Genomic DNA, 57,671 nt, shown 5'->3' on the forward strand with positions numbered 1-57,671 from the left:
CATCAATGTTGTTTTCATAGAAAATTATTCTGTGAGCCTTGCTGAGCTCATAATCCCTGCAGGTGAAATAAGTGAGCAGATATCCCTGGCAGGCAAGGAAGCAAGCGGAACAGGAAACATGAAGTTCATGATCAACGGTGCTCTTACAATCGGAACATACGACGGTGCCAATGTTGAAATAATTAGTGAAGTTGGAGAGGAAAACTTCTTTCTTTTCGGTCTTCGTGACCACGAGGTGGAAAGCATCTGGAACCATGGCTATTCTTCCATACAGTATTATCAGAAAAACCTGAAGCTTCGAAAAATAATAGATTTTTTAAATAAAGGCATAAACGGAAAATCCTTTGAGTCCATTTCCAAATATCTCTTAGGAGGATCTGCTGTGGGAGATCCATACATGTGTTTTGCTGATTTTGACTCCTACATGGAAATTCACAGGAAAGCATCGCACCTTTACTACAGCGATAAAATGAAATGGAATCAAATGTCCCTAATGAACATTGGATCAGCAGGAATATTTTCCTCAGACAGGACAGTCAGGGAATATACCGAGAAAATATGGGGATTGACTCCTGTTAACAAATAATAAGTAATCTAACAACATTTATAAAGGATAATATATGTTTATATTTGACAGTCAGTCTGAATTTTTCAGATTTCCTCAAGGAGGGATCAAGACAGGTGATGAAATTTCGCTTAAGATTTATGTGAAGCGAAATTTCCCTATGCATCCAGAAGTTCTAATAGAAAAAAGGCTGGATTATGCGGTTGAAACGCACAAAATAATTTCCATGGAATGGGCAGGTGCTAAAAATTGCCATGATTTGTACCGTGCTGTCTTCACTGTGGAAGAGGCAGGAAATTATTATTACTCATTTGTCACGGGGGAAAACAAATCAAATTCTTACCAGCTGCTTGTATATGATGATTTCGCAACTCCTGACTGGATTAAGGGTGGAATAATATATCATATTTTTGTGGATAGGTTTTATAAAGACATGGCCCTCATGAAAAATGATGACATAGACGTAAGAAATGACTGGGGAGGAACTCCCCGGTACTTGCCTGATGAAAAAGGAGAAATAAAAAACAATGACTTTTTCGGCGGAAATCTTGATGGTATAAAGAAAAAACTCCCTTACCTTAAGGACCTTGGTGTGACGGCTATTTATGTTTCTCCTGTCTTTGAAGCCCATTCAAACCACAAGTACGACACAGGAGATTATCTAAACATTGATCCCATGTTTGGAAATGAAGAATCCCTAAAAAAACTTTGCGCAGAAGCTTCCATATTGGGAATTAACGTCATTCTTGACGGGGTATTCAGCCACACAGGCTCAGACAGCATTTACTTCAACAAAATGGGACGTTACAAATTCATTGGTGCATACCAGAGCAAATCATCTCCTTACTACGGCTGGTACATGTTCAACAGCTGGAATGAAGATTACGTGTGCTGGTGGAATATCAAGACGCTTCCTGCAGTAAACAAGGAAAACAACCATTACATTGACTTCATCACAGGAGAAAATGGAGTTTTAAATCACTGGCAAGACTGCGGGATAAAGGGTTGGCGCCTTGACGTGGCAGACGAACTTCCCGACAGTTTTTTAGAAAGTTTAAGAAAATGTGTTAAGGAAAAAGACAAAAATGCCTACATAGTGGGAGAAGTTTGGGAAGATGCATCAGACAAATTTTCCTATGGACATCTGAAGCAGTATTTCCTGGGAAAACAACTTGATTCTGTAACGAACTATCCATTGAGAAATGCCATTATAGACTTCATCCAAACAAAAGATTGCAGTGAAATTTACCAGACAATGAACATAATTATTGAAAAGTATCCTCCTCAGTCTGTACACTGCCTCATGAATATTTTAGGAACACACGACACAGCAAGAATCCTCACGGTCATTGGCAGCAGCTCTGTTCCAGAAAGCAAGACAGAAATGGCAGAAGCTACACTTACAGCCAATGAACTGACAGAGGGAATAAAGCTCCTTAAAATTGCAACACTGCTGCAGATGACACTGCCAGGCATTCCGTGCATTTATTACGGAGACGAAGTAGGAATGCAGGGGTGGACAGATCCCTTCAACAGAAGATGCTATCCCTGGGGGGAAGAAAACAAAGAAATATTAAGTCATTACAAATTCATTGGAAAATTAAGAAAAAGCTCATCTGTTTTTGCTCAGGGAAAGTACAGATGCCTTGTTCATGATAAAGGAATGTATGTATTTGAAAGGTTTAATGATGAAACACGCTTAATAATTGCAATTAATATTTCATCCAACACTGTGACTTTAAATTTAAAAGAAAACATGGAGGAATACGGCACGAAGGAAACAAGGAGCAGTTTTAACATTAAAAGCAATGAATACCTGATTTTAAGAACTATAAATTATTAAACATAAAGTTTCAGCACACCGGCATTTTAATCCTTAAAAAAACTGCCTAAGCAAATTAATTGCTGAGGCAGTTTTTTGTGATTTAATTTATCGGGAGTTTTCGTTAATTTCCGCTTGCAGCGTTTAATCCTGCAATACGTCCGAATGTGAATATATCAGCTATGGCATTTCCTCCAAGTCTGTTTCCTCCATGGATTCCTCCGGTAACTTCTCCGGCTGCCCATAACCCAGGAATAATTTTTCCATCTTTATCTATAACATGAGTTTCTGTATCTATGACAACACCGCCCATTGTGTGATGAAGTGAAGCTTTTCTTGGGCTTATGCAAATTCCCACCTCATCATGAGATTCAATATAATCAAGATCAATTGCTCCAGATAATACTTCTTTGCCAAATTCATCATCTTTTTGAGCTGCTACGTAACTGTTGTATTTTTCAATAGTTTCACGAAGCTGTTCTTCTGTAAATGCAGGTGCTACGCCTGCTGCCGGTGATTTTGTGGCTTCTGCCAATTCGGCAAGATTTTTTCCATACCAAATGTGTCCGCCTTCAACCATGGCTGCAATACGTTCATCATATTCAGTACCCTTTATAAGTTCATTTGGATTTCCAACATTTCCTCTGCCTGCATAAACTATATAGAAAATTTTATCTTTAAGTGCCAATGAAGCTTTTGCAAGAACATCACGCTCTGCATATTCATTTACAAATCTCTTACCATTTCCGTCAATCCAAATCTGTTCTGCTGCATCTGCCCAGATACCGTCAGTCATGGTTCCTTTAACAGGTGATGAAGAAGGCATCATCTGTGCAACTTCCATTCCTGTTAAATCAGCACCGATTGCCTGTGCCATTACTATACCATCGCCTTCATTAGTTCCCAGGTTAGTTGATAAAGTTCTGTCTGAAAGGTCATCACCCCAATATTTGTCATACTGCTTAACCATTGCAGGATTTGCGCAGTATCCACCTGTTGCAAGAACTACACCTTTTGTTGTATTTACTGTAATCTGAGTACCGTCTGCCTGTTCAGCCTTTGCACCGATTACCTTGCCTGATGCATCTGTTAAAAGTTCAGTACCGCTGGTTTCTGTATATATAGCAACACCCTTTTCCTTAGCAACCTTTACAAGCTGTGGAATACGATCAGCTCCAGACATGAAACTGTGTGTTCTAGGCCACATAGCTCCGAGAACAGTTCCAGTACCAGGAGCTTTGCCATATTGAGCTGTCTTGCCATATGAAGAATTAAGACCAACACTTCCCATCCATACAAAAGAATCAAGTGCACTTTCGGCTAATTCTCTTGCAAGATCAACTTTTGGAGCTATCCAATTTCCATCAGATAATTGTCTGAGTCCTCCAGTATAAATATGCCACATATGCAATGCAACAGAGTCAAATCCTGGCATGTCGACTCCTGCTTCTTTACCTGCATTTGCTGCATAAAATGCATTGATATCAGCTTTCAGTTCTGTCAAAACTTCTTTCCACTCAGGATACACATCAAACTTAAGCTTTGAATCAGCAGGATCAAGTTTCAGATAACCATCTAATGTGGCTTTTTGTGCCTTAGACAATATCATTACACTTTGAGCTTCTGTGTCAACAGCATTGTAAGCTGCCCCTGCCATCATTGTATTTCCGCCAAGTACAGAACCTTTTTCAATAAGGATAACTTTGGCTCCTTGTTCTGCGGCGCTTATAGCTGCAGTGAGACCAGCTCCTCCTCCTCCCATTACAAGAACATCAGTATCCCATGTCTGTGGATCTTTTGGTGCTGCTGCAACCTTGTTTGCCTTTAAAGCCTCTACATCAAGTCCTGCTGCTTTTGCTGCATCAGCAACTGCATTTATAATACCAAAACTGGACAAAGTCGCACCTGTTACAGTGTCTACAGACAAGCTTTGATTTTCGATTATCTGTTTCGGTATGCGCTCAAATGCTACTACTGAAACATTTGGAGTTTCCTTGTTTTCTTTAAATTCAATGTCTGTAATTTTACTGTCTTTAACAGTAATGCTTACAGTTATTGGTCCCTGCATACCTCCGGCAGTACCCTCAAAACTGCCATTAATCAGTTCTGCTGGTTTTTCTTCATTAACTGGTGCTTCTGTTTGCTTGGCACAGCCAACAACAGAAACTATCATGCAAATGCATAAAAACATAGAAATAAATTTTTTTGTCTTTCCACTAAAGCCTTTTACTTTCATATATATCTTCCTCCCTTAATTTTGATCTTCAGCAATGCCAAAATCATTTGTGTAAATAATAACATGTTTTTCAATTAAAGGTGGTTAAACAGTTATTAATAATTATTGCTGCATTTAATATATTTTTCACAATCAGGTTCCCTCTGACTATTTTATTTTTATTTTTAATAAAAAAATCACTTGAAACTCGTTAAAAAAGTTTCAAGTGATTAAGAAACGTTAATATTTATAAAAAATAAATTAACAGTGCCTTAATTAGTCTGGCTAAGTTTTATTGGTTTTCCGGATAAATCAAAGTAATATCCTTTGCCCCACTCCATTTTTAAAAACCTCGGGTTTTCGGGATCGTCTTCAATTTTTTCACGAATGTTATGTATATGGACTATTACAGTCCTAGTATCGCCATAACTCTTTTCACCCCAGATTTTAAGATAAATTTCCTTTGGAGTGAAGTATTTGCCCTTATTTTGCATTAAAAAGGAGAGAATTTTGAACTCCGTACCAGACAGCTTTTTTTCGCCTTCCGCCTTTACAACTACATGACGTCTTGCATCCAGAGTAAATCCCTGACATTCCAAAATGTTCTGAGTTGGCTGCATATTCTTGTTGTAACGTCGAAGATTTGCCTGGATTCGGGCTTCCAGCACCTTGTTGTCAAAGGGCTTTACTAAAAAATCATCCCCTCCTTGTTCCAAGGCACGAACAATTGTATCGCTGCTGTCAAGGCATGATATAAATATTATGGGGCAGTCATGCCACTCTCTCAAGCGTGCGCAAAGGTCCACTCCGTCAACATCAGGCAATAGTATATCAAGCAATATGACATCAAAGTTATCTCTTGCATTTGCAAAAGCCTCTCCGCCGGTTTTGGCCCATACAATCTGATATGTTTCTGCTTGTTCCAAATAGTAAAAAATTACCTTTGCTACCAGGGCATCATCCTCAATCAAAAGAACACGTGTCACAAAATTCACCTCTTTGTTTAAATAATTACAAATATGTTGTCTTAAAAATAATATATCTTAAGCAGCTTATAATTGCAACACCTCTTTTAAATATGGCTTGACAGTAATTATGTTAATAGTATAACATTTAATCATAAAGAAGAGGTTAAAATGAAAAGAAACTATATAAAGACTGTTGCTGTATTCCTTTTTATGATTATAATAACATTTTCACTTTGTGTCATAATTAATGACAGTTTTAGCACGCTTAAAAGTGGACAAGTATTTTCACCTGCCAACGAAAATACTATGTATTCATTGTCAGGTTACAGATGGGATTCAATAACAAGAAAATACTATTTTGATATTGTTGTTGAAGATATTAATCAACCATTATCACTGATATACGGGTTTATTCCTGAAGACATATATGCAAACGGAAAAGTCGTAGCACATTCCGCTAATTTTAACTTGTCAAATTTTTCAAGTGTTACAATTGATTCAAGCTTGTACAACAAGGAAACAAACACTTTAAATTTGGAATTTGACAGCAAGGAGAACCCTTACAATCAGTCTGTGTACATCACCACAGCAAATGGTGCTGCCCATGCGCTTTCTACCTACTACATGACATTTGCATTCAATCTTGGAATGACATTTTTAATGTCACTTTATGGATGGTCTCTTTATTTTAATAAACGAACCGAAAAATATTTATTATGGTTCTCCATATATACAGGAGCACTTACTCTATGGAGCCTCGGTTCACTGGCTTTGGGAGCAGGTTGGGATTTTATTAAGCCCTTGGTTTCTCATGCATATGGCTGGTGTGCACTACTTGACATAATCATTAGCTGCAAGATGTTCAATACAAAACTTCCAGGCCACTTTGACCGGTTGTTAAGCCGAAGTGGCGTCATTTTTCTGCTTCTTGCCTGGGCGGTGGTTGAAACATTCTTACCCAAGACATTCAGAGATTATTATTTCCTATTCTTTTTTTCAATTGCAGCACTTATATATGCCTGCGCACAACACCGAAAAGGTGCGTATATGCTTCTTGCGGGGCAAACAATAAGTCTTGGCATGCGGCTTGTGATAACCGTTTCTCCTGTTATGAAGAACCAAATCAGTTATCTCCTAAGAGTTATGAGATATTCGAAGTTGTTTAATCTTCCCTTTGCAGTATGCTGTATGTTGTTGATAAACAGTTTGTTTGCTGAAAAGTTTTCCGAATCTGAAGCACTTGCAGAAAAATTGGAGCAGACAAATCAAGAACTGGAAACAAAGGTACTGGAGCGAACCAGCGCCTTGAAAAATCAGCAGAGACAAAAAAACACATTTATGATGAATGTGTTTCATGATTTGCGAACTCCACTTTTTGTTTTAAGGGGATGTACGGAAAGGATCAAATCATTCCCTCATCAACTTCCTCATGAGCTTCCAGTAATGGAAGAAAGACTTGACTTTACACAACACCTGGTGGATGATTTGTTTTTAATGGCAAAGCTTGAAGACAGACAGGTTATCCTTGAAACAGAGCGTGTTCCATTGGGCAGCTTAGTCTCCAAGGTTACAAAAGCATGTCTTGTTGTGAGTGAAAAAAAAGATGTTGCTCTTAAATATATCATTATTGATGACTGTATAACCTGGGGCGATGAGTTCAGGCTTGAACAGGCATTTCAAAACCTTATTACAAATGCCATATATTATACAAGACCTGGTGGTTCTGTATGTGTTGAACTTAAATCCCTTGACAATATGGCATTCATATCAGTAACTGATACGGGCGTTGGTATTTTACCTGAAGACCTGGATAAAATATTTGACCGTTACTATCGCGTAAGCGGAAAAGATAAACATCAGTCATCAGGACTTGGTTTAGCCATAGCTCAGGAAATCATTCAGCAGCACAATGGTAAAATAGCAGTAAAAAGTAATATTGGAAAAGGAACAGTATTTACATTGCAGCTTCCAGTTATCCCGCAATAACAGCCTGCACCTTATTATGTGATGCAGGCTGTTTCATATCTTACGGTTTTTACAGCTATTGTTTTTATTTTTTCGGCAAGATCATCTGTAAGCAATTCTTTTTTTACTCTCCAAGTCCAGTTGTTTCCCAACGTTGATGGAGTGTTCATCCTTGCTTCTGATCCAAGGCAAAGAAAATCCTGCAGAGGCACAATACAGAGATTTGCCATGCTTTGACTAAGAATATCTATTATTTCATATATAAGCGTATTTGTGTCTGTAAATTCATCTCCATTAATTCCAAGACTCTTTATCACATAATCCTTTGAGCTTTCATCAAGCTTTTCAAACCATCCCTTCAATGTGTCATTGTCGTGGGTGCCTGTATAGGCTACACAATTTTTTTCGTAGTTTTCAGGAAGGTATGGATTCAATGGATTTTTGTCAAAGGCAAACTGGAGAACCTTCATGCCCGGAAATAATGTGTGCTCCTTAAGCTTAATAACACTTTCTGTGATTATTCCAAGGTCCTCGGCAATAATATTTATATTTCCAAACTGTTCAATTAAAACTTTGAACAGCTCTTTTCCATCTGCTTTCATCCATTTTCCGTTTACAGCATCTATAGACCCCCAAGGAACTGCGTAAAATTCATCAAATCCCCTGAAATGGTCAATTCTCACTGCATCATACAGCTTTAAGGAAAACTTTATTCTATCAATCCACCAGCTGTAATTTGTTTTCCTTAAATTTTCCCAGTTGTAGACAGGATTTCCCCAAAGCTGTCCCTTGGCAGAAAAACTGTCTGGAGGAACTCCGGCAGCCAAAATCGGTATGAAATTTTCATCAAGCATGAAATTGTGAGGATTGCACCATACGTCTGCGCTGTCCATTGCTGCGTAAATAGGAATATCACCTATTATGGAAATCCCCTTTTCCGAAGCATATCTTTTCAAAAGAAAATACTGGTCGTAAAAAATAAGCTGAAGGAATATCCAGTATTCAATTTCCTCCCAAAACGCAGTCTTTGCACCTTCAATTTTTTCTATCTTCCGGCCGGCCAAATCCCTGTCCCATTCATACCATGGAAGCTGATTATTTTTGTATTTAAGGAACATAAACAAACCATAGTCTTCTGCCCATTTGTTCTTCCTTTTAAAATTGCGGATTTTATCCCTGTAGGCTGTCTTTGTGTTCTCATATATCATTCTTAATACATCATATCTTTTGTTAAACTGCTTTTCATAGTCTACATGTTCAATGTCTTGAGATGCTAAATCCCTTAAGTCATCTTCCTCAACAAACCCTTCCTTTATGAATACTTCAAGATCTATGAGGCATGGGTTTCCTGCAAAGGATGAAAATGATGAATATGGCGAATCACCATAGGAAACAGGTCCCAGGGGCAGAACCTGCCAGTATTTCTGTCCCGATTTTTCAAGAAAATCAATGAAATTATATGCTTCTCTTCCCAGCGTTCCAATGCCGTATTTTGAAGGCAGACTGCTTATGGGAAGAAGTGTTCCCAAACTTCTTTTAAACATGTTTTTCTCCCTTATGCTTCATACAAGTTCGCATATAAAGTTTCTACAAATGCAATGTTATGCAGGATTTTCTTCTTTTAAACTCTTCCATACGGTTAAAAGCATTGTGCCGAAGCAGGCAAAGCCTCCTACTACCTCAGAAACAGGTTCGGACAAAAATACACCCGATATTCCCAGGTTCCATAATCTCGGAAGTATTATTACCATAGGCAAAACAAGCACAACCTTCCTGAATATTGAAAAGAATATGGCGAATTTTGACTTGCCTAGGGCAACGAACACTGACTGTCCTGCAGACTGAAGGGCCATGGTAAAAAAGCATGCGAAGAACAATCTCAGCATTGGAATTCCTGCGGTTAAAACTTCAGCATCGCTGTTGAATATTTTGATGAAAAACCCGGGGAAAAACTGAATCAACCCCCATATAAACGTGTTGTACAGCACTGCTGAAATGGCTGTAAACTTTATGCAACTTTTCACCCTGTCATATTTTCCTGCGCCGTAGTTGTAGCCCATAACAGGCTGTGCGCCGCTTGCAAGACCCATTACCGGCATTGAAAATATTTCCCGCACTGAATTTATGACTGTCATTATACCAACATACAGGTCTCCTCCGTATACCTGAAGAGTGGCATTGCTGGCTATTTGTATTATAGAGTTTGTAATCTGCATTACAAATCCTGATGTTCCAAGACCAATGATTCTTTTTATTCTTTCTTTCTTAAGATGAAGGCTGTTTTTCTTGAGCCTTAAAATTGCTGTGTAACCTGTAAGAAACTTAAGCACCCACACTGCTGACAACAATTGAGATATTATGGTGGCAAGTGCTGCTCCTTTCACTCCCATGTCCAGGGCAAATATAAATATGGGGTCAAGCACTATGTTTGCAACAGCACCCATGATTACAGTCATCATTGCAACTCTGCCGAATCCCTGTGAATTGATGAAATTGTTCATTCCCAAACTTATCATCACAAAAATATTTCCCAGCAGATAAATCGTTATGTATTCATCAGCATATGCATATGTTGCATTACTTGCTCCAAACATATAAAGTACCGGCTTTTTTATTATAAGTCCTACTACAGTGAGAATAATGCCGCTTGCTGCAAGCATAGCAAAAGAATTTCCCATAATCTTTTCTGCTTCATCTATGTTGCCCCGGCCTCTTTCTATTGAACAAAGAGGTGCCCCTCCCATTCCAAAAAGATTAGCAAATGCCATTACAATTGATATTATTGGAAGACTTACTCCAACACCGGTAAGTGCCGTAAAGGCATCTCCCGGCATCCTGCTTATGTAGATGCGGTCTACTATATTGTAAAGAACATTGACAAGCTGCGCCAAAATCATTGGGATTGCCATGTCCATAATATGTTTTGCAACACTTCCTTTTGAAAAATCATTAACTGTTTCCATTACTACCTCTTCTCTATTAATGTAATTAGCTTTGTCCAGTATCTCTAGAATTTTACTTCCAAACATACTTTCATGTCAAGAGCATAAAAAAACAGAGTCATATTCTCAGTTGATGACAAAGTAACTTTTGACGTTGTCATTCCTAAGGCGACACGTAAGAATCTCATGTTTCAATAAAGATGAGATCCTTCACTATCGTTCAGGATGACAGCGTCTGAGTTTGTCAATGGTCTGAGAGTTATACTCTGCTTTTTTGTATATTACCCTAAGGTTTATTATAAATATTTTTTCAATGCTTCAACCTTGTCTGTTTTTTCCCAAGGAAGATCCAGGTCGTTTCTTCCGAAGTGGCCATATGCTGCAACCTGCTGATAAATAGGTCTTCTCAGCTTGAAGTTTTCAATGATTGCTGCTGGTCTTAAGTCAAAGTTTTCTGCAACTGCCTGTTCAATTTTTTCATCGGCAATTTTGTTTGTTCCGAAAGTTTCAACCATTATTGAAACCGGCTTAGCAACTCCTATGGCATAAGCAAGCTCAACTTCGCACTTCTCTGCAAGTCCTGCTGCAACAATGTTCTTTGCAATGTGTCTTGCTGCATATGCTGCTGAACGGTCAACCTTTGTTGGATCTTTTCCGGAGAATGCTCCGCCGCCGTGTCTTGAGTATCCGCCATATGTGTCAACTATAATTTTTCTTCCAGTGAGTCCTGAGTCTCCCTGAGGTCCTCCAATAACGAATCTACCTGTTGGATTTACAAAATATTTTGTATTTTCATCAAGAAGTTCTGCAGGAACAGTTGTCTTGATAACATGTTCCATAAGGTCTTTTTGAATTGTTTCTCTGTCAGCTTCAGGATTGTGCTGAGTTGAAATAACTATGGTGTCAACTCTTACAGGCTTATTGTCGTGATATTCGATTGTTACCTGAGTTTTTCCGTCAGGTCTTAAGTATGGAACAGTCTTGTTCTTTCTCACTTCAGACAGCTTCAGTGAAAGTTTGTGTGCCAGTGATATTGGCATAGGCATAAGTTCAGGAGTTTCATTGCATGCAAATCCAAACATCATACCCTGGTCTCCGGCGCCTATCATGTCATTTGTGTCAACATGAGCCTTCTTGTATTCGTCAGCTTCATTAACGCCCATTGCTATGTCTTGTGACTGTTCTTCTATTGATGTAAATACGGCGCATGTCTTGTAGTCGAATCCGTATTCTGCGTTGTCATATCCTATGTTTTGCACTGTCTGTCTAACTATCTTTGGAATGTCAATGTAGCAGTTTGTGCTTATTTCTCCTGCCACTAGCACGAAACCTGTTTTAGTAACTGTTTCACAGGCAACTCTTCCATTAGGATCTTGTTCCATAATTGCATCTAAGATGCCATCTGAAATCTGGTCGCACATTTTATCTGGGTGACCTTCTGTAACTGATTCAGATGTAAATAACCATTTCTTCATCTTTTATTCCTTTCTTATATGAATTACATACATAAAAAAACTCTTCCAAAGAAGAGGTCGCAGTCCTGGTATAACCTCATCTATCGGAAATCCGCGGGATTTGGCACCTTGAATAATCAGGCTGCCGGGTTTCATAGGGCCTCGTCCCTCCACCACTCTTGATAAGGAGTTTGTTCAATAATAGCATATAGTTTTTTTAATGTCAACAATATTATTGTAAAATTTTTCTCTTGAAAAATCATTTAAATTACAATATTATATTGTTTCTACTACTTGAAATTTTAATAATCTGCTATTCTTATATTTCCCAGATGGATTTCATTTATTACATTTATTTCAAAATTGATCTTAGCAGAGCTTTTTAAAATACAGCAATGGAACTTTTTTATTCTCTATACGTCTTAAATATTATCTGCATTTCTATAAACTGCTAACACTTGGGGAAATTTAGGTGTTAAATTGTTATTTAAATGTGGTATAATGGAATATAAAATTGAAGGGAATGATACAATGATTATTAAAAAGATCGCGGCTGTTTCAGCAGCCATTGCTCTATTGATGGCATCTAACGCGTATGCCAGCAGTTTTTACACAGTATACGACTTAACAGAACAAACAAGGCTCTCCACGGGCATTACATATGAAAGTATAGAAAGGTACACTTCTCTGGGGTGGATGAACATCAATGTAATAAGAGCTGATTTGACAGATAAATACACAACTGTTGACCCTATAACTAATGCAAATGGAGTATCTAACAGGGCCTCCTTAAGCTCCATGATGAAATCATCAGGGGCTGTTGCAGCAGTAAACGGAGACTTCTTCTACATGGGAAGCCCTACATACACATATGGTCCTCTTATTTCTGACAGTAAAATAGTAACGTCACCTCTTCCTTACAGTTACGGTTATCCTACTGTATCAAGGTTGCTGAACGGTTCTGTTAACATATCCGTATGGAACCCCAAGATTACCCTTTACGGCTCAGACGGCTCAGTCTTTGATGTAACAGTAATGAACAAGACTTCATCTCTGGATTGGGCTCCTACAATTCTTACAACAGACTGGAATAAAACTTCACCAGGATACACAAACAAGGACATTGTTGAAGTTGTTGTAAAGGAAGGCACAGTTTCTGAAGTGAGAAAGAACCAGCCTTCAACATTGATTCCAGCAGACGGATATATAATAGCAAGTTCTAATCAAACTGCAATGGAACAAATGCTAAAATCATTCCAGCCGGGCAATCCTGTGTCTCTTGACATAGAGCTTGACTTCAGCCCAGAAAATGTAGAATGGGCTTTCGGAGCCCTCAATTACCTGGTAAAGGACGGACAGTTCAATGTAGCAAGTAATGAAGCTCTTGGAACAAATCCAAGAACTGCCATTGGATTTAACAAAGACAACACAGAAATGATAATGGTTACAATTGACGGAAGAAACAAAAATTACGTTGGAGTAAAACAAACAGAACTAGCCCAGATAATGATAGACCTTGGTGCATACACTGCAGTCAACATGGACGGGGGCGGATCAACAACAATGGGAGTTGATTTCCTTAAAAACTCCAATGTAACAGTGGTAAACATTCCTTCTGACGGAAGAGAAAGAAATATTGCTTCCGGTGTTGGAGTTTTCAATAATTCTCCTGACAGCGACAAAGCGAGCAAAATTGAAATAACAGCAGATAAGGCAGTTTTTAACAACACTGAAGCCGCACTTGAACTTAAGTTTTACAATGAATACTTTACGCCTGTGGATGTAAAAGCAAATGAAGTGGATTACACTATAAAACCTTCAAATTCAGGCAAGGTAGTTAACAACATATTTTACCCCAGCAAGTCAGGAAATGTAACAATAACTGCAACAGTAGGAGATGCATCAGGAAGCATTGATATTGAAGTGCTTGATAGTCCTGTAGCATTGGAGTTTGATGCAGAAACTCTGGTTATGTCCCATGGAGACACTTACAACCTTGGCAATGCTCTGGGAATCGACAAAGATGGAAAAACAGCATACATTCCTTCAAAATACCTTTCATATTCATACAGGAACAAGGTTGGAAAAGTAACTGACGGAATTTTCACTGCAGGAGAAACAAGCAACACCGGTGCCATCACTGCAACGTTCGGTAATGCAGTGAAGAACATAATAGTAAAGGTTGGATATAGGTTCCAGACCCTTAACAGATTTGAAAATTTGGATGGTTTGAAGCTTAACTTGTATCCCGAAGGTTCTGATGGCAAAATCTCCATCACTGATGAAATTGTAAAAGAAGGCTCAAATGCATTGAAGCTTGATTATGACTTTACGAAAATGACTGATCAAAGCATTGCATTCATAGAATTCGGAGACAACGGCCAAGGAATTAAACTTGAAGACAAGCCAAAGGCCATTGGAATGTGGGTTTACGGTGATGGCAAGAATCACTGGTTAAGAACAAGAATAACAGATGCCTACGGTAATGAAATTAAGATAACTTTTGAAGATGAAGTGAACTTTACAGGCTGGAAGTGGGTTGAAGCCTTCATTCCTCAGGGAACAGCATATCCTGTCACATTAAAAAATATTTATCTGGCAGAAATCAATGAAACAAGAAAAGATTCCGGAACCATTTACATTGACAACCTGAGAATAATGTATGAGCCTAAGGACAAAGCTTTAGGACTCAGAGAAGAAACACAGTTTATTGATTCAATAAAGATTTCTTCAATAAAAAACTTCACTGAAAAGCTTTTAATAACTCCTGAAAAAACTGAATTATCAGGCTCAAAGTCAGGAAGCATCATATACTTTGACGGCATTGTTTCAAATGGAACCATGAGTGCCAACAACACCACAATGTGGAACAACATAAAAAGCTTTGAAAACTACCAGGACAAAGTGCTTGTTCTTTCTCTGAACAGCAGTCTTGACAAAATAAACGATCAGCGTGAAGTCGAGGTTTTAAAAGCAATTCTTGAGAAGTCGTCTAAAAACAATCAGGTGTTTGTTGTTTTCAAGGGAGCAGAAGAAAATACTGTAATAGAAAACAATGTGAGATATATCACTTATGATGACACCTTTGAACTTGGCATAACTGATGGAGGAACCTCATATAAAAATTGACATACTAACCAATAAAGTGTTATTATTGTAAATAATCGATATTACAATATTGATAAATGTCTAGGAGGAACCATGTGGAAAGAATTTAAAAAGTTTGCATTCAAAGGAAATGTTTTGGATATGGCAGTGGGTGTTATAATGGGTGGAGCCTTCGGCAAAATAGTTACCTCAGTAGTAAACGACCTCATAATGCCTGTACTTGGATATTTAATGGCAGGCATGGATTTCAAGACCATGAAGTACGTCATGAGCCCTGCGGTCATGGATGGAGAAACCGTAGTAAAGGCTGAAGCTGCTATACTTTACGGCAATTTCATACAAAATGTTGTAGATTTTTTAATAGTGGCTGCATCAATTTTCCTGTTTGTGAAGCTGATAAACAAATCAAAGGACAAATTGATAAAGCAGGAAGCTCCTGCACCTGCAGCACCTAAAGGACCTACTCAAGAAGAGATTTTAATGGAAATCAGAGACTTGCTAAAAGAAAAATAAATTCAAGAGCCTTCGGGCTCTTTTTTATTAATTAAATCAATTTTCCTTGAAATTTATTTTTTTTCTGTTAGAATTAGATAGTAAAATAACCCTTGGAGGAAATTATGAGTTTATATACAGAATGGACAGAAACATTAAAAGGAATAACAACACAAGAAGAATATCAGGCTTTTTTTAATGAATATATGACAAAAGAAACTGAATGCTACAAAAATATTCTTCAGACAAAAAATCCTGTGCTGGAAGGTACAATTAAGGAACTGGCAGAAAAAAACAACATGACTGCTATGGAATTTATAGGATTTTTAGACGGCGGAAACACAAGTTTGAAAGAAACATTGGAACTTGAAAATCTGGAAGAAGACACTCAGATAAAAGCCGAATTCGATTTTGAAAAACTTCTCTGGAACATGCATGATTCAAAAGCAGAATGGCTTTACGGCATGGAAGAATGGAACAACATTTTTGATGAAGAAAAAAGAAAACAAATCAAAAAAGATTACAACCGTTCACAAATAGTTGTAAAAGGTGACAAAGTAGGAAGAAATGATCCATGCCCATGCGGATCAGGAAAAAAATACAAAAAATGCTGCGGTAAATAGCCGTAGCAAGGGGGAATATTATGAATAAGACAAAGGGTCTGATCTTTGCTATTTTGGCAGCTTTTATTTATGGTTTCACCCCTGTTCTTGGAAAATTGACTTATCTGGAAGGAAGTAATTCTATGTCTTTGACATTTTACAGAAACTTCCTTTCAATACCTCTTCTTTTTGCAATACTTAAATATAATAAGGTTCCGGTTTTGGCTGACAAAAGTGAACTAAAAAAACTTGCAATATTAGGATCAATGGGTTCAACCCTTACAGCTCTCACGCTTTACGCTTCATACAACTACATATCTGTAGGCATGAGCACCACAATTCATTACATATATCCGGTGCTTGTAACTGTTGCCTGTGTATTTATTTTCAAGGAAAAAATAAATAAGGAAACAATAATCGCACTTGTTCTTTCAACAGTGGGAATTTTAATGTTTTTGGAAGGAAACTTCAGCCTCAAGGGTATATCCCTGGCGTTGTTGTCAGGAGTTGTTTATGCTGCTCATCTGTTGTTCATTGATAAAAGCGGACTGAACAAGATGTATCCTTTTAAAATAACATTTTATGCTGCTATATTTTCATCGGTTTATTTGTTTGTATTTGGAATGATAAGCGGCACGTTGGTTTTCAAAATGACTGCAACAGGATGGTTTTTCACATTCCTGGTGGCATTTTTCGTTTCATTCCTTGCAAACACATTCATTCCAATAGCTGTAAAAAATGTTGGTCCAACAGTTACATCAATTTTAGGGATGTTTGAACCAATTACAAGTATTTTGCTTGGAATAATCTTTTTAGGAGAACCTTCCACTTTGAGAAATGTTGCTGCCTGCATTTTAATTTTGGCCGGTGTACTAATTGTAACTGTTTCGAAGGACAAGAACAAATAGAATTAAATAGTAAAAAAGCATTAAGCTTTATTTTAGCTTAATGCTTTTTTATTATTATTTATAGTAGCATTTATAATAAAGAGCAGGAACCATTATGCCTCCGCCTATGAAATTACCAATGGTTGCTGCTATTATATTCTTTAAAACTAATGTAGCTGTCACAGAAGAATTAAACAGCATCCCCATGGGTAGAAAAAACATGTTTGCCACAGAATGCTCATAACCGCATAGAACAAAAAGCATTACAGGAAACCAGCATCCAAGAAGTTTTCCTGCAGTATCCCTTGCCGTCAGTGAAAACCACACACCAAGGGACACAAGAATGTTGCACAATATTCCTCTCATGACCACCTGCAAAAATGAAAGTGACACCTTTGCATTTGCAACCTGAGCAATTGTTTCTGCAAGAATGGGTTTAGCATATGCTCCACCTAAGTACAGTATTGCCACTGCCAGGAGAGCACCTGCGAAGTTTCCAATCCACACCTGCACAAGGGTTTTTATAAAATCTTTTAAACTGATTGATTTATTCAAAAATCCAAATGTCATGAGACAATTTCCTGTGAAAAGTTCCCCTCCCACCAATACAATAAGCATGAGTCCCACAGGGAAGACTGCTGCTCTTAAAAACAAGCTTTCATATGCAACAATGAAACCATGCCCTCCCAATGCAATATAAAATCCAGCTGCAACACTTAAAAGCATTCGTTTTCCTGGAGTATACGAGGCTTTTACTGTTGATGAATTTATTAGAGCATCTGAAGTTTCCTTTGGCGATAAACAAACATTGCTCACCTAACCACCCCTTTGTATTGAATATAATATTCCAAAAATATTTCAAAATATGAGGCCCTTAAAAAGTATTACTGTCATCATGAGGCAGCGAAGGATCTTGTTTATTGAAAAACATTAGATTCTTCGGCTGCGCTTCAAAATGACACTGAACAAATGCTGCTGCTTAGAACAGCCCTTTTATTTTTCCATCAACATCAACATCTATATTTTCTGCAGCAGGCACCTTTGGAAGCCCAGGCATTTTCATAATGTCTCCTGTAAGAGCCACTAAAAATCCTGCTCCTGCTGATATGGTAATGTCTCTGATAGTAATTTTAAATCCTGTTGGTCTTCCAAGAACTTTAGGATCATCTGTAAGAGAGTACTGGTTCTTAGCCATGCATATTGGCAGATTTCCAAAACCAAGCTTTTCAAAGTTGGCAATTTCCTTGCTTGCCTTTGGAGAAAATTCAACCCCTTCTGCACCGTACAACTTTGTTGCAATAGCTTTTATTTTATCTTTTATTGGAATATCCAGTTCATATGCAAATTCAACGCAGCTTTCTTTTTCTGAAAGCCTTAAAACTTCTTCTGCAAGTTCCCTTCCACCTTGACTTCCCTTGCCCCACACTTCAGACAAGGCAACATTTACTCCAAGCTCCCTGCACCTGTCCTTTATGAGATTCAGTTCAGCCTCAGTATCTGTAGGGAATTTGTTTATGGCAACAACTGCAGGAAGTTTAAACACCTGAGTTATGTTTTCGACATGCTTTAATAAGTTTGGAAGTCCTTTTTCAAGAGCTTCAAGGTTTTCGGCTCCAAGGTCTGCCTTGGCAACTCCACCGTTGTACTTAAGTGCTTTTACTGTTGCAACTATTACTACAGCACTTGGTCTTAAGCCTGTTGTCCTGCATTTTATGTCTATGAACTTTTCAGCTCCCAGGTCTGCGCCAAATCCTGCTTCAGTAACAGTGTATTCAGCAATCTTGCTTGCCATCCTTGTTGCAATAACTGAATTACAGCCATGAGCAATGTTTGCAAATGGTCCTCCGTGTATGAATGCAGGAGTTCCTTCCAATGTTTGTACAAGATTTGGTTTAAGGGCATCCTTAAGCAAAGCAGCCATTGCTCCATGAGCCTTCAGTTGACCAGCAGTTACAGGTTCTCCCTTTCTGTTGTATGCTACTATTATATGTGATAATTTTTCCTTTAATTCAATTATGTCATTTGACAGACAGAATACAGCCATTACCTCTGAAGCAACTGTTATGTCGAAGCCGTCTTCCCTTGTTACTCCCTCTGTCTTTCCTCCAAGGCCGTCAACTATGTGTCTCAGCTGTCTGTCATTCATGTCAACAGCTCTTCTCCACACAATTCTTCTTGTGTCTATGTCAAGCTCGTTGCCCTGGTGTATGTGATTGTCAATCATGGCTGCCAGAAGATTGTTAGCAGCTCCTATGGCATGAAAATCTCCTGTAAAGTGAAGATTTATGTCTTCCATGGGAACAACCTGTGCGTATCCTCCTCCAGCTGCACCGCCCTTTACTCCAAATACAGGTCCAAGGGATGGTTCTCGAAGAGCGATTATTGTTTTTTTACCAAGGCTTGAAAGGGAATCTCCAAGTCCGATGGTTGTGGTTGTCTTGCCTTCCCCTGCCGGAGTAGGGTTGATTGCTGTCACGAGTATGAGTTTAGCTTCATCGTTATCTTTTAATTCGTTCTGCAGATATCTGTAATCAATTTTAGCCTTATATTTACCATAATTTTCAACATATTGGTCCGGTATTTCTATTTTGTCCGCAATGTTGTTGATAACTTCCATTTTCGCCTGTTGTGCAATTTCAATGTCGCTTAAAAATTCTGCCATAAAGACCTCCTGATTTAAAGTTACTGTTAAATTTCGACTATCTCATGATGATACCGGGATATGTTATCCCACTAACATTATATATTTTTTTTGCTTTAATGCAAAATAATATTTCATTATTACCGTTTTTTAACTTTCTTTGAATTCTTCAAATAATCTTTCAAAATCCTCAATGCTGTCCTTGATGTGGTAGACATGCTTTTCTTCAGGAAAATTTCCGCATCTCACATCATTGGCATATTCCTTGAACGCATTTGTCACAACTTCAGCGAGATTGGCATATTTTTTTGCAAACTTAGGTGTGAAATTCTGAAACATTCCAAGAAGATCACCTAATACAAGAACCTGTCCATCACATGGAATTCCGGCTCCTATTCCGTAAACAGGAATAGTAAGTTTTTTTGAAATAAATTCAGTGAGTTCCGGTGGCACACCTTCAAGCAAAATGGCTAATGCTCCTGCTTCCTGAATTGCCAGAGCATCTTTAATCAATGATCTCGCGCTGTCCACATAAAGACCCTGGGCCTTGAACCCGCCAAGCTGCCCTGCGCTTTGAGGTGTTAATCCTATGTGCCCGAACACCACTATTCCGGCATCAGAAATTGCTTTCACTTTACTTGCAACCCTTGTTCCGCCTTCAAGCTTTATGGCGTCGCAGTTTGCTTCCTTCAAAAACCTGCATGCGTTATATACTGCATCTCCATCTGATATGTGATATGATCCGAAAGGCATGTCTCCAATGATGAATGTGTTTGGTGCACCCCTTCTGACAGCCTTTGAATGAATTATACAGTCTTCCATTGTTACAGGAACCGTGCCGTCATAACCGTATACAATCATGCCCAGGGAATCACCCACAAGTATCATGTCCATCCCTGCCTGCTCAGCAAAAGATGCCATGGGGTAGTCATAAGCAGTAACCCATACCGCTTTTTCGCCGCTCTGTTTCATTTTATGCAAATCCAATATGCTTTTTTTCTTTGCCACTAGTAACCTCCTGCATCTTTTATTATTATTTTATTAGTCATGGTAAATTAATTTCTGAAATTTGTGTTTACGTTTACCCAATTATATTATAATGTTCGCAGAATGTCAACAGCGCCGTAATTTGTGAAAATTCTGGCACTGTTGATATTGCAGCATTACAGCAATCACCCTTTATTTTTTTTTATACTTTCTGCAGAAAGATGCCCGGTTGAAAAAGCTGCCTGTATGTTGAATCCTCCAGTGTCTCCATCATAATCAATTACTTCTCCGGCAAAGTAAAGACCGGGAACAATTTTTGACTCCATTGTTTTTTGATTGATTTCAGATGTTTTCACACCACCCCTTGTGGCCATAGCAATGTTGTAGTCTCCAAGTCTTTCCACTGTGAGGCTGTGTTCACAAAGCATCTCCATAAGCTTCTTTCTTTTATTTTTGTCAAGTTCACTGCACATTTTGTCTTCTTGTATTCCTGTAATCTCCATTATCTTATCAGTGAAGCGCTTTGGCATGTCAAGAGATTTGAGCACAGTCTTCACATTGTACTTGCCTGAGCTGAAAATCATATTTTCAAAATCAGTTTTAAATTCTTCAGCATTTGGAAAAGAAGTGAAATTGATTTTAAGTACATCTCCCTTTTCCATATATCTTGAATTGTTGAGTATAACAGGTCCTGAAATGTTCACGTGAGTGAAAAGCATGTCTCCTGAAAATTCCTTAATTTTTTTGTTGTTTCTACAAAGACTTATTTTGATGCTTTCAAAGGATATTCCGGACAACTCTCTGAAGGGGTAATTTTCCACATACACCGGTGCAAGGCATGGTTTTGGCTGTTCTATTGTGTGCCCCAGTGACTTTGCAAATTCATATCCGTCACCGGAAGACCCGGTATTAGGGTACGATTTTCCACCAACAGCAATTATGATATTTGTTCCTGCATGGGTGGTCTTTATTGTTTTCACCAGAAACATGTCTTTATCTTCATCCCTGCTCACTTTTTCTACTGACTCATCATATAAAATTTTCACATTGTTTTTTCTGCACTTTTCAATTAATGCTTCAACTATATCTGATGATTTAAATGATGCAGGAAAAACTTTGCCGTCTTCTCTAACAATGGTCTCAACTCCTGATTTCTCGAAAAACTCCACTGCATGTTTGTTTGTAAAGCTGAAAAGGGCAGTCCTTAAAAACCTGCCCCTTTCGCCGTATCTCATTAAAAATTCACTCATTTCACAGCTGTTTGTGAAGTTGCACTGGCCTGCCCCTGACAAAAGAATTTTCCTGCCTGCAGCGCTGTTTTTATCAATGAGCAGCACACTTTTGTCCTTGATGGTACAAGCAGCAAAAAGGCCTGCTGCACCTGCTCCTATTACAATAACATCATATTTCATATTATCACACTGTTTTTCCTTCTGAATTATCACTTTGGGCATCCAAAGAATCTTGTGATTCTATGGTGTCCATATTTTCATTTGGACCTGTTTCATCAATGCTTTTTATGCTGTAAGCTTCCTTCATTTCTTCAATATTAATTGTTGCCGAAACATTATATTCTATTCCCTGATCCTTGTATATTCCTTCAAATATAATGTCACCATCATCAACACGGAATGATGTATATTTGTTCTTGCTGTCAAGCTTAAGCTCCTGGTCTAATGACAGACCAAAGTCATAAAGAGAGAAAACATTGTTTTCAGGATTTTGAATCAGCACTGTTAAAGTGTCAGGAAAAAGATACATTTCACCCTTTGATTTGAATTCTCCTGCAACCATGCTGTTTTGCACATCAATTATTTTTTTATCGCCGCTTCCGGAATCAATTACTATGAACTTATCCTGTAAAAGCCACTGCCACTTTCCTGACCTTTCAAAACTTGCACCTTCTATTATTGAAGGCTTGTCTTCACCTATAGTCCACGTGAACACCTGGCTGAATTTTTCTCCGTAGCCTGTTGTAAGAAACAATATTTTGCTGTCTGTGGACAGAATTATTTCAATTTTTCTGTATGAATCATCAAGTGATGATATGCTGTCGTTCAAGTAAGATATGATGCTGTTCTTGTCTGTTCCTTCTGATTTAAAATCAGGTAAGTCATCACTTACCACTATGTCGAGTCTTGATTCAACTTCTTGAAGCTGTGAGATTATAGCTTCATTGTTTTTAGCAAGATTTAAATAATCCTTCTCCAATTTTTCAAGTTCCAATTTTGTGCTGTCAAGTTCAGTCTTTAAGCTTTCATTTTCCTTCTTCATTTCCTCCGCACTGAGTTTTCCCGTATATTCAGAAGGCTTCACTCCTGTTTCCTCCGATGCCGGCAGTCTGGTGCAGCCCGATTGAAGTGACACAAAAGTTAAAGCTAACATCAAAATCATTGTAGTTTTTTTCATATAATCATCTCCTTGTCTTGAAGTAAAAAAGCATCTGTTCCCAGATGCTTCCATTTACTGTATCATTATGCTTGCTGCCACATATTCTCCGCTCTGGGAAATAGCAGTGCTCAATATGTTTTCGCCTTCTTCCAGATCCTTAAAGTATTTTGTAGATCCTGTTGTGTCAAATATCTTTGTATTGTTTGTGACAGTAAGGTAAATTAGCTCCTTTTGACCGTTGTCCTTAATATTTTGCATCATAATAATTTTATCGTCTGTATTGATGTAGATTACTTTTCCTGAGAAGCTCTTTGCAGTCTGCAGCTGAGCTGCCTCTATTGTAACAATTTCATTGCCTGAAGTATTGACACTGACATTGTAGCCGACCCTAAGGTCATAAATGGTTGCATTGCTGCTACCTATGGTAATTATAACATTGTTGCTCACAGCATATTGTGTTGTTTCACCGTCTTCATCGGCAATTTTAATTTTGTTGTCATCACCTATTATAATTTCCTTAATTGTTCCGCTCATTTCAGCTTCTTTTGCAATTGTGTTGATAGCAATCATTTCATCATATTCTGTTGTTATAGTAACTTCATCTCCAACTCTTACCTGATCGAAGTTTGAATCATCGTCGTTCCTTGTTACATCCACATCGCTGTTGAACGTAAATGACTTAATAACGCCTTCTTTAGTCTTCATTTTAACCACTATAGGATAATTGTAGTCAATGGCAGTTATGGTTCCGCTGTATTTCTTGATTCTGCTTATGGAATTAATTTGATAAACCTTATCATCATCTATGTACAATGTAACTTCATCATTTTTATCAAGTTCCTTAAGTGCTATTTCCTTGCCGTCAAGATATACTTTAACATCCGTAGGCATATCATATGTAATTTTATCGTCGTCTTCATCAATTATGGTAATTTTTGCAGGAGCCACGTATGCAACGTAATAAATAATGCCTCTTACCACGTCTGTTGAACTGTCTGCTTCCAGCTTCACTGCAATTCTTTCGCTGTTTATTTTACACTTTACAAGCATGTCCTCTTTAAGATCATCAATATCTTTAGCTTTTCCGTTCAAGTATATGTCTGTATCTTTATTTATTTTAACAATGCTTTCAACTTCATTGTCGTCCTTAACATAAATGTATGATTCCGCAGAACCTTCTGAAACTTCGGTTATTATGCCGCTCAATGATGTTGTGGGTTCATAATCATCAAAGTCCGGGTACACGTCATTTTCATCTATATATTTGTAGGCCTTGTCCAGCAAAGTTGCGATTTCAGCCCTTGTAATTTTATTTGATGGATTTATATTTTTATTTGAGTCTCCTTCAAATATGTCCTTGTCATACATAACATATACGTATGGTCTTGCGGATGTGGATATTTTAGCTGCATCAGCAAAAGGAAGAGTGTAAACCTTTAAACTCTGAGCTTCATCCCCAAGCATCATCGCCTTTGTAAGAAGCACTGCTATTTCTTCTCTTGTTGCTTGCTGGAATATTGTTTTCTTTGCAAACATGTCTTCAATTCCGTTTTCAGAAACAACTCCAAGTTCGATTATAACCGATAAATATTCAAAAGACCATTCATTATACAATGTGTTTGTCATTGTCTTAAGTGAAGGCTCATATTCTTCAACTATCTTTTCTTTCAAATCATCGTCTATGTCATAAAGTCTGGATATCATCACCAAGGCCTCCAACACTGTGACATTGTTGTCCGGTTTGAACGTTCCGTTATCATATCCGGATACAATCCCCTTTGCTGCCACCCTCTCTATGTAGCTTTTAGCCCAGTGAGTTGATATATCAGTAAATGCAGCGGCATTTGCAGTCATTGTAAACAGCAGAGAAATTACCACAGTCAACAATAATATTTTATTAAGTATTTTACTTTTCATAATACCTCCTAGCCATCCATATTTGAGTAGATTATATCACAAAAGCATAGTGTCTGCAATTTAATTTATTGTTTTACACGGAATTATGACAATTTACGGCATTTTGTCCATAAGAACAAAAAAGAATAGATATGAAAAATATATTGACTTTCTGTAATAATATGATAGATTTTAATCATGAAATACATTTCGGGAGTTAGTATGTTATTAATCTTAAACAAGAATGCAGATGAATCCGAAGTTCATATAATAAAAGAAAAAATATTGAAAATGGGCTTTGAGTTAAACGAAATAAATGAACCCAACTACCACATATTAAGCATTATAGGCGATACAAGCAAAATAGATCCGGGCGTTTACGAGGCCTATGAATACATAGATAAGGTTGTATTTGTTCAGGAGCCTTACAAAAAAGCAAACAGGCTTTTCCATCCCCATGACACCCACATAAAAGTGGGAAAGGAAACAATAGGCGGGAACAAACTGTCCATAATGGCAGGGCCATGCTCTGTTGAAAGCAGAGAACAAATATTATCAATTGCCAAATCAGTCAAAAAAGCCGGAGCTGGGTTTTTAAGGGGCGGAGCCTTTAAGCCCCGAACATCCCCTTACAGCTTTCAGGGTCTTAAGGATGAGGGGTTGGAGCTTTTGAAGTATGCAAGACAACAAACAGGTCTTCCAATTGTTACAGAAATAATGTCAACAGAATATATTGACGAATATGTTGAGAATGTTGACATAATACAGGTTGGGGCCAGAAACATGCAGAACTTTGAGCTTCTAAAGCAGCTTGGGAAGACCAGAAAACCCATATTGTTAAAAAGAGGCCTTTCTTCCACTGTCGAAGAGCTTTTAATGTCCGCAGAATATATTTTGCTGGGAGGCAACGACAACGTGATTTTATGTGAGAGAGGCATAAGGACATTTGAAAACTACACGAGAAACACACTTGATTTAAGTGCAATTCCGGCAATTAAAAAACTGAGCCATCTTCCTGTAATAGTTGACCCCAGCCATTCCACGGGAATGTGGTGGATGGTAGAGCCCATGGCCATGGCTGCTGTGGCTGCAGGAGCCGACGGACTTATAATTGAAGTTCACAACGATCCTGAAAATGCACTGTGTGATGGAAATCAATCCATAAAGCCGGAAAAATTTACACTTCTCATGGAAAAATTAAAACTCATTGCCCAGGCAGTTGGGAGAGAAATATAAGTTGAAGGGAAAATGACAATGGAAAAATATAGAAAAGAAATAAACTCAATCGATGATGAACTGGTGAAACTCCTGGAAAGAAGGTTTAATGTGGTTCTTAAAATAGGACATTACAAAAAAGAACATGATCTTCCCGTATATGATGAAGCAAGAGAAAAAGTTGTTATTGAAAACTGTGTGAGCAAATTAGAAAACAAAAATTATTCACGCCACATTGAAGACGTGTACCATCAAATAATGGACACCTGCAAGAATTTGGAGAAATAAAGAAAAGGGCTTTCGCCCTTTATTTTTATTCCTGTGCCATTTTCTTAACCTTTTCAAATTCATCTTTTATTTCAGCTGAAGGTTCGGCTGTCATTTTTGATACTGCATAAATGAAAATGCATGAAACTATAAATGCAGGAAGCAGCTCATATACTCCAAAGAATCCTCCCATGGGCTTTAAAATTAGCTTCCAGACAAATACTGCAGTTCCTCCTGACAACATGCCTGCAATTGCACCTTCCCTGGTTGTTCGTTTCCAGAAAAGCGATAATATTGTTATTGGGCCGAATGTAGCTCCAAATCCTGCCCATGCAAATGATACAATTGTAAAAATAACACTGTTCTCATCAAGGGCAATGATTATTCCTAAAACAGAAATCACTACAAGAATTATTCTTGACATGTTCATAACCTGTTTATCTGTTGCATCTTTTTTGATGAGATGCTGATAAATGTTTTTTGAAAATGCAGAAGCTGCTATTAAAAGATATGAATCAGATGAACTGATTGTGGCTGCCAGTATTCCTGCCATTACAAACCCTGCAAGCACAGAAGGAAGCAGATTTGATGTAAGCACTATAAAAATGCTTTCGGAAGCGCTGTAAGTTGTAAGCTGTGCAGGGAACAAAGATCTTCCTATTATTCCTAGGGCAACAGCTGCTCCAAGGGAAATTATAACCCATACAGTGGCAATTCTTCTTGACTGAGTAAGTTCCTTTGGATCTCTTATAGCCATAAATCTCAGAAGAACCTGTGGCATTCCAAAGTAACCAAGACCCCATGCCATAGTGGATAAAATTGTGTACCATCCATATTTACCCGCCTCATTAAACTGAGGTACTCCATTTAATATTTCTTGTGTTCCGTCAACTACCTTAGGTGAGGCAATGCCGAAAAACTCGAAAAACCCTGGAATTGATTTTGCATTTGATGCAACAACCGCCAATCCTCCGGCTGCCGATACTCCCACAAACAATATTGTAATGAGCGCAAAAATCATAACGAAGGCCTGCATGGTGTCAGATGCTGTCTCAGCCAGAAAACCTCCCACAAATGTGTAAAACAATACAAACATTGCACCTGCAATCATCATGTACTGGTATTTAAACCCAAACAGACTATTAAACAATTTTCCTACTGTGACAAAACAGCTTGAAGCATAAACCGTAAAGAATACAAGAATGAATATTGCTGAAATGGTCATGATAATTTTATTTTTTTCTTTAAAACGGTTGCTAAAAAAATCTGGAAGTGTTATGGAATCGCCTGCAACAACTGAATAATTATGAAGTCTTTTAGCTACAAAAAGCCAGTTCAAATATGTTCCTGCAGCAAGTCCTATAGCTGTCCATGCAGCATCGCTTAAGCCATACCAATATGCAACCCCGGGAAGACCCATCAAAAGCCATCCGCTCATGTCGGATGCTTCGGCACTCATGGCTGTTACAAGAGGGCCCAGTGACCTTCCGCCCAAAAAATAATTCTCGCTGCTTTCATTGGCTCTCCTTGCAAAATACAGTCCTATTCCGATTACAACGGCCATGTAGATTATCATTGAAATAAAAATTTGAAATGTGTCTCCTTTCATAAAAAACCTCCTTTTAGTAGTTATTTAATTATATTACCACTTTTTTATTATATTAATCACATCAGTAAATTTTAACAATGTTATAAATATAAGTATAAATGCATTTTTAAATAGTGTCAAGTGTAAATAATGGTTGTGTTATTTGAAATAATGGTCGTGATATTTGAGATACAAAAAAAGGCAGATGATCATCTGCCTTTTTGTTCATAGGATAAATAATTAATTTATCAGCTTGTCTATTACTTCTTTTACTGTTGTCATCTTGTCAATGCTGTCAAGATTCGCTCCTGAAAAAATCAATCCATCTTTACCGTTTACTGCATCAATTAAGCCTCTTGATATGCAGTAGGGAATTTCTCTAGGATTGCATTCTGATATGCAGCCATAGCACTTGTTAACAATACATCCGTTTTCCATGGAATTTGTAAGGAAATGAGTCTGTATTGCTCTTGCAGGCATACCAACAGGACTTTTGATTATCATTACATCTTCTTTTTGTGCATTTATATATGCATGCTTGAAGTTATCGTGAGCATCGCATTCAACCGTGGGAACAAAAATGCTTGCAAGCTGAAAGCCATCTGCTCCTGCATCTGCCAGCTCCATTATATCTTCCTTTGTTCTAAGTCCACCTGCAGCTATAACAGGTATTTTAACTCCATATTGTTCTTCATAGGAAGCAATAAGTTCTTTAACCTCGATTACAATTTCCTTCAAGGACTTGTAAGTTCCTTCAATCATTTCTTCCATCTTAAATCCAAGGTGACCTCCGGCCAATGGTCCCTCCACCACAACAGCATCAGGTAATCTGTCATGTTTGAGCCAGCTTCTGATGATTATTTTTGTAGCCTTTGCAGAAGATACTATGGGCGCAATTTTTGTTGCCGAGTCCTTTACCAGCTTTGGCAGAGCAATTGGAAGACCTGCTCCTGACACTATAAGATCTATTTTTTCCTCGACAGCCTTTTTAACGTAAAGTTCATAGTTGTTCATGGCTGCCATAAAATTCATGGCTATGATTCCTTTTGTTTTTTCTCTTGCTTTTTTTATTTCTTTAGCAATTGCTCTTAAATTTGCTTCCACAGGATTTGTTTCGAAATCAGACTCCCTGAAACCTATTTGTACGCCTGATATTGTTCCGATGCCTCCCTGATTGGCAACGGCTGCTGCAAGGTTGGAAAGCGAAACGCCTATGCCCATGCCTCCCTGCACTATAGGGATTCTTGCTGTCAAATTTCCTATTTTCAATTCTTTTAATTCCATATATTCTCCATTGTTTTAAATATCTAGTTATTTGATACTCAAAGTATATATGTAAAGACACAGATTGTCAAGAAAAAATAAAACGGTGCCGCATTTGCGACACCACATTTCATTTAAAATTGTGAACTGTACTCTTCCAGTGCAGCCTGTGTTTTTTCTTGTTTTTCTTCTATGGCTGCCTTGACCATCAGGTCCTTGACCTTCATGAGCCTTGTCTGATTTCCTCTTTCATTTTCATCAAGCTTCATTTGAATGTACTTGATTGTTTCCTGGAACTGTGGAATCATAACATATTCAAGAGCATTAACTCTTCTTCTTGTTTTTTCTATTTCAGCCGCAAGAAGTTGAACTTCTTTTTCAACAGCAGCCAGACGAAGCATTTCAGGAAATACTCCCGACAAATTTTCAATGGCATTGTCTAGCTCTGCTGAAGTGTTGGCAAAACCGTAAGGATAAATGTTAGAAGTGTCATCTGTTGTTGTTGTAAAATCAAAAACCGGCACATCAACGCTCATTACATTTTTTCTGCCTACTTCTATGGAAACTCCCTGCTTTGGATACATCAACGCTTCATTCAATACTTCTGAAGACATGACGGCGCTGGCTATTACGAAATTTGAATAGATGCTTCCGATTTGGGCTTCCACTTGCTCTCTTAACCTTTTATTTTCTCTGGCAAGCTCCAAAAACTGCTTCATAAGCTCATCACGTTTATCTTTCAGCATCTTGTGACCCTTAACAGCCACCTTTAATCGCTTTTTCAAAGAGGTTAACACCATTCTGGTCGGATTTACATTTAACCTTGCCATGCGTTTCCCCCCTCATTATTCATTTTTTGGATAGTATTTTTCGATATACGCGTCTCTTATACGTTTCAATTCACTCTTAGGAAGAAGTGTCAAAAGATTCCATCCTATTTCCAAGGTTTCTTCAATTGTTCTGTTTGTTTCATATCCCTGTGACACATATTTCTTTTCAAATTCATCAGCAAATTTTGCATAGAACTTATCTGTATCGGAAAGAGCTGCTTCACCCAGTATTGCCATGAGCTCTTTAGCTTCCTTACCTCTTGCATAAGCTGCAAAAAGCTGGTTCAGTACGTCTGAGTGGTCTTCTCTTGTTTTTCCTTTGCCTATACCTTTGTCTTTCAAACGTGAAAGTGAAGGAAGAACGTCTATAGGAGGCTTGATATTCTTTCTGTACAATTCACGGGAAAGAATTATCTGTCCTTCTGTAATGTATCCTGTAAGGTCAGGGATAGGGTGAGTTTTATCGTCTTCAGGCATCGTGAGTATAGGAATCATGGTAATAGATCCTTCTGTATCTCTTTTTCTTCCTGCTCTTTCATAAAGTGAAGCCAAGTCAGTGTAAAGATAACCTGGATATCCACGTCTTCCCGGAACTTCCTTGCGGGCTGCGGATACTTCACGGAGAGCTTCCGCGTAGTTTGTTATGTCTGTAAGGATTACCAGGACGTGCATTCCTTTTTCAAATGCCAGAAACTCAGCAGCAGTCAAAGCCATACGAGGAGTTGAAATACGTTCGATGGCAGGGTCATCTGCAAGGTTCATGAACAATACTGTTCTGTCAATTGCACCTGTTTTCCTGAAGTCAGTAATGAAGAAGTCTGCTTCTTCATAAGTGATACCAATTGCTGCAAATACAACGGCAAAGTTTGATTCAGTTCCGAGAACTCTAGACTGACGTGCAATTTGTGCTGCAAGGTCAGCGTGAGGCAGACCTGAGCCTGAGAATATAGGCAGCTTCTGACCTCTAACAAGTGTGTTAAGACCGTCTATTGCAGATACTCCTGTTTGTATGAACTCATCAGGATAGTCACGTGCTGAAGGGTTCATTGGCAGACCGCTTATATCCATTCTTTTTTCAGGAATTATTTCAGGGCCGTTGTCTATAGGTCTTCCAAGACCGTCAAATACACGGCCAAGCATGTCGTATGACACGGCAAGTTCCATTCCTCTTCCCAGAAACTTAACTTTGCTTTCTGCCAGGTTTATTCCTGCAGAGCTTTCAAACAGCTGTACCAAAGCATTGCTTCCGTTAATTTCAAGAACTCTGCAGCTTCTTGTTTCTCCGTTTGGAAGTTCAATTACTCCCAACTCGTCATATGCTACATTTTCAACATTTTTAACAAGCATCAGAGGACCTGCAACCTCAGATATAGTCTTATATTCTCTAATCATCCTACTCAACCTCCCTGCTTGCTACAAGAGCTGACATTTCAGTTTCAATTTGTTTTCTGATGTCTTCATAAACTCCTGCTATATCTTTTTCTTCTGTATATTTAAATCTTCCAATTCTTTCTCTTACAGCAAGGTCTGACAATGCTTTAAAATCTGCCCCGTCCTTGAGTGCTGCCAAGCCGTCTTCGTAATATTTCAAAATTAATGTCAAAAGCTTATATTGTTTTTCAAGTGAAGTATATGTGTCAACTTCATGGAAAGCATTCTGATGCAAATAGTCTTCTCTTATGGAACGGGTAGCTTCAAGCTTGAGCCTGTCATCAACTGAAAGTGAATCAACGCCGACCAACTGAACTATTTCGTTCAATTCTGCTTCTTCCTGCAAAAGCTTCATTGTTTCTGCACGAAGTTCTGACCAGTTTCTTGCCACATTTTCATCAAACCACTTGTTAAGTCTGTCAACATACAAGGAGTAGCTATTCAGCCAGTTGATTGCCGGGAAGTGACGCTTGTAAGCAAGCTGAGCATCAAGAGCCCAGAATACTTTTACTATACGAAGCGTTGCCTGTGAAACAGGTTCTGAAATATCTCCTCCTGGAGGTGATACGGCTCCTATTGCAGACAACGTTCCTTCTCTTCCTTCTGAACCAAGGCTTATAACTCTTCCTGCTCTTTCATAGAACTGAGCAAGACGTGATGCAAGGTAAGCCGGATATCCTTCTTCACCAGGCATTTCTTCAAGACGGCCTGACATTTCACGAAGAGCTTCCGCCCAACGGGATGTTGAGTCTGCCATCAATGCTACTGAATAACCCATGTCTCTGAAATATTCTGCTATTGTAATACCTGTGTAGATGCTTGCTTCACGGGCAGCAACAGGCATATCTGATGTGTTTGCTATTAAGACTGTACGCTTCATAAGAGATTCGCCTGTTCTTGGGTCCTTTAATTCAGGGAACTCCATAAGAACGTCTGTCATCTCATTTCCACGTTCGCCGCAGCCTATATAAACAACTATTTCCGCATCTGCCCATTTAGCAAGCTGATGCTGAACAACTGTCTTTCCGCTTCCAAAAGGTCCCGGAACAGCTGCAACCCCACCCTTTGATATAGGGAACATTGTGTCTATAACTCTTTGTCCTGTAACCAGCGGTCTTTCCGGAACAAGTTTTTCCTTGTATGGACGACCCTTTCTTACAGGCCATTTTTGCATCATTGTAAGATTTACTTTTTCTCCGTTGTCTTTTTTAACAACATACACTGTTTCTTCAACAGTGAAACTTCCTGATTTTATTTCTTCAATTGTTCCGCTGACTCCATAAGGAACCATTATCTTCTGCTGAACTACTATTGTTTCTTGAACAGTACCTACGATATCACCGGCCTGAACCTTGTCACCAACCTTTGCTACAGGAACAAATTCCCACTTCTTTTCTCTATTAAGAGAAGGAACCTGAACTCCTCTTGCTATGTTAGGTCCTGCAATTTTTCTTATTTCTTCCAATGGACGCTGAATACCGTCATAAATTGTTTCAATAAGACCAGGTCCCAATTCTACTGACAACTGTGCACCTGTAGTTACCACAGGAGCTCCTGGAGCTAATCCTGCTGTTTCTTCATATACCTGTATAGATGCTTTGTCGCCGCGCATCTCTATAATTTCACCAATCAATCCCTGTTCACTTACACGTACAACGTCGAACATGTCTGCTTCTTTCATTCCTTCTGCAATGACAAGCGGACCGGATATTTTTACTACTCTACCTTGGCTCATTAAATAAATCACCTGCTTTCAATTTTATATACATTTGTTTATTAGTCATTGTTGAACAATATGTCGGCACCGACTGCTTTTTCAACTGCCTTTTTGATATTCTGAATTCCTATTCCCTCAGTTCCATGCATTCCAGGAATAGGTATTATTGCCGGCAGGCGTTTTTCATTGTATTCGTAAACAGTATCCTTGATTTCAGCATAGAAATTTTCCGTAATATAAATTATGGCATAATCTTCCTTTGCTATCTCACGAAGAGTGTGTCTTGCATCATCTTTCGTTATGCAGTCAAAGACATCAAGTCCAACTGCCTTAAAACCCAGAATACTTTGTTTATCTCCTATAACACCTATCTTATACATAAGTCTCTCTCAACCTCTCTCTGATAAGTTCCGGCGAGATACCTGCAAGTTTGCCTGCCATTATAATTCTTGCAATTTTAATCTCGTTGTCCTTTGCTATTAGGTAGCCTGCAAGAGGCTCTATTCCAAAAGGAATATATTTAGCACCCTTAACATGCTCGATGATTTTGTTGTCCAGAAGTTTTTCAAGCTTTGTAAACATTCCTGTGTTTACCAGTGATTCTGTACCTTCAAGGAACAATTCCCTGAAGCCGTATGCCGAAAGCTGCTCTGCAAACTTTTCAAAAGGCTCATCATAGTTTTTGATAAACACCTGTTCATGAATTTTTCCGCCATTTAAGAAAACCTTCGTGAAAAAGTCCCATGACTTGTTCATTCTTTTAAGTCTTACATATGTTTTCAAATTGATTGCATCTATTTGCATTTTGACATAATCAATTATAAAATTGCTGTTTGTGTTTCTTGCTGAACTGAGCATTTCATCATAACAATATTTGTCCAGGACAAAATCTATTACCTGAGGATCGTTTGTTTTAGGAAATGTCTCGATTATTTCCTTTAAAGCTTTGCTCATATTTTCTGTTAGGCCTGAAAAATCTCTTTCTTTTACAGAATATTTCAAAACTTTCAGGTCAATGGATCCGGTATCAACAAGATTCTCTGAAGCATCTATTCCTAAGTATTCCGCCTTCATGATTACCTTTAAATTGTGATAATCGTATGGATACAAGAACATGTTGAAGAAATCCAGCTCAGGAGCTACAGAAGTTATGAAGTCATATGTCTTCTTATGTTCAAATGATAAGAGCTTTTCATAGTCATTAGGTTCGACTGCTTCGCCGGAATTGCCGTAATTCAGATCATCCAGCACCCTTAAGGCATCTTCATTTGTTTTTGCATCAATCATTTTTTCTGCTCTTTCACGAGTAAGCATGTTTTTTTCAACACTTCGAACACGTGCAGTAGAAAACAAATAATCTGTATCTTTAATCTTTGCCAAAGCCATTCCTCCTTTCAGGCAGGAAAATTATCTAAAAAGCGCATTTGCAACTTCGTTTGTAAGTTCATCCCTCATGGAGTCCAATATGGTTTCAAAGGTGCTGTTGATTTCAATTGATCCGTTGTTAAGCACAAATCCTCCGCTTGATTCAATTGTTTTATCGCTTAATACAATCTTTTCTGCTTTTAATTTTTCATTGACTGCTTTAACTAATTTTTCGCCGATTTTGTTCTTGTCACTCTCATTCAATATTATTGTTCCCTTGCAATTTGGAATCTTTACAACTTCATCTGTAAGGAAACTCAAATACTCGTCTTCTGGCATTGTTTTAAGCTTTTCAAGTGCTGAATTGAAGCTTTTCTTAATGACTTCCTGCTTTGCGGAAAGCATCATTTTTCTTCCTTGAAGCTCTGCAGCAGATACTTTTCTGCTTTTCAAGCCTTCAGCTTCCTTTTCAGACTTTTCTGCAGCTGCTTTTATAATTGCTTCAGCTTCTAATTTAGCTTTATCTATTATTTCTTGCTTAGTTTTCTCAGCATTTGCTATGGAAATCTCAGCAATGTTTCTTGCATCGCTTAAAATATTCGTAGTTATATTTTCAATGCTCATCTTTTCACATCCTTATTTAAATTTTAGTACTTTTATTAAATAGCAATTCCGTTTATCATAAGGAAAGAAATAAGAAGTGCCAATACTGCATATGTTTCAACCATTGCAGCGTAAACCATAGCTTTTGCTATTTCTTCTGGTCTCTTGCCAATAAGCATAATACCAGATGCTGCAACCTTGCCCTGATGAATTGCTGAAATTATACCTACAACACCTATTGGAAGAGCTGCTGCAAGGAATAATCCTCCCTGAACTGCAGAAAGTTCTGCCATGCTTCCGCCTAATAAACCAATTTTATTAAGGATGATAAATGCAACCAAAAGTCCATATATACCCTGAGTACCAGGCAATGCCTGCAAAATCAATGTAGAACCAAATTTTTTAGGATCTTCCGCAACAACTCCAGCTGCTGCCTGACCTGCTATACCAACACCTATTGCACTTCCTATACCTGCCAATGCAGCCACAGAAGCTCCTAAAATTGCTAAAAAGTTACCACTAACTAAAATATTGTTCATTTAAATTTCCTCCTTGATTATTCTGTTATATTTAGTTTTTTCGTAAACGGCTTGAATGGCTCTCCGCCGCCTTCATAAAATTTACCGAAGAATTCAACATACTGCAGTCTCGCAGCATGTACGAAAGCTCCAAGAGCATTTATTGCAAAATTGAATGTGTGTCCTATAATCATAACCACCACAAACAACAATATGCCAAAAACGTTTCTGCCTCCCATAGAGCCCAATATGCTCATAACGGAAGATACAACCCCTGTAGCCAATCCTAAGGCTAAGAGTCTTGAATATGATAGAACATCACTTAAATAACTTGTTATGTTGTACAGGCTGAGTACACCGCTTATGAGTTTACCCGCAATATTCTTTTTTGCTCTTCCTTGAGTAAGAACTAAACCTAAAGCGAATATTATGGACATCCATTTGCCTATCTGCCCTGAACCCGGAATCACTGTATTTCCGAATAAAAGCAATATCAATCCTATTATAAGTCCATACCAGAAACCTATGTCAAACAAGGCATCCAGAGGATTTCCGTCTCTAATGAGAATGTGTGCCTTAACTGCCATACCGGTGAACAAGTGGATAATTCCAAAAACAAATGATACTATTAAAAGTGTCATAGGTTCTTCCATGGGATTCAACCACAAAGGTTTCACAGTAAAATCAGAATTGAACAACAGTTTCGCTGCAGCAGGTATGGCATCACCGAACCAGCTTCCAAACATCACTCCCCAGAATGCAGTTGATATTCCACAGTAGAAGAACACTCTCATAAGCTTTTGAATTGATCCTTCGAGTTTGAACTTCTTAAGCACCATGTAAGTTGCTGCGGCCATAATTAAACCATAGCCCACATCCGCAAGCATCAGCCCAAAAAATAAGCAATAGAACGGAGCCATGTATGGTGTAGGATCTATGTTGCTTGATGAAGGTAGACTATAAAGCTCTGTAATTGCTTCAAAAGGCTGTGTGAAAGAATTGTTTTGCATAGCTATAGGAGTTTGTTCTCCTTCTTCAGGTTCATATATTTCAAACCAGCACTGATGTTTGTTGAGTACATTCTCAATCTGTTCCTTGCTTACCTCAGGTATCCATCCTTCAATATAGAAAGTTGAATCTGTGTTAAGCAAGTTCCCAAGTATCTTATTTTTGTCTCTTTCAATTACCAGATAATCATAAAACAGTTGAATTTGTTCCTTGTATGGAACATAATCTGTAATATTTTTTTCAACTTTTGATTTGTTTTCAGAAATTTCTTTCAAATTGTTTTCATACTGCACAATATTTTGGGCTGCAGTACCCTTTAAATCTTTGAAAGCCACTGTGTTGAAACCATATTGCTTTAAAATCTCATAAACATCATCTTTTTCTTTTATGAGGCATATAATTGAAAAATAATGTTGATCCTTATCGCTTCCAACAAGATTTGCAATACATCTGTCTGTTTTTTCCCGAAGATCAGACTTAAGCTTTTCTACATCAACTATATTTGGAACAACACCGGTAAAGATGCTTGTATACTTTGTTTCGGTTAATTCCAAAGGGATCTCGTAACTTGCCCAAGGCTTTAAACTGAGTATGGCTGTCTCAATTTTATTTTCCTCTGAACTGAGCTCATTGAAGCTCTTGTTCATCTCCAGCACTTTTGCTACGTTTTCCTCAGTCTTGCTTAAATCACTGATGGCATTTTCAAAATCTTTTGATGATATTGATTTTCTTGTAAAGAACATTGGTTTTTTGCTTTTGTCATACTTTTCCAGACTGTTTAAAACTTCGCTTATTTTAGATATTTTTGCATCACAGTCCAGCACTTCAACTTCATTTCCATCTTTTTTAACATAGGAAATCCACTCCGGGTCGGTCAATTTTGAATCCTGGGCGCTTATTTCGACCACTCCTAAATCCATGAGTTCCTTTATTAATGAAGATTTAATGCTGCTTAAGCCTATGGTGCTTATTTTCTTCATCTTAACTATTGCCACTGGCCTTCACTATCCTTTCCAGTATAATTGATGCTGCATTATCCATGTTTTTTTCTGCGCTTTTTAAAATGTCATCACATTTTTTTGCAGCGTCGCTGATTATGCTGTCATAAAGAAGCTGTCCCTGGGATTCTGCTGCTTTTAGCACATCAGTTCTTTTTGATTCAGCATTTTCTCTCGCTTCATCAACAATTTGTAGAGCTTGCGCATTAGCATTGGTAATAATTTGTTTTGCTTGCTGAGCGGCTTCTCGTTTTGTGACTTCAGCCTTTTCCTCTGCCTCCTTTATTACCTTGATTATTTCAATAGACACTATACCACCACCTCTGTCAAATATTTTTATAAAATCAAACATTTTCCTATTTCATTAATAATAAAATATAAAAAAATGTTTGTCAATAAATTTGGAATAATATAACATGCTTCCATAAAATATTCCGTTTAAATTTGCTTTGAAGCATTTTGATTGTTATTAAAGTGACAAGCTGCGATTGTAAATTTTTCCCCATTTTTGAATAAAAAAATCTTATTTTGCTTAGGTTTTTAAATTCGAAAAATGTAAGAAACCGTAAAATTCAACTGTTACCTTTAACAGTATATTTAATTTAACTATGTTTGACAAGTACGCACTTTTTTGTACTATAGTACCCTAAAAGATACTTAATTTAGATCCGGATTGTTATCTTTATATCCAAGTTCTAAATACTCTGCTCCAAAACCATGCATCATTTCCAGCAATGGAATTATTTTCTCTCCAAGTTCTGTCAATCCATATTCAACCCTTGGTGGTACAACCGGATAAACATGCCTGAATATCAAATGATCTTCTTCTAAGCTTCTCAACTGTTGAGTAAGCATTTTTTGAGTGACATCCGGAAGTCTTCTCTTAATGTCATTAAATCTTAAAACCTTGCCGCTTAAATACCAAAGTATCATTATCTTTCTTTTTCCTGCTAAAAGCTTCTGAACAAGAACCATTGGACATACCTTGTACCTTATACACTTGTCGCTCATATAGCATGTGCTGTGTCTTTCTTTATCACTAAACATATTGTCGCATGAAACTGCACTCATTTAATCACCTCTTCATTGTCCACAGTATCTTTTTAGATACTATGTCCTTATTAGATACGTATATGATATTATAGCACAATAATTTTATAGGGCAAGTGATTTTGTTACATTTATTTTTAGAAATATTTACTATTTATGTAATTAACCTTTATTTCATAACATAGACTAGTTTTCCGCTATTATCATTAAAAATACATGATTTGCACAAATTCAATTGTTCTTTTTATCGATGGTTAAATGTTTAACATGTCTTCTCTATAAAAATAAGCAGAAAACGTCTGCAAAAGTTATAAAAATAAAAAAATGTGTCACATTATAAATTATAACACATTTTTTAAAAATATGGAAAGTTTATTGTGAAAATATTGTCACAATTCTATTCCACAGCAAAGATTAATTCTGCTTCTGCTGCAATTTCGTCATCAACGTAAGCAATAGCATTTCCTATGCCAAAATTAGCCTTTAATTTTGTTATTTCAGTAACAAGTTTCAATGTGTCTCCAGGGCATACTTTTCTCTTGAATTTTGCGCTTTTGATTCCTCCAAAGTATACGGTCTTGTTTTTAAATTTTTCCATGGAGAGTATGGCTACTGCTCCTGTCTGGGCCAAAGCTTCAATAATGAGAACTCCGGGCATAACAGGGTTTCCCGGAAAGTGTCCCTGGAAAAACTGTTCATTTATTGTTACATTTTTAACTCCAACAGCTTTTTCCCCTTCTACAAGCTCCACAATTTTGTCAATGAGAAGCATTGGGTATCTGTGAGGTATTATTTTTTGTATTTCGCTTGTATTGTAAATCATATTAGTTTCCTTTATATTTTTTAAGAACCAATGTTGCATTGTGTCCGCCAAATCCAAATGCGTTTGACAATGCATAGTCATATTCCTTTTCAATTCCTGTGTTAGGGACGAAGTTCAAATCCAGTTCAGGGTCAGTAACCTGGTGGTTTATTGTTGCTGGAATATATCCGTTTTCCAAGGATTTAGCACATACTATTGCTTCTACGGCTCCGGCAGCTCCCAGCAAGTGACCTGTCATGGATTTTGTAGAGCTTATTGGTACATTCTTTGCATTTTCCTTGAAAATGTTCTTTATAGCCTGTGTTTCAAACTTGTCATTGTACAAAGTGCTTGTACCGTGAGCATTGATGTATCCTATGTCAACAGGTGTTATGCCGGCATCTTCAATGGCATTTTTCATGGCTTTTGAAGCACCTTCTGAACTTGGGTCAGGGCTTGTCATGTGATATGCATCACATGTTGCTCCATAGCCTACCAGCTCTGCATATATTTTAGCTCCTCTTTTTACTGCATGGTCATAATCTTCAAGAACCATTATTCCGGCTCCTTCTCCCATTACAAATCCATGTCTTTCCTTGTCAAAAGGTATTGATGCTCTGTTTACATCTGTAGTTGTTGAAAGAGTAGTGAGGGCAGAAAAACCTGCTATTGAACATGGAGTTATGGCAGCTTCACTTCCTCCGGCAATCATTACATCACAAATTCCATCCTGGATTCTTTTATATGATTCTCCGATTGCATTTGCTCCTGTTGCACATGCAGTAACTGTGCTGAAGTTCACAGACTTTGCCTGGTACTTAATAGCCACAAGTCCTGATGCAATGTTTGAAAGCATCATAGGAATAAAAAATGTTGACACTTTTCCTGGTCCTTTTTCAAGAAGCTTTGCATGCTCGGCTTCAATTGTATGAATTCCTCCAACTGCACTTCCTACTATTACTCCAAAACGGTCGCTGTCAACTTTTTCTATGTCAAGTCCTGAATTTTTTACTGCTATATCAGCTGCAGCAAGTGCAAACTGGCTGTATCTGTCCTGTCTCTTTGATTCTTTTTTGTCCATGTACAGTGTAGGATCGAAATCCTTTACTTCAGCAGCAAGCTTTACGCTGAATTCAGTAGTGTCAAAAGATTCAATAGGGCTTATTCCGCATGTTCCTTTTTTTACATTTTCCCAAAAAGCATCGCCTGATCCGATTGGACTTACAACACCAACACCTGTTATTACAACTCTTCTTTTCATTTTTTCCTCCAATTTCGATTAATTAAGAATGAAGAATGAATAATTAAGAATTATGGTTAAAATCAGGCAAAGCCTGATTTTTCAATTCATTCTTAATTCTTAACTCTTAATTTTTACATGTAGTATCCGCCGTTGACTGATAATACCTGACCTGTTATATATGATGCTTTGTCAGATATTAAAAACTCAACTGCATCTGCAATGTCGCTTGGCTGGCCAAGCTTTTGCAGAGGTATATTTTTCATCATTTCATTTTTTATGTCATCTGGTATTTTGTCTGTCATTTCAGTTTGAATGAATCCAGGTGCCACGGCATTTACAAGGACATTTTTCTTTCCAAGTTCTCTTGCCATAGATTTGGTCATTCCTATAACTCCTGATTTCGAAGCAGCATAATTTACCTGTCCTGCATTTCCTGCAAGCCCAACCACGGATGAAATATTTACAATTCTTCCGTACTTTTGCTTAAGCATTCTTTTGGAAATATGTCTGCAGCAGTTGAATGTTCCTTTTAAATTTGTGTCGATAACCTGATCAAACTCATCTTCGCTCATCATTGGAAGTATGTTGTCCTTGGTTATTCCTGCATTGTTTATTAACACATCAACAGAACCAAAGTTGTCATAAGCTTCGTCAATAAGTCTCTTGGCATCCTCATAGTTTGATATGTCGCATTGTACAGTCAAATTTTTAGTTTCTTTGTTTGGAAAATTATTGATTAATTCTTCCATGGAACTTGTGTTGCTTCTGTAGTTTAATACCAGGTTGTAGCCCAACTCATTAAGCCTTAAAGCAATTGCAGCTCCTATACCCTTTGAAGCTCCGGTAATAATTGCAGTCTTCATAGTAATCCTTTCCGATGTATTGCATCACTGCCTGATCCTGCTTAAGCATAAGACAATTCTATCGCAATAATAATAATTTCTAATACTTAGCAGGAAAATCACCTGCTAAGCATAAGACAATTCTATATATTCTTTGAGGGATGCAATACTATCTATATTTATTGATTTAACATTTTTATCTATTTTCTTTATAAAGCTTGACAATGTCTTTCCCGGTCCTATTTCAACAAATGTAGTCACACCGTCAGCTATCATTTTTCTTACGCATTCTTCCCATCTAACGGGATTGTAAACCTGTTTTTCCAGCTTATCAGCTATTACCTGATCGTTTTCGTAATATTCTGTGTCTACATTGGAAATAACATTGCATTTTGGTTTCTTGAAATTGATTTTGGCCAAATCTTCCTTAAGCTTTGTACCGGCAGGTTTCAACATTGATGTGTGAAATGGCGCGCTTACCTGAAGTTTAACGGCTCTTCTGATGTTGAACTGGGAAGTCTTTGATAATGCTTCATCTATTGCTTCACTTTTTCCACCCACAACTATTTGCCCCGGACAGTTGAAGTTTGCAGGTTCAAGAAGTCCGCAGCTTTTTGTTACATCTTCACAAAATGCTATTGCATCCTGATCTGTACATCCCATAAGTGCAAGCATTCCGCCTTCTCCCAAAGGAACTGCATTTTGCATGTAGTTTCCTCTGTTGTAAACAAGTTTGACAGCAGTTTCAAAATCCATTGCTCCTGCAGCAGTCAGTGCTGAGTATTCACCAAGGGAAAGTCCTCCCATGACAACAGAGTCATCCTTGTTGTTTTTTTTCAAAACTTCATAAATTGCCATGCAAGTTGTAAGAAGTGCAGGCTGAGTTATTTTTGTAACGCTTAAATCCTGGTCAGGTCCTTCAAAACAAAGCTTTGCAATGTCAAATCCCAGAGCCTGGTTAGCTCTTTCAAAAATTTCCTTGCTTTCTTCGAAATTGTCATAAAATTCTTTTCCCATTCCAGCATACTGAGCGCCCTGTCCTGGAAACACAAAAGCTGTCTTACTCATTACTACCTCCTGAAATAAATGAACTCAAGTTTTTCATAATAGTTTCCGCTTCATCAAACATTTCTGTAATAATTTCCTTGCAGCTTTGTTCCTTGTTCACCAAACCTGCAATTTGTCCTGACATTACTGAACCGTAATCAACATCCCCTTCAACAGCTGCCTTGTAAAGTCTTCCTCTGCCCAGCTGTTCCATTTCTTCAACGGTTCCGTTGTTCTTTTCAATTTCTTTAAATTGATTTACAAGTTTATTCTTCAAAACTCTTACTGGATGACCTGTTTTTCTTCCTGTAACAGCCGTGTCTGTGTCGTTTGCCTTAAGAACCTTGTCTTTGTAGTTCTGATGAACGTTGCATTCCGTGGCAAGTAAAAATCTTGTTCCAACCTGAACACCCTGAGCCCCCAGGCTTAAGACAGCAGCAATACCTCTTCCGTCTCCGATTCCTCCTGCTGCTATTACAGGTATTTTCACAGCATCAACCACCTGAGGTGTCAGGCACATTGTTGTAAGTTCTCCTACGTGTCCGCCTGATTCAGTTCCTTCGCAGATGATGGCATCGGCTCCAAGTTTTTCAAAATGTTTTGCAAAAGCAACTGAAGGAACAACCGGTATTACCTTAATTCCTGCTTCTTTCCAAAGCTTCAGATATTTTCCGGGATTTCCTGCTCCCGTGATTATTACCGGAACTTTTTCCTCTATTAGAAGGTTGCTCACATCGTTGGCATATGGGCTTAAAAGCATTACATTAACACCAAATGGCTTATCAGTCAGCGATTTGATCTTACGTATTTCTTTTTCAATAAATTCTGCAGTGTTGTTGCCTGATGCTATTACTCCAAGACCTCCGGCTTCCGATACGGCAGCAGCTAGCTCCGCATCTGATATTTGTGCCATGCCTCCTTGAAAAATAGGATATTTTATGTTCAGCAGGCTGCATATAACTGTATTAATCATATATTCTCCTCGTATTGTAATAAAATTGCGAATTATTCCGCATAAGAGAAAACGCCCGCAGGCGTTTTCTAATTAATTATTGTTTGTCTGTAATGTAGTTTACTATATCTCCAACTGTTACAAGCTTGCCGTAATCTTCTTCATCGATAGTTATATCAAGCTCATCTTCTATTTTGCTGATCAATTCGAAAAGATCCAGTGAATCTGCTCCCAAATCGTCTTTTATTTTGCTGTCAAGATTTATATTTTCTTCCTCTACGTCCAATTCCTCAACTAAAATTGCTTTTACTTTTTCTAAAATCATTATTTCCTCCATAAATTTAGATGTTTTAATGTCTATTATTTTGATATCATTTTTTATTTTATTTCAAATATTTTGATATTCGAAGTATAATATAAAACAGACTGTTTGTCAATATATTTATTATAACAAATTACAACTATTTAGGACAATAGAGCCCTTTGCCAGGACATTTTTCTGGACAACCAGCATATTTTGGAATTCATTGTGTTTTATTTGACATAAGTTTTTGACTTCAACTTAATATTTGGCAAAAAAATAAACCTGTTGGTATGACAGGCTCAGATTGATGACAAAGTCATTAAATTAATTAAAATTGGTAATTGTCGTGAACTTGAAATCTAAGTTCGTAGGGGAGAGCCTTGCGCTCTCCCGCAGATAACAACTTTTTTGAATTAATAGCCCCGGGAGGACAGTAGTCCTCCCCTACATTATTGGCAGGTTTTGATTACAGCATTTTTTTCTTTATAGCATCTATTATGTGCATTGCAGCCATTCCGTCACCGTATGGGTTCACTGCATTGGCCATTTTTTTGTATTCTTCTTCATTGTTTATGAGTATATTAAGCTCATTGTAAATAACCTGTCTGTCAGTTCCTGCAAGCTTTGCTGTTCCTGCTGAAATACCTTCAGGTCTTTCTGTTTCCTTCCTTACAACAAGCACCGGCTTGCCCAGGGATGGTGCTTCTTCCTGAACTCCCCCTGAATCTGTAACAACAAGGTAGCATTTTGACATGAGGTTTGTAAAAGGAAGATAATCAAGAGGTTCTATGAGGTGGACATTTTCCATTCCATCAAATAGCTTTCTTGCGATTTCTCTTACTTTAGGATTCAAATGCATTGGATATATTACTTCCACATCTTTATTTTCTTCAGCTGCTCTTCTTACAGCAGAAAAAATATTTTCCATGGGCTCACCAATATTTTCTCTGCGGTGGGCGGTCAGGAGTATTACTTTCTTCTTTTCAAAATCTATGTTGTTTAATGCTTCTTCGCTGAATTTATAATTTTTATCTATAACCCAGCCAAGAGCATCTATAGATGTGTTTCCAGTTATGAAAATCTTGTTTTCATCATAGCCTTCCCTGAGCAGGTTGTTTTTTGAAGTCTGTGTTGGAGCAAAATGGAAATCTGTAAGTACTCCCGTAAGCATACGGTTTGCTTCCTCAGGATATGGAGAATACAAATTGCCGCTTCTCAGTCCTGCTTCCACATGGCCTATTTTAACCTGGTGGTAAAATGCAGCAAGGGCTCCTGAAAATACTGTTGTTGTGTCGCCCTGCACCAAAATCAGGTCCGGTTTAAATTCTTCTATAACACCTTCAAGTCCTGACAGAGCCCTGCAGGTTATTTGCGTCAGCGTCTGGCCGCTTTGGAATATATTCAAATCATAATCCGGCTCAATATCAAATATTTTAAGAACCTGGTCCAACATGTCTCTGTGCTGTGCTGTTACGCATACCTTTGAGATGAAATGCTCTTCATCATTTTTAAGGGATTTCACTATGGGGGCCATTTTAACAGCTTCCGGCCGTGTACCGAAAACAACAAGCACCTTTACTTTATTCATCACTACCTCCGTATTAAATGAAGAATTAAGAGTTAAGAATTAAGAATTTGGGCCGCGCCCAAATTCAACCACTAATTTTTAATTCTTCATTCTTCATTCTTAATTATATTACTGTTCTTTTTTTCTGAAGAATCCTGCTAATTTTGCAAAATAAAATACTGCTATTACCATAATGGTTGCCAGAATAATTCCTATAAACGGATCTGCATCAGCTATTATTACTGCAACAATTCCCAACATCATGCTGATGAAGTACATTATCAATACGGTCTGCCTTTGATTAAGTCCTATTTTCATGAGCTTGTGGTGAAGGTGTTCCTTGTCGGCTTGCATTATTGGCTTGTTGTTTAAATATCTTCTTATTATTGCAAATGTAGTGTCAAATATGGGAAGACCCAAAGCAAATACAGGCACAGCCAGGGCCACAGCCGCAACGCTTTTTACCATACCTGATACAGAAGTTACTGCCAGCATGTATCCCAGAAGCAGAGAACCTGTATCACCCATGAATATTTTTGCAGGGTTAAAGTTAAATGGAAGAAATCCCAAGGAAGCTCCTGCTATTATGGCACACTGCATCATAATGAAGTCGTGTCCCATTGTTGCTGCCGTAAAAAGAAGAGTTGTTGCTGCTATGCTGGCTACACCGGAAGCCAGGCCATCCAAACCATCTATGAGGTTTATTGTGTTAGTAATACCCACAATCCAGAACAATGTTATGGGGTATGAAAGCCATGAGAGCAAGTAGCTCATTCCTGTTTCTGAAAGTGGGTTTGTAATGAAGTGTATCTGAACGCCTCCTCTTAATGCAACAAATGCTGCAATAAGCTGCATGAGCATTTTAATCTTGGCAGGCATTCCATACATGTCATCAACAACTCCAGTCAGCACAATTATTGTTGCTCCGGCCATTATAAACAGGTTAGTCCTTGTATGTGGCAGGTAAACAAACATACATGCCATTATTGAAACATAAATAGCCAGACCTCCGAAATAAGGCATGGGCTTATTGTGGATTTTTCTTGGATCCTTTGGTACATCCAGTGCTCCAACCTTTATTGCAAGCTGTCTTGCAGGCGGAGTCATTATAAAAGATATAATTACAGCTGAAATAAAAGCTATAAAGTAACCAGTCATGAATATTTCCTCTTCTTTATATATTTTCTATTTCCATGATTTTCTTAACTCTGTTCAAGTGTCTTCCGCCTTCAAACTCTGTAGAAAGCCACACATCCACTATGTCAAGTGCAGCTCCCTGACCTATGACGCGGTTTCCTAAAGCAAGCATGTTTGCATCGTTATGCATCCTGGACATCCTCGCCATATATTCATTTGTGCACAAAGCACATCTTATACCGTGAACTTTGTTTGCTGCTATGGAAATACCTATTCCTGTTCCGCATATTACTATCCCCTTGTCATCGCTTCCTGCAACCAGTTCAGCAGCTTTTTTTCCGTAATCAGGGTAGTCCACGGAATTTGTGTCATAAACGCCTATGTCGTTTACTTCATAACCTTTCTTAGTCAAGTGTTCCCTTACTGCTTCCTTTAATTCAAATCCTCCATGATCACATGCAAGTACTATTTTCATTTTTCCTCCATTTTTTCACTTAATTCTTAACTTAATTATTTTTTTGTTTCAATTTATTGACAACCGACTCTATCTCAAATCGTATTTCGCTCATAACTGACTCATAAACGCTGTAATCCCTGCCGTAGGGATCATGAATGTCAAGATTCATATTACCCGATTCTTCACCATCTGTATTGCTTGCATATTCCTTCAGCGTAAAAACTTTTCCCTTTGACTGAGGGTCATAATTTATTATGGACATCTTATGAGCAGTTGTCATGGTCAAGATTAAATCAGAGCTGTTTATAATTTCGCCTGTAAGCTGTCTCGCCCTGTGCCTTGATATGTCTATTCCTTGATTTTTCAAAACATCAACGGCTTTTTGATTTGCTCTGTCCCCTTGAAAAGCACTTAATCCCGCTGAAGATACATTAATATTTTCAATATTAGAATCAATGAGCATCTGCTTGAAAATTCCCTCGGCCATGCTGCTTCTGCATGTATTACCGGTGCACACCAATAAAATGTTCATAAATACCTCACACAATGATTGTTTCGCTTGATGCTTTTCCCAATCTGTTCATGATTGCCTTTCCAAGTTCTTCTTCTTCAACTGCTTCTGCAAGAATGACATCCATTCCCATGTGGTCAAAATTTCTCAGGTCTTTGAATAAATTAGACGAAATTGATATGGGCTTAGTTCTGTCACCAACACAAATTGTGGTCTTGCCCTCGTAATATTTTTCAGTCTGAACAGTTGACATAATGCCCACCTTTAATCCATCCTGTGTAAATTTATCATAATCTTCGACTATTCTTTGCGCAATTTTATCTAAAGGTCCCTTGTACAAAATCACTTTTGCTTTTGGTGAATAATGCCTGTATTTTTGTCCCGGAGATTTTGGAACAATTTTTTCATTGCTTTTAATGATTGCAGGATCGTAATCACATTTTCCTAAAACTCCTGATATGTCTTCTCTTGTTATTCCGCCGGGCCTTAGTATCATGGGCACATCCCCTGTAACATCTACAACAGTTGATTCGATTCCTATGTAAGTGCATCCTCCGTCAATTATCATATCTACCTTGCCCATTAAATCTTCAATTACATGAGAAGCTTCTGTGGGGCTTGGCTTTCCGGAAGTGTTGGCACTTGGTGCAGCAATTGGTTTTCCGCTTTCCTTTATAAGTGCCAGGGCAATTTTATTTTTTGGAAACCTTATTGCAGCAGTACTAAGTCCTGCTGTTATTTTGTCTGATAATATATCCTTTTTATACAAAATCATAGTCAGGGGACCCGGCCAGAATTTTTCTGCTAATATTATTGCATTTTCCGGAACTTCTCTGGATAAATCGTACAGTTCTTCAACATCTTGAATATGAACTATCAAAGGATTGTCCTGAGGCCTTCCCTTTGCCTTGAAAATTTTTTCCACAGCAGTGTCATTTAATGCATCTGCTCCAATTCCGTATACTGTTTCTGTTGGAAACACAACAACACCGCCGTTATTGATGATTTGTGCGGCTTCTTTTATTATATCATAGTCCAAATTGTCAGGATCCATTTTAACTATTTTTGTATTTATAATTTCTTTCATTTAATTTCCTTTCCTGCATTCTCATTAAAGAAAAAATGCAAAGAATCATTTATCAATATTTCTATGGCTAATTATATACTACATTATAATTATGTACAAGAATTTACTTCTTAATTAATTTTTAATTTCTTAAAAAAACCCGGCTGCATATATATTAATAAGATGAACAAACAGGAGGAAACTTTGGATATTTTATATTATTTTATATGGGGATTTGTTATTGGCGGAATTGGAACATGTCTTGGAGGAACAGTGTCATTGTTGATTAAAAGCCCCAGTGACCGAACAGTTTCAGGACTTTTAAGCTTTGCAGCAGGAATAATGCTTTCTGTAATTTCTTTTGACCTCATGCCGGAAGCCTATGAAATTGGAGGTTTCTTCATTGTGACATTGGGTCTTTTCATTGGACTTATTGTGGTTTTTTTCGCGGAAGAAATGATTCCCACAAAGAAGCTTTCCAGATATGCAGGCAAAAAACTGGATTACATAAAAATGAGTATGATAATCATAGTAAGCCTCAGCCTGCACAATTTTCCGGAAGGTATAGCTGTGGGTTCAAGCACAGTATACTCTGACAATTTAGGCATAAAAATAGGAATATTGATTGCTGCCCACAATATTCCGGAAGGAATGAGCGTTGGAGTTCCTCTTGTAATGGCAGGAGCCTCACCCTTGTATGTAATTTTATTAACCCTGCTTACAGGCCTTCCCACAGCATTCGGAGCAGTGCTAGGAGCTGAGCTTGGTGGAATTTCAACTTATTTTATAGCCTTCTGCCTGTCAGCTGCAGCCAGCAGCATGCTTTATGTTTCTGCCAGCCAGCTAATTCCCGAAGCAAACATACTACACAAAGGTAAAAGCAGTTCTGTATTGCTTTTAATTGGTTTTCTTTGCGGCTGTTATCTTTCATATGCAGTCTAAATATCCAAGTAAATATTGTCGTACACAAGGCTGTTTTTTTCTATTATTTCCTTGAATTTTTCCATGTCTTCCTTCTGGAACCTCACGCACAGGCCGCAGCTTGAACTGATACTTCTTGGAACAGGTATTATTTTAAAATTTACGCCGCACTTTTTAAGTGCCGTTTCAACTTTCATTGCATAAGATACTGACTTAAAGGTCATGTAATTGTATTGATTCATAATATTACCCTTATATTTTTTATTTAAGTATACCACATGAAAAAATCCAGTCTAATAAAATAAAGTTATAGCCTACTTATTGGTTATAACTTTATTTTATATTATTCCATTTCATCAAGTGTAAGTTCATATCCATCCATGAAATCACTCATGAAAATATTCACATCTTCTCTGTCCATGGAGATCAAATCTTTTAATATTGTCTGCTTAGCCTTGAGGAATTCCTTGTTTCCCGATTTTTCCTCCTCGATACATTTGATGTAGGCGCTTATTTTATCAGCAGCTTTGATTGTCTTCCAAATTTCCTTTTCATCTTCACGAGGTATGAGAACTCCTTCATAATCACTGTAAAAGTCCTCAGGTAAAAGTTTTAAGAGCCTCCTGCTTGCAGCAAGCTCCACATCCTTGTAGGCTGTCTTTATTACAGTGTTGGAATATTTAACAGGTGTTGGCATGTCTCCTGTAAATATTTCGGAAGCATCGTGATAAATTGCATAGAGAGCTGTCTTTTCCGGATTAACATCCTTGTCAAGACGTCTTTTCTGAATAACAGCAAGGGCATGAGCTATTACAGCAACGTCAAGACTGTGTTCCGACACATTTTCATCCTTGATGTTTCGCATTAGCCCCCATCTGTTTATATACTTCATCCTTGAAATAAAAGCAAAAAAATTAGATTTTTTCATATACCCTGCCTATTTACTTAGCAATTGCTCCGGAGGCACCCTTGCTCTTCATTATTTTATCCATGCCTTCGGTTGTTTGTATTGTTCCATCCTTAAATACCCACAGAGCCTCCACTCCATCTAGGGACTCAACAAGTGCCCTACCTTCTTCATAAGGCGTCAGGAATACAGTAGTAGAAAGGAAATCAGCCTTGCCTGAATTTTCAGTTACAATTGATACAGCTCTGAAGTAATCCCCAGGCATCAAAGTAACTGGATCTATCAAGTGATGAACTCTTGTATCTCCAACCATGTAAAATCTCTGATAATCACCGCTGGTTACAACAGATGCATCTGTTAGAAACACCGTTTCCAATATGCTTTCATCCGACGTGCCAAGAACACCATCAGGATTTTGAATTCCAACTCCCCACTTATCTCTAATGCCGTCCATAGGTTTACCAAAAGCTCGTATGTTTCCTCCTGCACTTATGATGCCTGAAGTGAAACCTTCCTGAATAATTTCCTTAACAACAATTTCTGTTGCATATCCCTTTGCAACGGCTCCCACATCCAAACTCATGAGTGGATCCTCCAGATACACAGTTGAATTTTTCTCATCCACTATTACCTTGTTGATATCAGTGTGTCCGTTTGCTTCAAGCAAAATATCCATAGGAGGAATTTTAGCGTCAGCAGGATTTGCTTCAGCCTCATCTCTATATTCAGACCAGATTTTCAAAACAGAGCCCAAAGCCACATTAGTTTTCTTTCCTACTGACTGGTACATTTCTTTTGTCATGAGGATTAAGTCTATTATTTCCTTATCAACTTTCACAGGCTGTATACCGGCATTGTCGTTAATTGTCTTGATGTTGTTCTTTCCTTCATAAGAATTGTACTTGTCATATAACTGGTGCAGCTCAAACATTCTTTCATGAATTTTTTCAGCATATCCGTTGAATTCTTCTTCTGTTTTAGCATAACCCACAACCTGTGTAACCGTATCAAAGGTATCTAAAAAAGTATAGCTGAATTTATCATAAACTTGCTCCTTTTCAGGCTCTTCCTGCTTTTGGCAGCCTGTTAAAAAAACAAAAATTAAAATTCCTGTCATCAATATAGGAATTATTTTTTTCATATTTATCACCCTAGCTTATAATATCAAATATTTTAAATAATATCAATTATTTTATATCAAATAAAAAGGAGCTTTTACAAGCCCCCTTAATTTCATTTATTATTTTGCGTTTGCTGCTGCTTCCTTAACAACTGATTGATAATTTTCAACTGAGATAGTTACTGAAGAAGTCAATTCAGGTACATCTGGAACTGCTTTGTGGTTTTCATCTCTTTGTTTAACTGTCAATCCAGTGATTTCTTCAATAGACTTTCCAGTCATCCAGTCTTCGAATGCTTCCATTTGCTCGAACCATTCTTTGCCTATAGCTGAAGCCTTAACCATTCCGTATCCTTCTTTAATTTCTTTCTTAGTCTGATATTCTGCTGCTCTGTCAGAAGTTACAACACCTTTTTCGTCAAATTTGATTTTAACTTGTGCTGTATCTACTATTGTGCCAGCAACTTTTCCATCTGCTGTCAAAGCTGTTGCAGACATATATGTATCAGCCTGTGCTAATGGAAGAACATCAGCTGCTTTGTCTTTAGAACTTCCTATATGAGTTTCAACTCCAAGTCCTACTTTTTCAGCGCCTGCTACATCCTGTGCGTTTGTCCAAGCTTCTTCAACTGCTGCAAGGTAAGCATCTACTGAAATTGTAACTGATGATGTCAATTCAGGTACATCTGGAACTGCAGGATGTGATTCGTCTCTTGCTTTTACTTTTAATCCAGTTATTTCATCCATTGTCTTGCCAATCATCCAGTTTTCAAAAGCTTCGATTTGTTCAAACCACTCTTTGCCTATGCTTGATGCTTTAACCATTCCGTAGTCCGGTCCCAAATCTTTCTTTGATTTAACTTCAGCTGCTTTGTCAGTAGTAACTTTCAGATCCTTGTCAAATGCTATTTTTGTCTGGGCAACATCTATTGTAACGCTGGCAACTTTGCCTTCAGCGTCAAATCCAACTGCTGCCATTGTAACATCTGCCTGACCAACTGCTGTTGCATCAGCTGTTGCATCTTTTGATTTTCCTATTTCAATGTTTTGTCCTAAACCAAACTTTACAATAGATCCTGCTTCTCCAACTGGTGCAGGTGCTGGTGTTTCAGCAGGTTTTTCTTCTTTTTCTGCAGGATATGGGAATGCTGCTGGATCAAGAGCATTGTTAACTGCATATATTATTGCTTTACTTGTATAAGTAGCGCCTGCTATTACATCTACTTCAGTTGAATTAGCTTCAACTATTTTTGCAGGAAGTTGGTCAATCGCGTTTGAACCGATTCCGGCAGTTTCTTTTTCTCCAACTGCTACAACGCTGGTGATTTTGTCACCTTCTTTTGTTACAGTAACAGTAACTTCTCCGCCAAATCCTTCACCTGTTCCTGTTAAAGTTTCAGCTGCAGGAGCTTCTGTCTTTGTTGCACATCCAAATAAAGATGTTACCATCAATAACACCAATACTAAAGATAATCCTTTTTTCATGATACCCTCCAAATATGATAAATTATGTTAAATCACTTAATAATTATAACACATTGTTTACAAGTTGACAATATTTTTGTAACATTTTGAGAATTTTATAATATTTTGTTAAAAATTACAAAAATGTTTTCATTGTTCATAACATTGGATTGTTGTAATACTTATGCAGATTTTGTCGAAAATTTCAAAACAAAAGCAGCCATGTATTTACCATGACTGCTATTGTTTTGCATACTTGTTTAATAAATATTTAACTCATTGACATTTTTGTTTGTGGTAATGCTGTGAATCTGCATTTCATTTTCAGAGAATGTGTAAATGTAATCGCCGATGTATATTATTCTTTTTACTTCATATCCATAGAGATAATTATCACTGTCCATATGTGATATTTTTGTTTTATAACTTATGTTGTCAAGGCTCACGTTGTACACATATGCTCCGTTGAAATCAGTCTTGTAGTTTTCTGCAGTGCTGTTGATCGGAAAAGCCATTATACCTTTATTCAGTGAGAACATCAATGCCTTGTGATTGTACAGAAGTTCCGAGTATGTTCCTTGTTCTCCTATAACCTCTGTGAATGTTTCCTTTGGATTTTTTATGTCGGAAACATCAAACAAGGACAACTTGAAGCCACCATTCACAATTCCACCCCATTCGCTCACCTTCGTATCATAACCAAACCCAAGTATGTGGTTTTCATCAACAATGTGAAGGTATGTGCTGTAGCCTGGGATTTTCAGCATTCCTGCAGCCCTTGGATTTGCAGGGTCAGATGCATCAATTACATAAAGAGGGTCAACCTGCCTGAATGTAACCATGTAAACTCTGTCTCCTGAAAAACGTGTGCTGTAAATTCTTTCCCCTGGAGCAAGCCCTTCCAGCTTTCCTTTTAATTTCAAATTCTCATCAAGAATGTACATGTTGTTTTTTGATGTTTCATTCCACACTTCTCCGGTGGTGGTGGCAATTCTTAGCATACCTTCATGCTCATCCATGGAAAATTGGTTTATTATTGTTCCCGGTACCTCACCCTGAGTTGCAACTTTTATATTGCCTCTTTCAAGCTCATATTTGTAAACAACTGTACTTATTGAATACCCTGGGCTGTAAAGCTCTGTCTGCTTTATGCTGTAATCATATGAATAATCAGCAACAGCTGCATAAAGGCTGTCCTCGGAGACATAAATTGTGTCCGAACCTCCAAGGTACACATCAACATCAGGTTCAACAGAAGAATCATTAAGGTTAATTCCTGCAGTGTACATGTATCTTGAATCTATATAGTTTGGAAAATATTTTATATCATCATATGTAAATTCATGTTTTTCATTTTTAAGCACATTAGTATAATAAGGAAGAGACACATACTGTCTGTCATAGTAAATGTTTAAATACTTTGTTGTAACCATGTACAAATACCCGTTTATTTCTCTTCCTGACAGGTAGTTACCATCCAGCAGCAGCTCCCTTTGAAGAACAGGCTTTTCAACATTGGAAATATCATAAACAAGCACATTTGTTCTGTCATCGTAGTAACGCGGCGGCATGATGTAGTCGATTGATTTACCTTCAATTGACATTGCAGGCTCTTCGTATTCCTTCATTATATAATAAAAATTGTTTTGTCCTATGACTACAAGCTTGCTGCCGGAAATGTAAATTTCACTTATGCTTGTGTTTTCCGGGACATTTACAGTTGATAGAACCTTAGGGTTTAATGGGTTTGAATCAATTATCTTAAGTTTTTCGCCTGTCTTTATGTATATGTATTTTCCGTCATTTTTAATTATGTCACCTTCCTGTACTCCCTCAACCTGCACATTTGTATCTGAATGGTCCTGAGAAGATCCTGCTTCCTGGGGCGCTTGCTGAACTGATTCTTCCTTGTCTATTGCATTAGAATCTTCTGCTGCAACAAATCTGTCCGTCCACAAATAGCTGTAAAGCTTTGAGTTGTATTCAAGAAGGGCAATGAGGTTTTCCTTAGAGCCCACAGTCTTTAAAATATTTTTGTTTTCCGGAACAGATGTGTTTTTTGTTATATATACTGAATTTGTACTGCCATCCCATCTTACATCATGTCCAAGATTTTCACTTATGAACCTGAGTGGAGCAAATGTCCTGCTGTTTATCATCATTGTGGCTACATCAATATCTTTAATTTCACCGTTTACCATAACCTTGTTCTTATTGAGGAGCATTTGTATTTCATTGTTGTCATCTTTTATGACAACTTCCTGAATATTTTTGTTCCAGTCAACTCTGGCTCCAAGTTTTTCAAAAACACCTCTTAATGGTACAAGGGTTCTTCCTCCTTCAATAAAAGGATTCACATCAAAATCTACTTTTTCATTGTCAACATACACCGTCACGCAGTCCTCCGCAAAAGCAGCAAATGTAAAGCAAAATATAAAGACAACGGACAGTATGAAAATTTTCTTCATTAATTTAATTGTATTCATAATGCACCTCCCTTAATTATCTGTAATATATTAGACGATTTGGAAATTGATTTGTTCCTAAATTATATACCATCATTATTAATATATTAAACAAAAAAGGATGCATTGCATCCTATTTCTTTTAATCTCTGAACGTGCTGCAGCATGTTTCTTCAGGAACTGATGCATTCCTGCCGTTAACAAGAATGCCTGAGGCGTTGCAGTGTTCTGATTTGTTGTAAATGCATTTCACTGCCTCGCATTTGATTTCTGTGTCGCTTTTAGGCTCACTTACGGAACTTCTTATTCCGGGTTTTTGCTCAATAAAAGTGTTGCAGCTTGTAAGGCGGCTTTTCTCAGCTTTTTTTCCGTCAACTTCAATGGAAGGCGCCGTACATCCCTGTCTATTGTTGAAGTAACAGTTTGTAACCGTGCAATTTATTTGTGCCATAATAATCCCCTTTCATCTGATTTTTCTTAGTTTGACCCGATGAAGGATTATTATGCCTAATTTCCTTAATTTCTGTAATATGCCAGGAGCAAATCAACCATCCTGCCGTAACTTTTGACACCGTCGTCCTGGTTGTTTGCCTTAAGATATGCATCATTTATGTTGTTTGAAATTTCAGCAACCTTTGTGTCAAAATTTTTCCAGTAATTCCATGAGAAAATCATGTCATTTTTTACATCTTGAGAATATGTTTCCCTGAGACTTGCATAAGATTCCGGATCTTCTGCATACAGAGCATTCATGCTGTAAGTAAGGGCAAGCATGGTCCCGCTGTATGCAAAATCTTGAAAACCTGAATTTATGCTTGAGAGATAAGCAATGAAATTAGCCTCATCTTCTCTCATGAATCCTCTCAAATGCACCAATTCGTGAAGCATGGTTGCAGGAATCTGATAGGGAGGAATGTCAACATTGACGTTGGCTTCGAATGTGAATGGAAAAAACACCCCTGTAATATTCATGTGAGACATTACCCGGGACATCTTCACAGGCTTTGGTGCAGGATAATTTCCCTTAAGTACACTATACTCTTTTGCGATATTGTCAAAAGAATCTCTTGCTCTTTGGGCAGTACCGTAATAATTCCGGTCGAAAAGCTCTGCAGTGTTGTTTTCACCTGTTGTAAGATTCGAGCGTAGGTTGTTGGCATCCTGAATTAATATTTCACACAAAGCAATGAGCTCTTCCTTTGATGATTCCTTTACTTCAAGACCGCTGTAAAATGTGAATTCATATCTTGAATAATTGATTCCACAGAAAAGCACAAATAAAAAATAAATTACTGATGCAAAAGACAATATATTTGCAGCATATTGCTTGAAAAAATCAGCCGTTTTGTATTTTACTGAGTTTACAATCATTGATAACGTATAAATGATCAACAAGGCAACTACCAAAAGAATTATTATTTCAGCTGCGGATACAGATGTTTTTGATGAAATAAAACTTATTGTTTCCGCAAATACAGGATATATTTCAACAGCATAATATTCTGCAAAACTCATGTAATATCTTGCATACAAGGTGAGAAAAAGAGAAACAGGAATCAGAAATATAAATGAAATTCTTTTTAAATTCATATTGATCCTTTCTTATACTGTTTTATATACATTATATCATAAATCTATTTTTTATGTATTAATATTTGTTGTTGCGTTTTAAAATAAGGTAAAATTTTATTGTAGTGACGACAAAATAAAAAGGCAGCATAGCTGCCCTTTTAATTATTTTACTTCTATAATTTCATATCCTGCTTCAGTAACTGCATTTGTCAGATCTTCTGTGCTTACTTCCTTTGACAATGTTACTTCTGCTGTCTTGCTGTTTAAATCCACAACTGCATTGTCAACTCCATCTACATTCTTCAGTGCCTTTTCAACTGCTGCCTTGCAGTGTCCGCAGCTCATTCCTTCAACTGTTAAAACTATGTTCATTTTATTTCCTCCATTATTGTTTGATTTATTTGTAAAGTCTTTATTTATGACTGAGTCACCCTTTTGATTTTTTGTTTCTTTTGTTTCATTTACTTCTTTTGTCCCTTCAAGAGATTCCACAATTCTTACTGGTT

At 37.6% G+C, this 57,671-nt stretch carries 52 protein-coding genes and 1 riboswitch (1 of these 53 running past the window's edge); of the genes, 10 read left to right on the forward strand and 42 right to left on the reverse strand.

The window, feature by feature from the left end:
- Positions 1 to 586: glycogen/starch/alpha-glucan phosphorylase (locus BN358_RS00010; protein ID WP_040581775.1), on the forward strand; the 586-nt coding region annotated here is incomplete at its 5' end.
- Positions 587 to 620: 34 nt separating this feature from the next.
- A complete protein-coding gene (locus BN358_RS00015) occupies positions 621 to 2,408 on the forward strand; it encodes a glycoside hydrolase family 13 protein (protein ID WP_019227274.1) in 1,788 nt (595 codons plus the stop codon).
- Between the two features lie 103 nt (positions 2,409 to 2,511).
- On the opposite strand, the gene BN358_RS00020 is transcribed toward BN358_RS00015, so the two are convergent.
- Positions 2,512 to 4,623 (reverse strand): FAD-dependent oxidoreductase, encoded by a 2,112-nt coding sequence (locus BN358_RS00020; protein ID WP_019227275.1) that lies wholly within the window; start codon positions 4,621 to 4,623, stop codon positions 2,512 to 2,514.
- 251 nt (positions 4,624 to 4,874) lie between these two features.
- A complete protein-coding gene (locus BN358_RS00025) occupies positions 4,875 to 5,588 on the reverse strand; it encodes a response regulator transcription factor (protein WP_019227276.1) in 714 nt (237 codons plus the stop codon).
- 150 nt (positions 5,589 to 5,738) lie between these two features.
- Here BN358_RS00025 and BN358_RS00030 point away from each other — a divergent pair, with 150 nt between their 5' ends.
- Positions 5,739 to 7,556: a cell wall metabolism sensor histidine kinase WalK gene (locus BN358_RS00030; RefSeq protein ID WP_019227277.1), complete on the forward strand. Its 1,818-nt coding sequence runs from the start codon at positions 5,739 to 5,741 to the stop codon at positions 7,554 to 7,556.
- A gap of 14 nt (positions 7,557 to 7,570) precedes the next feature.
- Here the strand turns inward: BN358_RS00030 and malQ are convergent, their stop codons facing one another.
- The 3 genes from malQ to metK form a co-directional block, all read right to left on the reverse strand.
- Positions 7,571 to 9,079 carry a 4-alpha-glucanotransferase gene (gene malQ, locus BN358_RS00035; protein ID WP_019227278.1) on the reverse strand — a complete coding sequence of 503 codons (1,509 nt, stop codon included), beginning with the start codon at positions 9,077 to 9,079 and terminating at the stop codon, positions 7,571 to 7,573.
- A 57-nt stretch (positions 9,080 to 9,136) separates the two neighbouring features.
- Positions 9,137 to 10,498: an MATE family efflux transporter gene (locus tag BN358_RS00040; RefSeq protein ID WP_019227279.1), complete on the reverse strand. Its 1,362-nt coding sequence runs from the start codon at positions 10,496 to 10,498 to the stop codon at positions 9,137 to 9,139.
- Between the two features lie 275 nt (positions 10,499 to 10,773).
- Complete coding sequence (gene metK, locus BN358_RS00045) at positions 10,774 to 11,952, reverse strand: methionine adenosyltransferase (RefSeq protein WP_019227280.1); 1,179 nt, start codon at positions 11,950 to 11,952, stop codon at positions 10,774 to 10,776.
- Between the two features lie 73 nt (positions 11,953 to 12,025).
- Positions 12,026 to 12,120: riboswitch (SAM riboswitch) on the reverse strand.
- A gap of 312 nt (positions 12,121 to 12,432) precedes the next feature.
- On the opposite strand from metK, the gene BN358_RS00050 reads away from it, so the two are divergent.
- The 4 genes from BN358_RS00050 (at position 12,433) to BN358_RS00065 (ending at position 17,041) form a co-directional block, all read left to right on the forward strand.
- Positions 12,433 to 15,060, forward strand: coding sequence for a phosphodiester glycosidase family protein (locus BN358_RS00050; RefSeq protein WP_019227282.1), 2,628 nt, complete (start codon positions 12,433 to 12,435; stop codon positions 15,058 to 15,060).
- Positions 15,061 to 15,132: 72 nt separating this feature from the next.
- Positions 15,133 to 15,552, forward strand: coding sequence for a large-conductance mechanosensitive channel protein MscL (mscL, locus tag BN358_RS00055; RefSeq protein WP_019227283.1), 420 nt, complete (start codon positions 15,133 to 15,135; stop codon positions 15,550 to 15,552).
- 104 nt (positions 15,553 to 15,656) lie between these two features.
- Positions 15,657 to 16,154 carry an SEC-C metal-binding domain-containing protein gene (locus BN358_RS00060; protein ID WP_019227284.1) on the forward strand — a complete coding sequence of 166 codons (498 nt, stop codon included), beginning with the start codon at positions 15,657 to 15,659 and terminating at the stop codon, positions 16,152 to 16,154.
- A gap of 20 nt (positions 16,155 to 16,174) precedes the next feature.
- Complete coding sequence (locus BN358_RS00065; protein WP_019227285.1) at positions 16,175 to 17,041, forward strand: DMT family transporter; 867 nt, start codon at positions 16,175 to 16,177, stop codon at positions 17,039 to 17,041.
- Positions 17,042 to 17,095: 54 nt separating this feature from the next.
- Here BN358_RS00065 and BN358_RS00070 read toward each other — a convergent pair whose 3' ends face one another.
- From BN358_RS00070 to BN358_RS00095, 6 genes are all read right to left on the reverse strand, one after another.
- Positions 17,096 to 17,836 (reverse strand): formate/nitrite transporter family protein, encoded by a 741-nt coding sequence (locus BN358_RS00070; protein ID WP_019227286.1) that lies wholly within the window; start codon positions 17,834 to 17,836, stop codon positions 17,096 to 17,098.
- Between the two features lie 163 nt (positions 17,837 to 17,999).
- On the reverse strand, positions 18,000 to 19,682 hold the full coding sequence (locus tag BN358_RS00075; RefSeq protein ID WP_019227287.1) for a formate--tetrahydrofolate ligase: 1,683 nt from the start codon (positions 19,680 to 19,682) through the stop codon (positions 18,000 to 18,002).
- Between the two features lie 129 nt (positions 19,683 to 19,811).
- Positions 19,812 to 20,669: a 3-methyl-2-oxobutanoate hydroxymethyltransferase gene (gene panB, locus BN358_RS00080; RefSeq protein ID WP_019227288.1), complete on the reverse strand. Its 858-nt coding sequence runs from the start codon at positions 20,667 to 20,669 to the stop codon at positions 19,812 to 19,814.
- Positions 20,670 to 20,833: 164 nt separating this feature from the next.
- A complete protein-coding gene (locus tag BN358_RS00085) occupies positions 20,834 to 22,093 on the reverse strand; it encodes an NAD(P)/FAD-dependent oxidoreductase (RefSeq protein WP_019227289.1) in 1,260 nt (419 codons plus the stop codon).
- Positions 22,065 to 23,057, reverse strand: coding sequence for a hypothetical protein (locus BN358_RS00090; protein ID WP_157593200.1), 993 nt, complete (start codon positions 23,055 to 23,057; stop codon positions 22,065 to 22,067). The genes BN358_RS00085 and BN358_RS00090 overlap by 29 nt, the downstream gene beginning before the upstream one ends.
- A gap of 54 nt (positions 23,058 to 23,111) precedes the next feature.
- Complete coding sequence (locus tag BN358_RS00095; RefSeq protein ID WP_019227291.1) at positions 23,112 to 24,956, reverse strand: S-layer homology domain-containing protein; 1,845 nt, start codon at positions 24,954 to 24,956, stop codon at positions 23,112 to 23,114.
- A 201-nt stretch (positions 24,957 to 25,157) separates the two neighbouring features.
- Here BN358_RS00095 and aroF point away from each other — a divergent pair, with 201 nt between their 5' ends.
- Positions 25,158 to 26,171 (forward strand): 3-deoxy-7-phosphoheptulonate synthase, encoded by a 1,014-nt coding sequence (gene aroF / locus BN358_RS00100; RefSeq protein WP_019227292.1) that lies wholly within the window; start codon positions 25,158 to 25,160, stop codon positions 26,169 to 26,171.
- 18 nt (positions 26,172 to 26,189) lie between these two features.
- On the forward strand, positions 26,190 to 26,438 hold the full coding sequence (locus BN358_RS00105; protein ID WP_198018329.1) for a chorismate mutase: 249 nt from the start codon (positions 26,190 to 26,192) through the stop codon (positions 26,436 to 26,438).
- Positions 26,439 to 26,463: 25 nt separating this feature from the next.
- Here BN358_RS00105 and putP read toward each other — a convergent pair whose 3' ends face one another.
- The 23 genes from putP to BN358_RS00220 form a co-directional block, all read right to left on the reverse strand.
- Positions 26,464 to 28,026 (reverse strand): sodium/proline symporter PutP, encoded by a 1,563-nt coding sequence (putP, locus tag BN358_RS00110; RefSeq protein WP_019227294.1) that lies wholly within the window; start codon positions 28,024 to 28,026, stop codon positions 26,464 to 26,466.
- Between the two features lie 219 nt (positions 28,027 to 28,245).
- Entirely contained in the window at positions 28,246 to 29,289 is a 1,044-nt protein-coding gene (locus BN358_RS00115; RefSeq protein ID WP_019227295.1) for a nitronate monooxygenase family protein, read from the reverse strand.
- Between the two features lie 113 nt (positions 29,290 to 29,402).
- A complete protein-coding gene (locus tag BN358_RS00120; protein WP_019227296.1) occupies positions 29,403 to 30,098 on the reverse strand; it encodes a V-type ATP synthase subunit D in 696 nt (231 codons plus the stop codon).
- Positions 30,099 to 30,113: 15 nt separating this feature from the next.
- On the reverse strand, positions 30,114 to 31,490 hold the full coding sequence (locus BN358_RS00125; RefSeq protein WP_019227297.1) for a V-type ATP synthase subunit B: 1,377 nt from the start codon (positions 31,488 to 31,490) through the stop codon (positions 30,114 to 30,116).
- A 1-nt stretch (position 31,491) separates the two neighbouring features.
- On the reverse strand, positions 31,492 to 33,264 hold the full coding sequence (locus tag BN358_RS00130; protein WP_019227298.1) for a V-type ATP synthase subunit A: 1,773 nt from the start codon (positions 33,262 to 33,264) through the stop codon (positions 31,492 to 31,494).
- Between the two features lie 41 nt (positions 33,265 to 33,305).
- Positions 33,306 to 33,626 carry a V-type ATP synthase subunit F gene (locus BN358_RS00135; RefSeq protein ID WP_019227299.1) on the reverse strand — a complete coding sequence of 107 codons (321 nt, stop codon included), beginning with the start codon at positions 33,624 to 33,626 and terminating at the stop codon, positions 33,306 to 33,308.
- Entirely contained in the window at positions 33,619 to 34,626 is a 1,008-nt protein-coding gene (locus tag BN358_RS00140; protein WP_019227300.1) for a V-type ATP synthase subunit C, read from the reverse strand. The genes BN358_RS00135 and BN358_RS00140 overlap by 8 nt, the downstream gene beginning before the upstream one ends.
- Before the next feature lie 27 nt (positions 34,627 to 34,653).
- Positions 34,654 to 35,235: a V-type ATP synthase subunit E gene (locus tag BN358_RS00145; RefSeq protein WP_019227301.1), complete on the reverse strand. Its 582-nt coding sequence runs from the start codon at positions 35,233 to 35,235 to the stop codon at positions 34,654 to 34,656.
- Positions 35,236 to 35,270: 35 nt separating this feature from the next.
- Positions 35,271 to 35,753: a V-type ATP synthase subunit K gene (locus BN358_RS00150; RefSeq protein WP_019227302.1), complete on the reverse strand. Its 483-nt coding sequence runs from the start codon at positions 35,751 to 35,753 to the stop codon at positions 35,271 to 35,273.
- Positions 35,754 to 35,770: 17 nt separating this feature from the next.
- A complete protein-coding gene (locus BN358_RS00155) occupies positions 35,771 to 37,735 on the reverse strand; it encodes a V-type ATP synthase subunit I (RefSeq protein ID WP_019227303.1) in 1,965 nt (654 codons plus the stop codon).
- Positions 37,722 to 38,090: a hypothetical protein gene (locus BN358_RS00160; protein ID WP_019227304.1), complete on the reverse strand. Its 369-nt coding sequence runs from the start codon at positions 38,088 to 38,090 to the stop codon at positions 37,722 to 37,724. The genes BN358_RS00155 and BN358_RS00160 overlap by 14 nt, the downstream gene beginning before the upstream one ends.
- A gap of 305 nt (positions 38,091 to 38,395) precedes the next feature.
- Positions 38,396 to 38,809 carry a helix-turn-helix domain-containing protein gene (locus tag BN358_RS00165; RefSeq protein ID WP_019227305.1) on the reverse strand — a complete coding sequence of 138 codons (414 nt, stop codon included), beginning with the start codon at positions 38,807 to 38,809 and terminating at the stop codon, positions 38,396 to 38,398.
- A 376-nt stretch (positions 38,810 to 39,185) separates the two neighbouring features.
- A complete protein-coding gene (gene fabZ, locus BN358_RS00170) occupies positions 39,186 to 39,611 on the reverse strand; it encodes a 3-hydroxyacyl-ACP dehydratase FabZ (RefSeq protein WP_040581782.1) in 426 nt (141 codons plus the stop codon).
- Position 39,612: 1 nt separating this feature from the next.
- Complete coding sequence (fabF, locus tag BN358_RS00175; RefSeq protein ID WP_019227307.1) at positions 39,613 to 40,851, reverse strand: beta-ketoacyl-ACP synthase II; 1,239 nt, start codon at positions 40,849 to 40,851, stop codon at positions 39,613 to 39,615.
- Between the two features lie 113 nt (positions 40,852 to 40,964).
- A complete protein-coding gene (fabG, locus tag BN358_RS00180) occupies positions 40,965 to 41,696 on the reverse strand; it encodes a 3-oxoacyl-[acyl-carrier-protein] reductase (RefSeq protein ID WP_019227308.1) in 732 nt (243 codons plus the stop codon).
- A gap of 105 nt (positions 41,697 to 41,801) precedes the next feature.
- Positions 41,802 to 42,743 (reverse strand): ACP S-malonyltransferase, encoded by a 942-nt coding sequence (fabD, locus tag BN358_RS00185; RefSeq protein WP_019227309.1) that lies wholly within the window; start codon positions 42,741 to 42,743, stop codon positions 41,802 to 41,804.
- Positions 42,736 to 43,695: an enoyl-[acyl-carrier-protein] reductase FabK gene (fabK, locus tag BN358_RS00190; RefSeq protein WP_019227310.1), complete on the reverse strand. Its 960-nt coding sequence runs from the start codon at positions 43,693 to 43,695 to the stop codon at positions 42,736 to 42,738. Before fabK ends, fabD begins: the two co-directional genes overlap by 8 nt.
- A gap of 76 nt (positions 43,696 to 43,771) precedes the next feature.
- On the reverse strand, positions 43,772 to 43,999 hold the full coding sequence (gene acpP / locus BN358_RS00195) for an acyl carrier protein (protein WP_019227311.1): 228 nt from the start codon (positions 43,997 to 43,999) through the stop codon (positions 43,772 to 43,774).
- Positions 44,000 to 44,444: 445 nt separating this feature from the next.
- The gene (wecB, locus tag BN358_RS00200) at positions 44,445 to 45,566 is read right to left on the reverse strand and encodes a non-hydrolyzing UDP-N-acetylglucosamine 2-epimerase (protein WP_019227312.1); all 1,122 of its coding nucleotides are present in this window, start codon (positions 45,564 to 45,566) and stop codon (positions 44,445 to 44,447) included.
- A gap of 108 nt (positions 45,567 to 45,674) precedes the next feature.
- Complete coding sequence (locus BN358_RS00205; protein WP_019227313.1) at positions 45,675 to 46,703, reverse strand: glycosyltransferase family 4 protein; 1,029 nt, start codon at positions 46,701 to 46,703, stop codon at positions 45,675 to 45,677.
- A 16-nt stretch (positions 46,704 to 46,719) separates the two neighbouring features.
- Positions 46,720 to 47,157 carry a ribose 5-phosphate isomerase B gene (gene rpiB / locus BN358_RS00210; protein ID WP_019227314.1) on the reverse strand — a complete coding sequence of 146 codons (438 nt, stop codon included), beginning with the start codon at positions 47,155 to 47,157 and terminating at the stop codon, positions 46,720 to 46,722.
- A 31-nt stretch (positions 47,158 to 47,188) separates the two neighbouring features.
- Entirely contained in the window at positions 47,189 to 47,671 is a 483-nt protein-coding gene (locus BN358_RS00215) for a low molecular weight protein arginine phosphatase (RefSeq protein ID WP_019227315.1), read from the reverse strand.
- Between the two features lie 7 nt (positions 47,672 to 47,678).
- On the reverse strand, positions 47,679 to 48,737 hold the full coding sequence (locus BN358_RS00220) for an L-threonylcarbamoyladenylate synthase (protein WP_019227316.1): 1,059 nt from the start codon (positions 48,735 to 48,737) through the stop codon (positions 47,679 to 47,681).
- 183 nt (positions 48,738 to 48,920) lie between these two features.
- Between BN358_RS00220 and BN358_RS00225 the strand changes: the two genes are divergently transcribed.
- Entirely contained in the window at positions 48,921 to 49,658 is a 738-nt protein-coding gene (locus BN358_RS00225; protein ID WP_019227317.1) for a ZIP family metal transporter, read from the forward strand.
- On the opposite strand, the gene BN358_RS00230 is transcribed toward BN358_RS00225, so the two are convergent.
- From BN358_RS00230 to BN358_RS00265, 8 genes are all read right to left on the reverse strand, one after another.
- Positions 49,655 to 49,879 carry a DUF3343 domain-containing protein gene (locus BN358_RS00230; protein ID WP_019227318.1) on the reverse strand — a complete coding sequence of 75 codons (225 nt, stop codon included), beginning with the start codon at positions 49,877 to 49,879 and terminating at the stop codon, positions 49,655 to 49,657. The genes BN358_RS00225 and BN358_RS00230 overlap by 4 nt on opposite strands.
- A gap of 101 nt (positions 49,880 to 49,980) precedes the next feature.
- Positions 49,981 to 50,565 carry a 5'-deoxynucleotidase gene (gene yfbR / locus BN358_RS00235; protein WP_019227319.1) on the reverse strand — a complete coding sequence of 195 codons (585 nt, stop codon included), beginning with the start codon at positions 50,563 to 50,565 and terminating at the stop codon, positions 49,981 to 49,983.
- 13 nt (positions 50,566 to 50,578) lie between these two features.
- A complete protein-coding gene (locus BN358_RS00240; protein ID WP_019227320.1) occupies positions 50,579 to 51,685 on the reverse strand; it encodes an FAD:protein FMN transferase in 1,107 nt (368 codons plus the stop codon).
- A gap of 99 nt (positions 51,686 to 51,784) precedes the next feature.
- The gene (locus BN358_RS00245; protein WP_019227321.1) at positions 51,785 to 53,149 is read right to left on the reverse strand and encodes an FMN-binding protein; all 1,365 of its coding nucleotides are present in this window, start codon (positions 53,147 to 53,149) and stop codon (positions 51,785 to 51,787) included.
- Positions 53,150 to 53,388: 239 nt separating this feature from the next.
- On the reverse strand, positions 53,389 to 55,614 hold the full coding sequence (locus BN358_RS00250; RefSeq protein WP_019227322.1) for a beta-propeller domain-containing protein: 2,226 nt from the start codon (positions 55,612 to 55,614) through the stop codon (positions 53,389 to 53,391).
- Between the two features lie 121 nt (positions 55,615 to 55,735).
- Positions 55,736 to 56,044: a DUF1540 domain-containing protein gene (locus BN358_RS00255; RefSeq protein ID WP_019227323.1), complete on the reverse strand. Its 309-nt coding sequence runs from the start codon at positions 56,042 to 56,044 to the stop codon at positions 55,736 to 55,738.
- Positions 56,045 to 56,109: 65 nt separating this feature from the next.
- Positions 56,110 to 57,183: a DUF3810 domain-containing protein gene (locus tag BN358_RS00260; protein WP_019227324.1), complete on the reverse strand. Its 1,074-nt coding sequence runs from the start codon at positions 57,181 to 57,183 to the stop codon at positions 56,110 to 56,112.
- A 144-nt stretch (positions 57,184 to 57,327) separates the two neighbouring features.
- Positions 57,328 to 57,671, reverse strand: the final stretch of a protein-coding gene (locus BN358_RS00265; protein ID WP_019227325.1) for a heavy metal translocating P-type ATPase. 2,257 nt of this gene lie beyond the right edge of the window; 344 of the gene's 2,601 nt are visible here — the last part of the coding sequence; its start codon lies off the right edge, out of view — the gene reads right to left on this strand; it ends in the stop codon at positions 57,328 to 57,330.

Source organism: Sedimentibacter sp. B4 (assembly GCF_000309315.1).
Classification (GTDB): Bacteria; Bacillota; Clostridia; order Tissierellales; family Sedimentibacteraceae; genus Sedimentibacter; species Sedimentibacter saalensis.

What these genes read in the sequence shown, in the direction of transcription:
- fabZ (WP_040581782.1), bottom strand. Translation starts at nt 39,611, where the DNA reads ATGATTTACAATACAAGCGAAATACAAAAAATAATACCTCACAGATAC.
- BN358_RS00115 (WP_019227295.1), bottom strand. Translation starts at nt 29,289, where the DNA reads ATGGAATTAAAAGAATTGAAAATAGGAAATTTGACAGCAAGAATCCCT.
- BN358_RS00165 (WP_019227305.1), bottom strand. Translation starts at nt 38,809, where the DNA reads ATGAGTGCAGTTTCATGCGACAATATGTTTAGTGATAAAGAAAGACAC.
- BN358_RS00205 (WP_019227313.1), bottom strand. Translation starts at nt 46,703, where the DNA reads ATGACTGGTTACTTTATAGCTTTTATTTCAGCTGTAATTATATCTTTT.
- BN358_RS00050 (WP_019227282.1), top strand. Translation starts at nt 12,433, where the DNA reads ATGGAATATAAAATTGAAGGGAATGATACAATGATTATTAAAAAGATC.
- metK (WP_019227280.1), bottom strand. Translation starts at nt 11,952, where the DNA reads ATGAAGAAATGGTTATTTACATCTGAATCAGTTACAGAAGGTCACCCA.
- mscL (WP_019227283.1), top strand. Translation starts at nt 15,133, where the DNA reads ATGTGGAAAGAATTTAAAAAGTTTGCATTCAAAGGAAATGTTTTGGAT.
- aroF (WP_019227292.1), top strand. Translation starts at nt 25,158, where the DNA reads ATGTTATTAATCTTAAACAAGAATGCAGATGAATCCGAAGTTCATATA.
- BN358_RS00245 (WP_019227321.1), bottom strand. Translation starts at nt 53,149, where the DNA reads ATGAAAAAAGGATTATCTTTAGTATTGGTGTTATTGATGGTAACATCT.
- fabK (WP_019227310.1), bottom strand. Translation starts at nt 43,695, where the DNA reads ATGATTAATACAGTTATATGCAGCCTGCTGAACATAAAATATCCTATT.
- BN358_RS00065 (WP_019227285.1), top strand. Translation starts at nt 16,175, where the DNA reads ATGAATAAGACAAAGGGTCTGATCTTTGCTATTTTGGCAGCTTTTATT.
- putP (WP_019227294.1), bottom strand. Translation starts at nt 28,026, where the DNA reads ATGAAAGGAGACACATTTCAAATTTTTATTTCAATGATAATCTACATG.
- yfbR (WP_019227319.1), bottom strand. Translation starts at nt 50,565, where the DNA reads ATGAAAAAATCTAATTTTTTTGCTTTTATTTCAAGGATGAAGTATATA.
- BN358_RS00215 (WP_019227315.1), bottom strand. Translation starts at nt 47,671, where the DNA reads ATGAACATTTTATTGGTGTGCACCGGTAATACATGCAGAAGCAGCATG.
- fabD (WP_019227309.1), bottom strand. Translation starts at nt 42,743, where the DNA reads ATGAGTAAGACAGCTTTTGTGTTTCCAGGACAGGGCGCTCAGTATGCT.
- BN358_RS00240 (WP_019227320.1), bottom strand. Translation starts at nt 51,685, where the DNA reads ATGAAAAAAATAATTCCTATATTGATGACAGGAATTTTAATTTTTGTT.
- BN358_RS00060 (WP_019227284.1), top strand. Translation starts at nt 15,657, where the DNA reads ATGAGTTTATATACAGAATGGACAGAAACATTAAAAGGAATAACAACA.
- acpP (WP_019227311.1), bottom strand. Translation starts at nt 43,999, where the DNA reads ATGATTTTAGAAAAAGTAAAAGCAATTTTAGTTGAGGAATTGGACGTA.
- malQ (WP_019227278.1), bottom strand. Translation starts at nt 9,079, where the DNA reads ATGTTTAAAAGAAGTTTGGGAACACTTCTTCCCATAAGCAGTCTGCCT.
- BN358_RS00015 (WP_019227274.1), top strand. Translation starts at nt 621, where the DNA reads ATGTTTATATTTGACAGTCAGTCTGAATTTTTCAGATTTCCTCAAGGA.
- wecB (WP_019227312.1), bottom strand. Translation starts at nt 45,566, where the DNA reads ATGAATAAAGTAAAGGTGCTTGTTGTTTTCGGTACACGGCCGGAAGCT.
- BN358_RS00075 (WP_019227287.1), bottom strand. Translation starts at nt 19,682, where the DNA reads ATGGCAGAATTTTTAAGCGACATTGAAATTGCACAACAGGCGAAAATG.
- BN358_RS00220 (WP_019227316.1), bottom strand. Translation starts at nt 48,737, where the DNA reads ATGAAAGAAATTATAAATACAAAAATAGTTAAAATGGATCCTGACAAT.
- BN358_RS00095 (WP_019227291.1), bottom strand. Translation starts at nt 24,956, where the DNA reads ATGAAAAGTAAAATACTTAATAAAATATTATTGTTGACTGTGGTAATT.
- rpiB (WP_019227314.1), bottom strand. Translation starts at nt 47,157, where the DNA reads ATGAAAATAGTACTTGCATGTGATCATGGAGGATTTGAATTAAAGGAA.
- BN358_RS00160 (WP_019227304.1), bottom strand. Translation starts at nt 38,090, where the DNA reads ATGTTTGATTTTATAAAAATATTTGACAGAGGTGGTGGTATAGTGTCT.
- BN358_RS00020 (WP_019227275.1), bottom strand. Translation starts at nt 4,623, where the DNA reads ATGAAAGTAAAAGGCTTTAGTGGAAAGACAAAAAAATTTATTTCTATG.
- BN358_RS00255 (WP_019227323.1), bottom strand. Translation starts at nt 56,044, where the DNA reads ATGGCACAAATAAATTGCACGGTTACAAACTGTTACTTCAACAATAGA.
- BN358_RS00260 (WP_019227324.1), bottom strand. Translation starts at nt 57,183, where the DNA reads ATGAATTTAAAAAGAATTTCATTTATATTTCTGATTCCTGTTTCTCTT.
- BN358_RS00105 (WP_198018329.1), top strand. Translation starts at nt 26,190, where the DNA reads ATGGAAAAATATAGAAAAGAAATAAACTCAATCGATGATGAACTGGTG.
- BN358_RS00135 (WP_019227299.1), bottom strand. Translation starts at nt 33,626, where the DNA reads ATGTATAAGATAGGTGTTATAGGAGATAAACAAAGTATTCTGGGTTTT.
- BN358_RS00120 (WP_019227296.1), bottom strand. Translation starts at nt 30,098, where the DNA reads ATGGCAAGGTTAAATGTAAATCCGACCAGAATGGTGTTAACCTCTTTG.
- BN358_RS00145 (WP_019227301.1), bottom strand. Translation starts at nt 35,235, where the DNA reads ATGAGCATTGAAAATATAACTACGAATATTTTAAGCGATGCAAGAAAC.
- BN358_RS00150 (WP_019227302.1), bottom strand. Translation starts at nt 35,753, where the DNA reads ATGAACAATATTTTAGTTAGTGGTAACTTTTTAGCAATTTTAGGAGCT.
- BN358_RS00250 (WP_019227322.1), bottom strand. Translation starts at nt 55,614, where the DNA reads ATGAATACAATTAAATTAATGAAGAAAATTTTCATACTGTCCGTTGTC.
- BN358_RS00230 (WP_019227318.1), bottom strand. Translation starts at nt 49,879, where the DNA reads ATGAATCAATACAATTACATGACCTTTAAGTCAGTATCTTATGCAATG.
- BN358_RS00040 (WP_019227279.1), bottom strand. Translation starts at nt 10,498, where the DNA reads ATGGAAACAGTTAATGATTTTTCAAAAGGAAGTGTTGCAAAACATATT.
- BN358_RS00125 (WP_019227297.1), bottom strand. Translation starts at nt 31,490, where the DNA reads ATGATTAGAGAATATAAGACTATATCTGAGGTTGCAGGTCCTCTGATG.
- BN358_RS00130 (WP_019227298.1), bottom strand. Translation starts at nt 33,264, where the DNA reads ATGAGCCAAGGTAGAGTAGTAAAAATATCCGGTCCGCTTGTCATTGCA.
- BN358_RS00090 (WP_157593200.1), bottom strand. Translation starts at nt 23,057, where the DNA reads ATGAAAAAAACTACAATGATTTTGATGTTAGCTTTAACTTTTGTGTCA.
- BN358_RS00030 (WP_019227277.1), top strand. Translation starts at nt 5,739, where the DNA reads ATGAAAAGAAACTATATAAAGACTGTTGCTGTATTCCTTTTTATGATT.
- fabG (WP_019227308.1), bottom strand. Translation starts at nt 41,696, where the DNA reads ATGAAGACTGCAATTATTACCGGAGCTTCAAAGGGTATAGGAGCTGCA.
- fabF (WP_019227307.1), bottom strand. Translation starts at nt 40,851, where the DNA reads ATGAAAAGAAGAGTTGTAATAACAGGTGTTGGTGTTGTAAGTCCAATC.